The following is a 57,671-nucleotide window of genomic DNA, read 5'->3' as shown; positions in this document are numbered from 1 at the left end:
GAAATCCGGTGTAGGCACCTTAGATGGAATCTCAGGCTCCGGTTTTTTAGCCGTATGCACCACTAATTCTTCGCCTTCAATTAAAGGCCATTCCACTGATTTTTTCGATCCATAGACCTCAAAACTCTCACGGTATTGACGTGCCACATCGAATAAAGAACGGTATACCATCGCACTCAAATCAGAATCACGGAACTTAATGTGCGCTGATTCTACCGCAAATGGGGAATTATAATGTTGGATTAGCTCCTCGCGAATCGTACCCGAACCGAAGCAAGAAACATATTCCGCTTCTAAACGCAATAAGCCCGCAACCGGACCTACGCAGTGTGTCGCATAGTGCATGGGAGGCAATCCTGGCCAATAATCCGGCCATCCATCCATATCTTGTTGGTGGGATGCTTTCAAGAATTGAATCTTGCCCAACTCGCCTTTTTCGTATAATTCTTTGATGTACAAGAACTCGCGGGCATAGACCACCGTCTCCATCATCATGTATTTCTTGCCCATGCGCTTGCTCGCCTCCACGATCGCCTTGCATTCTTCTACGGTCGTCGCCATAGGCACCGTACAAGCTACGTGTTTCCCTGCATTTAGGGCTTTCAGTGTTTGTTCCGCGTGCAAGTGAATCGGTGAATTGATGTGAACGACGTCTACATTCGGGTCTTGGATTAACTTCTCAAAATCCGTGTAGCGCGTCTCGATCCCATAGGCATCCCCGATGGAGTTGAGTTTGTCTTCGTTTCTTTGGCAGATCGCATACATATTTGCCAAAGGGTGTTTCAAATAAATCGGGATAAACTCAGCACCAAAGCCAAGTCCAACAATCGCAACGTTATATTTTTTCATAGTTTAAAGAATTTCTATTCAACCAACATTTACCATTCACCACTTACCATTTACCATGGATAAATCTGAAGGATTTTTCTACGAGCTCGCGCTCTGAATTAAACATTTTTCGCCAAATATGGGCCGCCGGCAATTTCTCGCTAAAGGCCTCCACGACTAACCAGCCGCCATAATTCACTTCCTTAATCGCCTGCAAAACAGACGGCCAGTTCACCTGTCCTTCCCCCAAAATCCCCCGCGTACTTTCAGACAGCTGAATGTGTGGAGTCTTTTTCGCAATCCGACGAATGGCATCCGCGGTACTCACTTCCTCGATATTCGCATGGAAAGTGTCGAACATAATCTCCACATAAGGGTGATTAATCTGCTCAACTAGGGCATATAATTCATCCGCACAGGAGACCAAATAGCTCTCAAAGCGGTTCAGATATTCTAAACAAAGGGTAATATTTTTCGTAGCTGCGTGATCCGCGACTTCCCGAATACCGGCGATGGACCAGTCGATTTCTTGTTGGGTGGCTTTGGTCCCCGTAAAAACACCTAAGGCGGAATGAAAAGGGCCCGATAAATACGGGGCTCCTAAATAGGCTGCCACATCCACCGCACCTTTTAAATACGCAAGCCCCGCCGCTCTAACCGCCGGATCTGGAGATATCAAATTCTCCGCAGGCCCCGCAATCGCACAAGCGAAAGGTTGCAATCCCAAACGATCGACCTCCTTTTTCCAAGCAGACCAATGCGCTAAATCGGTATTAAATACAGGAATTTCAACGCCTTGATACCCGACTTCCTGTATGAAAGAAAGTTCAGACAACACGGTATCATTCATATCTGGCCCGTAAACGAGCAGATTCATGGCGATTGGATTCATAGGTTTAGTCATTTCGCGACGAAGTCGCGAGGTCATCGCTGCTTCGCAGCTAGACTAGTCACGACTTTGTCGTTTAGTCGTCCTTCGGACTTAGTCGTGACTACGTCACTTAGTCCGGAGGATTCAGTTTAACAGCTAAATATAAAAGAAATAATCGAAGAAATCTACCCGGCAATAGCATCATAGACTAAGCCGCAGCCGACTAAGTCCGAAGGACGACTAAGCTGCGAAGCAGCGACTAAGCCGCAGGCGACTAAATCGCGCAGCGATGACTTTGGCGCAACGCGCCGACTAAGTCCGAAGGACGACTAAGCGACTCCGTCGCGACTGTCGCTCCGCGACAAGAACGGATGCGCCATCACCGTCAGCACCAACAGTGAGGTTCCCCAGTAGAAGGCGGGTTGCATGACTTCTTTTTGGCCAAAAATAAAGACCGCTAACAGAATCCCATAAACGGGTTCGAGTGTGATCACGAGATTGATCGAAAAGACGGAGAAAACCTTGTACAAATGGATGGTCTCGGTGTAAGCGTAAACGGTGCAAACGACGGCCAAAATACCGATCCAGAGCCAATCCAGGCCAATTGGAACAAAGCCCGGCGAGCCTACTAACAATCCGGATAACCAGACAGCACCGGTAATAAAACCTGCCGCGAGCATCTCATACACCGTAATTAATTTAGGGTCGTGAGTGTGCGTATAATTTCCATTAATCACCGAGAAAAGAGCACCGAAATATCCGGCCCCAATACCCATCACCAAACCAATCCATTGGCCTGGTTCAACAGAGAAAATAATCCCTAAGGCGATCACCACTAAGATCCCCAGAAAGACTTCAATCTTCGCGATGGGCTTTTTCTGAGCGATGGGCTCTAGAATGGAGGTCCAAAAAGTTTGGGTAGAAAGACCGGCGAGACACATTGCGACGGTGGAGACTTTGGCTGCCCCAAAAAACAAGAGCCAGTGCAAGGCCACAAAGGCCCCATTTAACAACCAGATTTTAAGAACTGAGGCAGGCACCCGAAACGACTTTTTAGCCGCAACAAGCATCAAACCTAGACCAGCCGCAGCAATGACGCAGCGAAAGAACACAATTGTAAGCGTATTCGCCTGGGTGGCGTTCCCTAAAATAGCGGTGAACGCGTATAAAACCACAATAAAGTGTATCTTGAAATAGTCGAGAAGCCGCGGCGCCTGTCTCATCTTTAGCGCGGAATGGTATAGTAAAGACCCACTCCCACGGCGGAGAACACGATATTAGGTAGCCAAACCGCTAACAACGGAGGCATCCCGCCACCTTCCGCAATGCCCTTACTCATCATGAAGAACAGGATATAAATAAAGGCCAAACTAAAGCCCAAGGCAATCTGAAATCCTACTCCACCACGTGCTTTTCTAGCTGAAACGAGGAAGCCGATGATGGTTAAAATCATGACCGAGAAAGGATTAGCGAAGCGGAGGTATTTTTCGATTTGGAAGACCTCGATTCCATCAGCGCCGCGAGATTCCACTAAGGCAATGTGGCGATTTAGCTCTGGAAGAGTGAATGTTTCGTGTAATAAGTGTTTATTCTCGAAGTCTTTGGGAAACAAATTCAAGGTCGTATCAATCTTCGCTCCGAACTTAAGCGAGGTCGCGCTAGCCGTCCGAATGCGGTAATCGTGTATCGTCCACTTCTTCGAGGTCGAGTCCCAGGTGATGCGATCCGACATCAATTTCTCCTGAATATCGGTGCCCACGATGCGCTCTAAACTGAAGCGATAGCCCGTATTCGTCGTATTATCGTAGGTTTCAAGGTAGGCATACACATCCGGCGCAATCTTAATGTGCACATCGCGCTTATCGAAATAGTAGGTGTTATTGATGTATTTATGTTCGAAGGGAACCCGTATTTTGTTGGCATTTGGCACTATCCAACCAATCATGATAAACGTACCAATGGCTAAGATTCCGGATCCGATTAAGTAGGGGCGCATTAAGCGAGTAAAACTCACTCCGGAGCTCAAAATAGCAATAATTTCCGTCTTTGCTGCGAGGTTTGCCGTGAAGAAAACGGTCGCAATAAAGACCATTAAAGGACTAATATAAGAGGCCCAATAAGGGATAAAATTCAGGTAATAGTCAAAAAGAATTTCACGAATAGGGGCCTGCTTGCGAATAAAATCGTCAATTTTCTCCGTGTAGTCGATCACCATCACGATGAGCACGATGATGAAAACGGCGAAAACGTAAGTCTTCAGAAATTTCTTTAAAATGTAATAATCAAGAATTTTCATGCTTAGCAGCAGCGCTAGGGTCGTATTTTAAACCAGAAAACCAATGTATAAATAATACCCGAGCCGTCCTAAAATTAAAGGGCACGGCTAACAATGAAACCGACGTGATAGGAACGATATAACCCATCGCCGGAGGGTCATTTAAGAAATTAAAGACCAAAATCCCGCCCACTAACATGATGCCTACCGTGAAGGCATAAGAAATGTACATCGCACCGTAGAAAAAACCTGGTTCTACTTCGTAGCGCACATCGCAAGAGGGGCAGTGTTCGTGCATTTGGGCAAAATTAAAAACATTCCACCATTTGTATTTGAACAAACGTCCATCGTGACAGTGAGGACATCGGGCGTTAACCATCGCCGTTAGTTTACTTGGATTTGACATAGAATCAGGTAATATATGCCCAAAGGTAAAGAAAATTAGACGATTAAACGTAACAAAGGTCACGTTACGACGTCTTTTCGTATCTTTGCTAAAATTAAACACACTCTTATGTATTCAACATTCGTTACCATTCACTCGGTCTTGTTTCTAGTCGTGTTAGCACTAGGAATTTTATCCATCTACAAAGGTTTAACAGGCAAAACTTTTGGCGAATCAGATCGCAAAGTAGGCTTGTTCTACATGATTTCTTTGCACACTCAATTGTTAGTCGGTTTAGTACTTTACCTTGCGCTTAGCCCGGTTACGACAGCTGCTTTTGCTGATTTCGGTGCTGCGATGAAAGATTCAGCGACTCGTTTAATCTTAGTAGAGCACGTTACAGTTAACATTATTGCGATCGTTTTAGCGACGGTGGTTAATGCCAAAAACAAGAAAGCCATCACCGATGCCGCGAAGTTTAAAAACATGTGGTTATTGAACGGTTTAGGCCTTGTATTGATTTTAAGCCGTATTCCTTGGAGCCGTTTAGCGGCCTTATTTGCCTAACTCGTATTGAATGAATAAGTGTATTTTTTTAGATCGCGATGGCGTTCTAAATGTTGACAGAGTAGATTACGTGTACCATTTGGGCCATTTTGTGATTCCAGAAGGGGTCAAAGAAGGTTTACAGGCCTTAAAGGACGCGGGCTATTTGTTGATTATTATTACGAACCAAAGTGGTATCGCAAAAGGCGTTTATAAACGCGAAGACGTGTATTTAATTCACGATGCGATCCAAGAAGGGACCGGCGTAAAATTAGATGACATCTATTTTTGCCCTTACCACGAAAACTTTGATAGTCATTCGTTGACCCGCAAACCTGGATCATTAATGATCGAGAAAGCGGCAGCAAAATACGATATTGACATGGACGCTTCTTGGATGATCGGCGATCATGAACGAGATATTACCGCAGGAACACGCGCAGGCTTACGCACCATTCGCTTAGCCCCAGCTGGAACTGAAACCAAAGCCACGCATTTAGTGGACAATTTGTTAGCCGCATCAAAAATTATAGTCGCATGAAAAAAGTGTATTTAAGTGACGCAGGTCCTAAAGTTTCACCAGCCATCTACGGATTCTGGCGTTGGGAGAAAGAAGACAAGAAGATGGACGAAATTGTTCATTTCTGCTTAGAAAAGGGCATAAATACCTTTGATCATTCAGATCGATATGGTCAATATACGGCGGAGAAGAGCTTTGGCGAGCTTTTGGCAAAGAAATCCATCCAGCGTTCTGACATTGTTTTGTTCTCCAAATGTGGAGTAAACATCCCTTCCCCTGCGAGACCAGACATCCGTGTCGCTCATGTAAATACTTCTGCTGCCCACATTACGGCTTCGGTAGAAAACTCGCTTCGCAACTTACAAACGGATTACCTTGATGTCTTTTTATTAGACCAATTAGATCCGCTTTCAGACATCGAGACGACGGCCTTAGCGTTAGAAAAACTAAAGAGCTCCGGAAAAGTAAAAAACATCGGTGTTTCTAACTTCTCGGTTTACCAACACCAATTATTAGTTTCTTTCTTGAACATCCCAGTCGTATCGAACCACATCGACTTGAACTTGTTGAACACAAGCGCATTAGACAATGGTATCGTCGATTACATAAAACAAAAATACATGCGCCCTTTAGCGGTTTCACCACTAGCTGGCGGTCGCATCGAACACGGCACAGACGAGCAAGCCTTGAAATTGCGCAAGAAATTAAATGAAATGTCAACGAAATACGATAGCAATATCGAATCAGTGGCGGTCGCTTGGTTGATCAAATTAGGGGCTTTGCCTTTAATCGGAACACTCGAAGAAAACCGGATCCAAAACATCGTAGACGCATTCGAAATCGAGATGGACCACCAAGATTGGTATGAGTTGTATAATACGAGCAGACCGGCACCTGCGGTGCTGGACTAAAGAATAAAGCATAAAGCACAAAGAATAAAGGTGGAATATCAAACTCTTCCTATACTCATAAAAAAAGGCTTCAGAATTGAAGCCTTTTTTTATACCTACTCTATGCTTTATGCTCTATTCTTTATGCTTTAAAGATTATCTGCGTCCCGTTCTCCTTCCCCTCTCTTTCCCCTTCGGAATCACTCTTCCACCCCTCGGCGCCTCTCTCTTGCGAGAGCGGTTGTTAGCGAATTTGCCTACTAGGCCAGAACGCATGCCTACTAATTCGAGGTCGATGGTGCGTTTTGCTAAGTTGGTGTCGCGAACTTTTACTTGAACTTTATCTCCAAAAGTGAAGACACGTCCATTTGATTTACCCACGATGCGGTAATTGTTTTTATCTAAATCGTAGAAGTCATCGTTCAAGTCGACCATGCGAACAAGGCCTTCGCAAGACGTATCTCCGATTTCGACGAAAATGCCGAATTCGGTTACGCCGGTGATGATACCATCGAAAACTTGAGGCTCGTGCAAGCTCATGTATTCCACTTGCTTGTATTTGATGGAAGCGCGTTCTGCGTCCGATGCTAGTTTTTCCCGGTCTGAGCTGTGCTTACATTGTATTTCTAAAGGTGCGCGTTCTGCCGGAGTTCCTCCATCTAAATAATGCTGCAACAAGCGATGCGTCATCACGTCTGGGTAACGGCGAATCGGACTCGTGAAGTGCGAGTAAAACGGGAATGCCAAACCGAAGTGACCGACAGGATCGGTGCTGTAACGGGCTTTGGACATCGTACGAACCGCTAAACTCTGCAAAACGTGCTCCTCTCCTTTTCCTTCGATGTTCTCCATCAAGGCATTGAATGACTTGCTGACGTGTTGCGGGTCCGTGGTAACTTGGTAACCGAATTTCTTCGCAAATGACGAGAATACCTGCAATTTCTCCGGGTCTGGCGCTTCGTGAATACGGTACACCATCGTATTTTTAGGCTCGTCTTTTTTCTTATTGTAGACAAATTCAGCGACTCTTTTGTTTGCCAAAAGCATGAACTCCTCAATCAACTTATGCGCATCCTTGCGAATACGAGGGTATACCCCGATGGGCTTTCCATCCTCGTCTAGTTCGAAGCGGACTTCTGCAGTTTCAAAGTTCACAGAACCATGTTCGAAACGACGCGCTCTGTAAATTTGGGCGATGCGGTTCAAATCCCGAATAACCGGCACTAACGCATCATCTGAATCATTTTCAATCAACTCTTGTGCCTGCTCATAGGCAAAACGGCGGTCAGAATGAATGACCGTGCGGCCAAACCATTCCTTCACAATGGTGTCGTTCGCATCTAATTCGAAAACGGCGGAGAAGGTTAATTTGTCTTCGTTTGGACGAAGGGAACAAAGTCCGTTCGATAGCTTTTCTGGCAACATGGGAACCACGCGATCTACTAGGTAAACCGAGGTGGCGCGCTTGTAGGCTTCGATATCGAGTACAGATCCTGGTTTCACATAGTGAGAAACGTCAGCGATGTGGACACCGATTTCGGTGTTGCCGTTCTTTAGTTTTTGGTAAGAAATCGCATCGTCAAAATCCTTCGCATCGACCGGATCGATCGTAAACGTTAAGACATTACGCATGTCCTTGCGCTTCTTGATTTCAGTGGCAGGAATCTGCACTAAGATCGAGGCAGCGGCCTTTTCTACTTCTTCTGGGAAGTCGTAAGGTAAACCGTACTCGGCTAAAATCGAGTGCATTTCGGTGTCGTTCTCGCCCGCTTTTCCGAGGACTTTCGTAACGCGGCCTTCGGCTTTTTTCCCGTCAGAACCCCAACGAGTAACTTCGACGATGACTTTGTCTAGGTGCTTCGCGTCTTTGATTTCGAACTTAGGCAAGTAGACATCTTCGTAGATTTTCTTCGAATCTGGGATTAAAAAGGAATAGTGTGGAGTCACTTGAATGACACCCACTAATTCTGCGGAACGACGTTCCAATATCTGTACGACCTCCCCTTCCGGGCGGTCATTTTTTCTCTTTTCTGAGGGTCTGCGAGCTTGGACGATGACTTTGTCCCCGTCTTTGGCATTATTCAAATCCCCTGTCGCCACCCAAATATCCTTCGCTCCATCCTCCGGAATCACAAAGGCAAAACGCGCATTCACGTGATCCACGCGCCCCGTCACCTGGAATGATTCGTTGTCAAAACGCACGTTTCCCTCCTCATTCTTAATCAAGCGGTTTTCTGCAATCAACTTCCCGACTAAATCAGAATAAATCTCCTTTGTCTTGCGATCGCGGATCGCAAAAGCCTTGTGTAATTGGTTCAAAGAATACGAACGGTAGTCGTTCAATTCAAAAAACTCCAAAATCTCAGCCTTCAAGCCGCTCAAAAATTTCAGTTCCTTAGGGGAAGCCATGGTATTTCAATTCTAATTATCCCGCAAGGTACACATTATTGATTTCTTAATTCCTAATTCGGCATTGTATTGCTATCTTTGAGCTTGTTTTTCAGCCATTTCAGATGAACCGTTCCCGCATTGCGCTCTTTTTACTGCTCGTTTTCGCTCTGACCGGCGCTTACTTTGTTTGGAAGCCAGCGGCGGAAGTACCAGCTGTGGAAGTGAACATCGTAGAGACACCAGATTTCAAGGCGGATTCAGCTTATGCCTTCATCGAGAAACAAGTGCAATTCGGGCCGCGCGTTCCGGGTTCTGAGGCAAGTCAAAATACCCTGAAGTTTTTAGTGGCCAAATTAAAGTCTTACGGCTGGACTGTAACAGAACAGCCTTTTACGGCTTTTCGTTATGACGGCAAGAAATTACAAGGCACGAATATCATCGCTCAATTTCAACCGGCGATCGCTAAACGCATTTTATTATCCTCTCATTGGGACTCTCGTAGTATCGCGGATAAAGACTCTATTCGCAAGAATGAGCCGATCGATGCGGCAAATGATGGCGCAAGTGGCGTGGGTGTTTTGTTGGAAATCGCCCGCAATCTGCACGAAACTAAGAATAAGCCTGCCGTGGGCGTAGACATCGTTTTGTTCGATTTAGAAGATCACGGGGAACCGGAAGATTATACGGGTGAGCACAAACCGAACAGCTGGGCCTTAGGTTCTCAGCACTGGGCGGCGAATTTAGTTCCTGCGAATTACCGTCCTTACTACGGCATCTTATTAGATATGGTAGGCGGAAAAGGCGCGATGTTCCCACATGAAGGTACTTCGATACAATATGCACCGGGAATTGTTCGCTCGGTTTGGGCGACGGCGGCGGATTTAGGGTATAGTAATTTATTTGTGGATCAGGATGCATTCGGGATTTCGGATGATCACACGGCGGTGAATGAGATCGCAAAGATTCAAATGATTGATATGATTGATTTGCGGGCAGTGAATGGCGGCTTTGAGTTTGGTAGCTTTCATCATACGCATGCAGATAATTTAGCTAACATCGACAAATCGACCCTCAAGGCGGTGGGTCAAACACTTTTACAGGTTCTATACCGAGAATAATCCATGGAAGAAACACAATTGCAACAGGTTCATTTAAATGACCTTCACGTATCTCTAGGCGCTAAAATGGTGCCCTTTGCTGGCTTTAACATGCCCGTATTGTATACAAACTTGATCGAAGAGCACTTAGCGGTGCGTAATTCGGTGGGTGTTTTCGACGTGAGTCACATGGGTGAATTCTTCCTAAAAGGAGATCGTGTGTTAGATTTTATTCAATACGTTACCTCAAACGATGCCTCTAAATTAGTGGACGGGAAAGTTCAATATAGCTGTTTCCCGAATGCGGAGGGCGGCATCGTGGATGACTTATTAGTCTACCGTGTGAACGAGAAAGAATACATCTTGGTCGTGAATGCGTCGAATATTGAGAAAGATTGGAACTGGATTTCTTCTCACAATACCTTCGGGGTGGAGATGGTGAATCGCAGTGACGAATATAGTTTATTGGCGGTGCAGGGGCCTAAGGCGATTTTGGCACTACAAAAATTAACGGCTGTTACGCTAGCGGACATGCCGTATTATACCTTCAAAATAGGTGAAATGGCCGGTTTCTCCGACATTATCATCTCAAATACGGGTTATACGGGCGCCGGCGGATTCGAGATCTACGTGAAAAACGAAAATGCCTTAGCCATGTGGAATGCGATCTTCGAGGCAGGTGCAGAATTCGATATTCTACCGGTAGGACTAGGCGCGCGCGACACACTCCGCACAGAAAAAGGCTATTGCTTGTACGGTCACGACATCGATGATACAACGTCTCCTATCGAGGCTGGCTTAGGCTGGATTACCTCCTTCAACAAGGACTTCATCATGAAAGACCACCACGCTGCGATTAAAGCGAACGGTCCTTCGAAAAAATTAGTCGGTTTCGAAATGATCGACCGCGGAATCCCTCGTCAACACTACCCGATTTTAAATGCAGCGGGCGAGACCATTGGTGAAGTGACTTCTGGAACTCAATCGCCGTCCCTTTCCAAAGGAATCGGCATGGGTTACGTGAGCACAAAACACGTGGGATCTGAGATCTTTATTTCGATCCGCGACAAAGCGGTCAAAGCCGAAATCGTTAAATTACCGTTCTTGTAAAATGAAGAAAATCGACGTCTGTTTATCGCCGGACTTGATCCATTTATATGATTTATCCTCCGTAGCGGTGGTTGTGGTGGATATTTTCAGAGCGACCTCTTGCATGGTGACTGCTTTTGCTAGCGGTGCTGCGGAGATTGTGCCGGTAGAAGAAGTCGAACTTTGCCAGGAATACGGCGCTCGTGGTTATTTGACAGCAGCAGAACGCAACGGGATTACCCCAGCAGGATTTGACTTCGATAATTCTCCTTTTTCCTATCAAGTTGAGAAAGTAAAGGGGGCGAAAATTTGCGTGACTACGACTAACGGTACAGTTGCCATTCGCCGTTCGAGCACCGCTCCTGCGGTCTATGTGGGCGCCTTTTTAAACATTTCCCGAATAGCCTCCGCTTTAAAAGAGTGGAGCGGAAACGCCCTAGTCGTTTGCGCAGGCTGGAAAGGTAAACCGAATTTAGAAGACACCCTTTTCGCTGGAGCCTTAATTGATGCCTTAACAGGTGAATACGAGGTAGCGGATGATGCGGCTTTAATGGCCTGGAAACAATATAATGTAGCTTCGAATGACCTATTAACGGCAGTAAAAAATTCCTCTCACGTGAATCGTTTACTCGGCCTAGGCATCGAGAAAGATATCGCATTTTGCCTTGAATTTGATCGGTATTCTGTCCTTCCAAAACTGGAGGGGGATGCCCTACGATTAGCATGATTTTATATAGCACCGAACACAAAAGTCCCAATGTAAGCCTAGAAGAGGCTATTTTCCGCGGTCTTCCCCCGGATAATGGCTTGTATATGCCTACGGACATTAAACCTTTACCGGCTTCGTTTTTCGATACAATCCAAGACCGCAGCTTGCCAGAAATTGCCATCGCGGTTTGCGAGAATTTGCTCGGAGATAGCTTAAGCTCTACGGAAATTAAGCAAATCATCGACCAATCGATGACCTTTGAGGCGCCTATTGTGTCCTTGGAGCCTGGAGTGCAGGTTTTAGAATTATTCCACGGGCCATCGATGGCCTTTAAGGACTTTGGTGCGCGTTTTATGGCGGCCATCATGTCGCATTATTTAGTTAAGTCGAAGCGAGAGATCCGTATTTTAGTGGCCACTTCAGGTGACACGGGTGGAGCCGTTGCGCAAGGATTTTATAATACGCCGGGCATCAGCGTGACGATTTTATATCCGACCGGAAAGGTGTCTGATATTCAGGAAAAGCAATTGACGACGTTAGGTGGGAATGTGACTGCTTTGGAAATCGATGGAACATTCGATGATTGCCAAAGACTGGTCAAGCAAGCCTTCCTCGACGACGAATTACGTTCGGCTTTCGATCTAGCCTCTGCGAATTCCATCAATATTTCCCGCTTAATTCCTCAGTCCTTTTACTATTTCGCGGCCTATGCGCAAGCGAAAAAGAAAGGATTAACAGCCCCTATCGTATTTAGTGTGCCCTCCGGGAATTTTGGCAATCTTAGTGCTGGATTAATGGCCTTTAAAATGGGCTTACCGGTTCAGGCATTTGTTGCGTCATGCAATGAAAACCACCCGGTAGCCGACTATTTGCGTTCTGGAGAATATAAACCCGTGGCTTCTGTCGAAACTCTATCAAATGCCATGGACGTAGGAAGTCCATCCAACTTCATCCGTATGCGTTTGCTAGCGGGTGATGAGTGGTCTAACGTGCGTGAAACCGTGAAGGGTTATTTTACGAACGATCAAAAAACACAAGAGATTATGTCTGACGTGTATGCCCGCACTGGATACGTGATGTGTCCGCATACGGCAGTGGGATATGATGGCTTGCAACAATACAAAGCAGAATACCCAGGTGATGTGACAGGAATCGTCTTGTCAACGGCACATTATGCGAAATTCTTGCCTACGGTAGAGGGAACGCTGGGTGTTTCAGTACCTGTTCCTGCGCGTTTGGCAGAACTATTAGATAAAACAAAAAAGTCCATCCCCATGGGGACGGACTTTGAAGGATTCAAGGCTTATTTATTACAATAAAGCCTTGAATTTATCTTTTTCTTGGTAAGCAATAATCGCTGACAATACGGTCAATGCAACTCCTACGCTAGGTGCATGCGCTAAGCAAAGTTCAAATAACAAGATATTAACCGTAATAGGCGCTAAAATCGTTAGTCCTAAAGCACGCTTACCCGGAACTAAAATTAAGACACCACCGATTACTTCTAATACCTTTACTACCGTCATCATGCCAGATGACATCATGATTCCCATGTAAACACCTGGATCACCAGGCATTGGAGGCATTGGAGTGAAATTAAAGAAGAAGTTCAATCCTCCGAAAAGGTAAAGTGCTCCTACGAGAACAGAAGGCAATAAATCGAGTACTTTTTTCATACACTAGTTTTTTGGTTATGGGTAAATTTATACTTTTTAATTAAATGATGCAAAATCTAAGGCCCGTAATTGCAAAGTTCGGTTCCCAAGGTATTCATTTACTTCCAGGTGATACACCAGCTGAATAGGTAATCGCTGCTCATATGCGGCACATAAACCATCATAAAAATCTGCTTTCATCCCAAAACCTACGGCCTCTAATCCCCGCTCATCCGGCGTCGATCCCACGTAGATTTTCAAGTGCTCCTCTTTCATCACGAAAGGACTTTTGGTCACAAAAACTGGTCCTGAAACAAAATTAGGCAACATATTTCCCGGTCCATAGGGAGACAAACGAACTAATAGCTTGTCATAAAACGACAAACTCAAGGCCTCTAAAGGAATCTGTAAGTCTACCGGCAAATCCGCTTTCGGCGAGATATTCGCTAAACCTTCTTGCGCAATTTTTTCAAACTTTTCAATAAAGGCCTGTAAATTTTCAGGCTTTAAATGTAAGCCAGCCGCATGCGTATGCCCCCCGAATTGCTCTAATAAATCAGCACACTCCTCTAGTGCATGATGCACGTCAAAACCACGTACTGAGCGAGCCGAACCCACTAATTGTCCATGGGATTCCGTTAAAATGATCGTCGGTCTAAAATACTGATCTTGGATTTTACTCGCCACGATTCCCACGACACCTTTATGCCAGCCCGAATTAAACAAGACCGTACTGCGGGCTGAAAGCAAGAACTCATTCCCTTCAAACATCGCCAAAGCCTGCCCCACAATCTCCTTCTCCACTACTCTGCGATCCAGATTCTGCTGAATCACGGCTTCCGCTAAAGCCTCCGCCTCTTGATCATCAGCAGCTAGCATCAATTTCACAGCTCCATGCGCATGGTCCATTCGCCCCGCCGCATTGATGATAGGTGAAATCGAGAAGACAATATCGGAGATCTGAATAGGCGCTTTTTTCTTCGCCTTCTTCAATAAATACCCTAAGCCTGGGCAGGGGTTTGAGCCTAATTTAGCTAGACCAAAAAAGGCTAATACCCGGTTCTCCCCATTCATCGGCACAATATCAGCCGCAATACTGCAGGCTAATAAATCCATCGACTCCCACAGTGGATCGAGTTCTAAATCGTTTGCGATGGCAAAGGCCATCATCAATTTGAAACCTACCCCTGCACCCGTTAATTCCTTGAATGGATAGGGGCAATCCTTGCGTTTCGGGTCTAAAACCGCGACCGCATCTGGGATTGTTGCTTCAGGTAAATGGTGATCACAGATGATGAAATCAATCCCATTTTCGTTGCACCAGGCGACGCGTTCGTGTGCCTTGATGCCGCAGTCGAGGGAGATGATTAAGGTATAATTATTGTCTAGCGCATATTGAATGCCCGCCTGAGAAACGCCATAGCCTTCCGCATAGCGATCTGGAATGTAATAGTCGCAATCTGCTCCTAAAATACCGGCTAGATAACTATAGACTAAAGTAACTGCAGTGGTACCGTCCACGTCATAATCACCATAAATCAAGATTTTCTCCCCTGATTCAAGTGCCAGTCCGAGTCTTTCTACAGCTTTGTCCATATCCTTCATCAGGAAAGGGTCGTGCAGTTGATTGACCTCTGGAACCATAAAATCCTTCACTTCTTCGAAGGTCTTGATTCCGCGAGAGACTAGTAAGGATAAAAAATAGGAGTTCTTAAGTCCCAAAGCCTCCCCTAACGCCTCTACCTCTGCGGCCGGCGGTGCGGGCACGTATTTCCAATTCTTTTTGGGCTCCATATTATAAGATTTCAATTTCTACGCGGCGGTTGATTTGGCGACCTTCCTCTGTCGAGTTATCCGCTTTCGGCTTAGACTTACCGTATCCTTTTGTCCGAATTCGGGACGTATCGATGCCTCCTTTTAACAAATTATCTTTTACCGCATTTGCCCGCTCTAGAGATAATTTATCGTTGATTTCATCTGAACCGGTATTATCCGTATGCCCACTAATCTCGATCACAAGTGACTTATTCTCCGTCATCACCTGTAAAATGCGCTTCAATTCAGGCTCCGATTCCGGTTTCAACGTGGCCTTCCCTAAATCGAAGAAGAGGTTATTAATCGTCGCCGTGTTTCCTTTCAGCAATGGAACCATCGACAGATCGCGGTCATCTAATTCTAAATAGCGCCCCTTCATGGTGCTTAAATCCAAGTTCGTAGAAGCAGGGATGAAACCTTTGGCCTTCGCCGTAATTCCGTAATTCTTACCGAACGGCAAGACTAATTTATACTTACCGCTATTCGGATCTGGCTTCGCCTGGCCTAATACCTTACCCGTAGATAAATCCTCATAAGTCACTGAAGCATCCTCAGGCACTTTTCCGGTCTGCTGATTCAACACCGTCCCCGATAATAAAACCACCGGATCGGATTCCTGTGAGGTCACCGAGCGAGTGGATCCACCGACTATGCCGCTTTGAGGAGACCCATTGACTAAGTCACGAAGTGACGACTTATTGACAGCGCCGGAGGCGTCAGGCGACTCTTTGACTAAGTCAGGGGCTGCTCCGCCGACCTGTGACGACTTATTGACTAAGCCTCCGCCGGCATCGCCGGCCGTAGGCGACTCGACTGAAAGTCGAAATATATCCTTCTTCCCCAGCGACCCCTTCCCCGACATAAAATAGGCATAATCCCCTTTCGCGGCGATGGAATAATAAGCATCGTATTCTTCGGTGTTGATGGGTGAGCCGAGGTTTTGGGGCTTGCGCCAGTTTTGCCAGGTGTCATCTAGGCGACGGGTGAGGTAAATATCTTGGCTCCCTTGTCCTCCTGGGCGATCCGAGGAGAAATAAAGCGTCTTTCCATCAGCGGAAAGGAATGGCGTCGTCTCGGAATATTTCGTGTTGATGGTTTCTCCTAAATCCAAAGGACGCGTCCAGCGGCCCTCCTCAAAAAAGCTCACATATAAATCGTCGTCTTCGCTGTTTTTCTTGCGAGCGAAGGCAAGTAGCAAGGCCTTCCCGTCCATGGTTAAATACCCATATTCGTTTTTCCCCTTGCTCATTTGCTCATAGCCAGGGATTTCGATTTTAACTGGAACCGTCCAGCCGGCAGTCGTTTTATTGGAAATCGAGAAACCCCGCGTTTCGTAAGTGCCGTTTACGTAAGCGCCTTTTAAGAGGATGGTTTGGCCATCAGGGGAAATCGATAAAATGGTGTTGTATTGATCGCGGTTTAATACTTCGGATAGACGACGAGCGGTGCTCCAAGTATCCCCTACTTTTTCGGAGAACCAAATATCCTGTGAGCCCGAGATCGTCTCTGAGCCTTTCACCCCATAGCGATTAGCCGGATGACTTTTACGTCCAAAATACAGCGTTCTTCCATCCGGTGAAATCACCGGATTTAATTCTGAATACTCCGAATTCACAGCTGACCCCAAATTTTCTGGGGTCTTCTGTGCCATTAGACAAACAGACATCAATAAGAAGAACAAGGTTTTTCTCATCCCACGTAAATCCACTTTTTCTCCATTTTCTCCGGCTCATAGGCCATCATCCAATCCGCTAATTTCTCCGGATCAGACTCCACTTGCAAGGCATCCATATTCGGTTGCTTCAAGAAACCTTCATCCACCATGTGCTGGATTTGCTTCAATTGATGGTCGAAATAGCCGTTGATATTAAACACCGAAACAGGCATCTCATGTAAGTCTAATTGCTTCCAAGTTAGGATTTCGAATAATTCGTCCAAAGTCCCAAAACCTCCCGGCATCGCAATCACCCCATCCGCCATATCAGCCATCAAGGCCTTACGCGTGTGCATCGTATCCGTCACATGTAATTCAGGCAAGCCCTTGTGCTTCACTTCCCAAGGTTCCATAAACTGAGGAATCACTCCAATCGCGTGACCACCTAAACGCAAGAATTCATCAGCTAAAACACCCATCAAACCCACGCTTCCAGCGCCAAAAATCACCTGGCATCCATGGGCATGCAAGGCCTGAGCTAATTTTACCACTTGCTCCGCATATACCGGATTGTGGCCTCTAGAAGACCCGCAATAAATCAATATTTTTTTAGACATGTAGAATTTCTTTTAATGCTTCCTCGAAGCGAACAAAAGTAAAGGAAAAGGTCGCGTCTTTTTCTATTTTCGCCGAAGACACGCGGCTACCGCCCAGCACTAAACAGGCCATTTCGCCTAAAACGAGGCGCAGTAAAAAGCCGGGGATGGAAGGCAAAAAGAAGGGTTTACGCAAAGCGGACGCAATTTGTTTATTCATTTCACCCGCCCGAATCGGCTCGGGAGCCACTCCATTATAGACGCCAGACAAGGCAGGATTTATCAATAACTCGTTAAAAATTCTCAAAAGGTCGGTCATATGAATCCAGGATTGCCATTGCTTTCCGGAACCTAGATTTGCGCCTAGACCCCAACGAATTGGTTTCGAGATTACGGGAAAAATACCGCCTTCTGCACCCATCACTAAGCCGATGCGGACTTTGGCTAGACGAATGCCTAAAGTAGCGATTTGGTCGACTGCCTCTTCCCACTGTTTGGTACAATCCGCTAAAAAATCAAGTCCCACCGGTGAGGTTTCGACGCACTCCGCTTCACCCGTATCTGCCCCATAAAAACCGATAGCAGAAGCAGAAATAACCGTTTTAATGGAATGAGGAATGGTGGATAACGCTTGGTATAAAACCGCGGTGCTACGCACGCGGCTATTCACTAATTCTCTTTTGCGCGCTGCTGACCAACGTTCGTCTGCAATGCCAGCACCCGCTAAATGCACGATTGCCTCGACGCCAGTGAAGGCCGCTGGATCGATATAACCATAGGAAACATCCCATTGGAAATCGCCGCCAGAGCGAGATAAAATCACGACCTCATGGCCCTGAGTAAGCAAAAATTGCTTCAGAGCTGCCCCCACAAAACCCGTACCTCCCGTGATTAATATGCGCATATTAGTTTCCTTTTTTAATGGCTTGATAAATGACTTCGTTAATTCCGGTGCGGATATTCATGTCGGAAATTTTGGAATTATTCCGCGTCGGATACACTCGGTTCGATAAAAACACATACACTAAATCCTGAGCTGGATCCACCCAAGTATAGGTTCCCGTAAATCCAGAATGCCCAAAACTCTCCGCGCTCGCCGAAGCCGCCGCCGAAATACCCGCTTTATTGCGATCCACCTTGTCAAAACCTACCCCGCGACGCGCATTTTCAGACGCACTAAATGGATAAGAAGTCCATTGCTTAATCGTCGATTCTTGGATGAATTGCTGGCCGCCATAGTATCCTTTTTGCAGGTACATCTGCATCAATTTCGCTAAGTCATTCGCATTCCCGAATAAGCCCGCGTGGCCCGAAATACCATCTAAAAGAGCCGCACCTTCATCGTGCACCTTTCCATGAATTAAGGTCTTGCGGAAAAGCGAATCGTATTCCGATGGCACGATACGCGCTAAAGGAAAATGCTTTTCTGCTTGATAGGCCAAAGTCGACGCTCCTAATGGCTTATAAAACGTATCCGATAAGAAATCAGTCCAAAGTTTTCCCGTCAAGCGAGGCGATTCCGAAGGCAATAAATAGTACGATAAATCCGAATAGACATACTCCTTTTTCTCGCGCAAAGGACTTTCCTTAATCGCCGTCATAATCCGCTCTTTCATCGTTTTGTGTGCCCATAAAGTAGGCGCCACTTGCGTCGGATATTCCTCGGATTGCGCATAGGAAAGCGTAAATGGCTTCCAACGCGTCACATCTTTTGTGATGTCCACGTATTCTTTCCACATGGACTTTTGGTCGGTGATATTTTTCTTCAAACGTGCCTCGCCAGATGCTGGGCTCAAGAAACGTTCCACATATTTGTACTTCACATCATCTTGTGTGAATTTTTCCTGGAATTTCTTGCTGTGGAAAATCATATCCGTGCTGTCCACGTAGTCCATCCAGAACGGAATCCATGCCTTTAAGCGCGCTTGGTGCGTTAGCACATCTTCGTATAAAAGTCCCGTTTTATTTGATTTCGCAAACGAGGGAACCAGTTGTCCCATCGTCGTTTTCAACGAGAATTTACCCTCATCCTGCCATTTCATAAGGGCCGGAACGGAAGTTGAAATTTTGGTAATAGAGGCCAAATCGAAGATGTCAGACGTCTTCAATGGAACAGTCGATTCGTAGATCTGGTTGCCAAAAGCTTTGTGGTAAATGACCTTGCCTTCTTTGGCAATCAACACCACCACACCCGGAGCACCCTTCACCGCGATCGCTAATTTCGCCATCGAATCCACTTTTGCATTCAAATAATCAGACGAAATCCCCACTGCCTCTGGCAATAAATTATACTGCAAACGCGCTAAAGACGTAGTCGTCAGACCCATCCCCTGCTTATAGGTTCCATTCAAACTAACCGGTAATTTTCCGGTCGCCGGAATCGCCCCAAAAACAATTTCCGCCGCCGCTTCCTGCTGCGAAATCCCATCTTGGTAAGCTGTCATTAAAGCACCCGCGTTCTTCAAGCTATCGAATTGAGTTAGTGTATTCACGTTCGCGAAATGAATCGCCACCGTTTTAGGCGATGTAAAGCGGTTCACTAAATTCTTAATCGCCGGCTTCAAACTGTAATTGTTCGCTGGACGGATGGAAATGCTGTGAATTCCCATCAAGACCACATCATAGGTTTTTAAGGTATTTTCAATGCGCGTAATCGTGGAATCTGCACTCGTTTCGTCTAAATAGAAATGAGGCATTTCGACGTAGTTGTTGGCCATTTTTTGGAACTCCGTAGGGAAGGCAGACCCATAAGAAGGTTTCCCGATCGCCAGAGTTGCGATGCGTGTTTTATCTAAGGCTTTAATAGGAACTAGCTCGCCTGGATTCTTAATTAACGTGATCGTTTTCTCGGCAAATTCGCGGTTCAAGACCTCTGATTTAATCGGGTTCAAATCCTTTATCAAGTTCTCCACGACGATAGGCGAATAGTGGGCGAGACCTGCCCAGGCTTTGGCATTCAAAATACGCTTCACTCGCTGATCAATATCTTCTTGCGAAATTTCTCCATTCGTTAATGCCTTTTTAATCGCCTCAAAAGCCGCTGGAACATCCACAAAAGTCTCCAAAATATCATTTCCAGCTAGAATCGCCTTCACGTTCGCCGTGCCTTCTGGGAACATTTTCGTCGCCCCCTTCATATCCATCGCATCCGTAAAAACGAGGCCCTTAAACTTTAACTCATCCCGCAATAAACCTGTTACAATCGGTTTTGAAAGCGTCGAAGCCAAGGAGGCCGTGGTATCCAATGCTGGCAAATTCAAATGCGCCACCATTACACCTTGTAAACCATTGGCTATCAACTCTTTATAGGGAAACAATTCCAAACTATCCAAGCGTGAACGCGAGTGATTCAAGACCGGAATATCAAAGTGAGAATCCACCCCGGTGTCCCCATGACCTGGAAAATGTTTCGCAGAAGTAATGATTCCAGCCTTTTGAAGCCCTTTCATATAGGCCAAAGCTTTCGCCGTCACATCCTCCCGATTCTCCCCAAAAGACCTAAAGTTAATCACCGGATTCGCCGGATTATTATTCACATCCGCCACCGGCGCATAATTAATATGAACGCCCATTCTGCGGCATTGCTCTCCTATTTGTAGGCCCATCTTCTCGATTAAGGCCGTATTTCCTTGCATAGCGCCTAAGGTCATTTGGTAAGGAAAACGGAACGTCGAATCCAAACGCATCGCTAAACCCCACTCTAAATCCATCCCAATAAACAGGGGCACTCTTGTCCGGCGCTGCAATTCATTTACTAACACTGCCTGCTTCACCGGATGTCCTTTAAAAAGAACAAAACCTCCCACATGGTAGTCCTTCACGATCGAATACAAACGAGTCGTATCGTAGGTATCCGCCACATTTCCCCGCGGCATCAATAGCTGGCCGATCTTCTCATCCACACTCAGTGAATTGAATACCGAATCCACCCATTTTTGTTGGGAATGCGGAAATAAATCCTGTGAAAAAGAGAGGAAAGGGAAAAGTAAAAGAAGGAGGCCGGTGCTGATTTTTTTCATAGCAAGGTTAACGTTCATATAAGGTGTGAAAATACGCTAATTGTGGGAATGTTCAGAAATATCCGGGCTAATTTTTCGAGCTAATTTTCATTCCACCGAAAGCATTCGTAATTTTAAGGCTTAAATGATGAACGTATGAGAAAAAAAATTGTTGCAGGTAACTGGAAAATGAACAAAACGGCGCAAGAGGCATTCGTTTTGGCTACAGAAGTAGCAGAATTAGTGAAGTCTAGCGTTTCCGCTGATGTACAGGTGATTATGTCGACACCTGCTTTGTATTTAACGGGTGTTAATCAAGTAATTGAAGGCATTCCAAACTTAGCTGTCGCAGCCCAAAACTGCCACGAAAAAGCTTCAGGCGCTTACACAGGCGAGATTTCCGCTGCTATGTTAGCCTCTGCTGGCGTACAATATGTGATCTTAGGACACTCAGAGCGTCGTCAATACTTCGCTGAAACGAACGAACAATTAGCCGCTAAAACAGACGCTGCTTTAGCAAACGGCTTAACTCCTTTATTCTGCTGCGGCGAAAGCTTAGAAACTCGCGAAGGCGCAGATTTCTTAGGCCACGTGGCACAACAAGTAGCCGAAAGCTTATTCCACCTTTCAGCTGAAGATTTCGCTAAAGTGGTCATCGCTTACGAACCTATTTGGGCGATCGGAACAGGCTTAACTGCTTCCTCAGATCAAGCTCAAGAAATGCATGCTTATTTACGCGCACACATTGCTAAACAATATGGCCAAAGCCTAGCCGACAGCATCTCTATCCTATACGGCGGAAGCTGCAACGCGAAAAACGCGAAAGAATTATTCGCTTGTCCAGACGTAGACGGTGGTTTAATCGGTGGCGCTTCGTTAGTGGCGGCTGATTTTATTACAATTGCGACGAGCTACTAAATTTCAAAGCGAGACGCTTTAAAATTTAAAGCATAAAGAAAAAAGCACAAAGAATAATGATGGTTAAAAATGGGGCTTCGGCCCCATTTTTGTGTTTTAGGAAATATAGTACAAAAACATTTCATATACGCGTCGCCTGTGGCGACACGAACTTTATACTTTATGCTTTGTGCTTTATTGTTTAATTTCGCGATATGAACCACGTAATCGCATTCGACGCTGACGACACCCTTTGGGTGAACGAGCCTTATTTCAGAGAGACAGAAGATAAATTCTGTGCGCTTTTAGAGGACTATTTACCATCCCACACGACCGGTCAGGAATTATTCAAAGTCGAGATGAATAACCTAGCTCTTTATGGTTATGGCGTCAAAGGCTTTATGCTTTCCATGGTCGAAACGGCAATTCAGGTTTCGGGAGGCACCATGGGCCTCGATGGAATCGAAAAGATTCTGAATTTAGGCAAAGAGTTATTAGAGCGTGACATCGAAATTCTTCCAGGTGTGGAAGAAGTATTGAAAGCACTTCAAGGAAAATACCGCTTAGTCGTAGCCACGAAAGGCGACCTGTTGGACCAACAACGCAAACTAGCAAAATCTGGACTAGAGCAATATTTCCACCATATCGAAATCATGTCGGATAAGCAGGAAAGCGATTATTTAAAATTGATCAAACACCTGGATGTGGATCCTGCACACTTCACGATGATTGGCAATTCATTAAAATCGGATATTCTTCCCGTACTCGCTGTGGGTGGACACGGAATTCACGTGCCTTACCACACGACTTGGGCCCATGAAGTGGTTTCGCACAAAGTGGAGCATGCGAATTTTAGGGAGGTTGCTGAATTGAGAGAGGTACTAAAATATCTGTAAAGAATAAAGAATAAAGAATAAAGCACAAAGAATAGAGGTGGCCACCACGTGGTGGCATCGCCTGCGGCGATAACCTTCGTGAAATGTTTAAATCATTTCTGAATACATAAAAAAAGGGACCTCGGTCCCTTTTTTTAATCCAACTTTATTCTTTGTGCTTTATGCTCTATGCTTTATAATAAGCGAAAATTTTAAACCCCTTCCGCCACCACTTCCTTCACACCCGGCACCATGCGCGTTAATAGCGCTTCGATACCTTGCTTTAAAGTCATGGTGGATGATGGACAGCCAGAGCAAGAACCCTGCAATAATACTTTTACTTGGCCAGATGCTTCGTCAAACGAGTGGAACGTGATCGCGCCACCATCAGATTCTACTGCTGGGCGAACGTATTCGTCTAAGGCTTGCTTGATTTGCTTGACGGCAGGTGTGTCTGATGATTGATCATCTGCAATCGTTGATTCTGGTAGAGAGAAAACGGGGCGTTTCTCTTCAAAATACTTCTTTAAATAGGTCTTGATTCCGAACAATTCATCTTCCCAAGCCACTGACTCGGTTTTCGTTAAGGTGATGAAGTTGTTAGTGATGAACACGCGGGAAACGAAATCAAATCCAAATAGGGCTACGGCTAAAGGAGAGTTCTTCTCTTTCGTTAATCCATCTGCAGGTTGGGTGTAATCGAATGACATTCCCTCTGGCAATAATTCCATATTGAAGACGAACTTCATGGAATGTGGATTAGGGGTCGATTCAGTGTAAATATGGATAGTTGTCGTATTGTTCATGAGGAAGGTATTTAAAAGATGGAACAAAGGTACGGCCTATTTGGTTTCCAAAAAACAAAAAAACCCGGCATTTGCATGCCGGGTCTTCTTATTAAGCGAGGAAAATTACTCAGCCTTAGCTGCTTTCTTCGCTGGTGCTTTTTTCTCTGCTGCTGGAGCTGCTGCTTTCTTTGCAGGAGCTTTCTTAGCAGGAGCCTCTGCTGCTGCTTCCACTGCTGCCTCAGCTACTGGAGCTGGAGCTGCTTTCTTAGCAGGAGCTTTTGCTGGTGCATCTGCTGGAGTTGCGTCAGCTGAGATAGGTAAAACGTGAACGAATGAACGTCCTTTGAAACCTTTTTGGAACTTAACAACACCATCCGTCAAAGCGAACAATGTGTGATCTTTTCCGATTCCTACGTTTAAGCCAGGATTGTGAGCAGTACCACGTTGACGAACGATGATATTTCCTGCAATGATTGCTTGACCTCCAAATAACTTAACGCCTAATCGTTTTGAATGTGATTCGCGACCGTTTTTGGATGATCCGGCGCCTTTCTTATGTGCCATGGTATTATTTATTTATGCGTTCCGAAGAATCGCTTAGTTTAAGACTTATTTTACGTTGATTGATTCAATCAATACTTTTGTCAAATCTTGACGGTGACCATTCATTTTCTGGTAGGTCTTTCTACGCTTTTTCTTGAAAACTAAAACTTTCTCGCCACGAACGTGTGCAACAATTTTAGCTGTAACAGTGGCTCCAGCTACTGTGGGAGCTCCTACGGAAATCTTTCCGTCATTGTCAACAAGTAATACCTTGTCGATAACCAGTGCAGCGCCTTCTGCTCCCGCTAAACGGTGAGTGTATACAGAACGGTCTTTTTCTACTTTAAATTGCTGCCCGGCAATTTCTACGATTGCGTACATTTTTACTGTATTTAAGTGAAACAATCCCACGAGGCTAGTGATTCAAGACAAATGAAAAACTTTTAAAAGCCTTTTAAATGGGGGTGCAAATCTAAAAATTAATTTGCGTATTTACAAACTCTACTCATAAATAAATTCTCCGTATTCACTGCTGATGGTCAGCTTCTTAGTCGCTGAGGCCTCTACGCGACCCACGATTTTAGCTGGAATACCGAAGGACTGAGAAATGCGAATGATTTCATCTGCGTGTGCTGGATTCGCATAGACTTCTAAACGATGGCCCATGTTGAATACTTGGTACATCTCTTTGAAGCTGGTTCCACTTTCTTTTTGGATCAAATCAAACAGCGGAGGAATCGGGAATAAATTGTCCTTAATCACGTGGACCTTGTTCACAAAGTGCATCACTTTCGTCTGAGCTCCACCCGAACAATGCACCATTCCGTGCAAATGAGGACGTAATTCAGTCAACAAAGCCTTCACCACTGGCGCGTAAGTACGCGTAGGGGAAAGAATTAATTGACCTACATTTAAAGGGGTTCCAGGAACCGCTTCGGTTAAGTTGCGGGAACCAGAATACACTAAATCCGACGGAACCGATGGATCGAAAGACTCAGGGTATTTTGTCGCTAGATACTTGCCTAAAACGTCATGGCGAGCGGAGGTCAAGCCATTGCTGCCCATTCCGCCGTTATAAGTCCTCTCGTAGTTCGCTTGGCCATCTGAGGCTAAGCCGATGATTACATCGCCTGCTTGGATGTTTCCGTTTGAAATCACGTCTGAACGCTTCATGCGGCCAATAACTGTGCTGTCCACGATGATCGTGCGCACTAAGTCGCCCACGTCTGCGGTTTCGCCACCGGTCGAATAGATGCCGATGCCGTTATCGCGTAACATTTGTAGGACTTCTTCTGTACCGTTGATGATTTCGGCGATGACCTCGCCTGGGATCAAGTTTTTATTGCGACCGATGGTGCTGGATAGCAACATTTGGTCGGTGGCTCCTACGCAGATTAAGTCGTCCGTGTTCATCACGACCGCATCCTGTGCGATGCCGCGCCATACGGAGATGTCGCCCGTTTCTTTCCAGTATAGGTAGGCCAAAGACGATTTCGTCCCCGCCCCATCCGCATGCATGATGTTGCAATAGTCTGCATCGCCTCCCAAGATATCTGGAGAGATTTTACAGAATGCCTGCGGAAATAGGCCTTTGTCTAAGTTCGCAATGGCTTTGTGAACATCTTCTTTCGAGGCAGAAACGCCTCGTTGCATGTAACGGTCTGACGACATGTTAGGATATTTTTAATTGGGCAAATTCTTTGGCAAAATAGGTCAATATCACCTGGGCTCCAGCGCGTTTCATCGAAAGCAAGCTTTCTAACATCGCTTTTTCGCCATCAATCCAGCCGTTTGCAGCGGCTGCTTTGACCATCGCATATTCTCCAGAAACGTTGTAGGCGGCGATTGGTAAATTGGTATTGTCGCGGAGTAAAGAAATGATGTCTAAGTAGGCCAAAGCCGGCTTAACCATCAAGAAATCTGCTCCTTCTAATTCATCTAATTCCGCCTCGCGAAGGGCTTCGCGGCTGTTTGCGGGGTTCATTTGGTAGGTCTTCTTATCGCCAAATTTAGGCGCAGACTCTAACGCATCACGGAAGGGTCCGTAGAAGGCGGACGCATATTTCGCGCTATAGGCCATAATACCCACATTCTTGAAACCAGCATCGTCTAGTGATTCGCGTAAATAACCCACGCGACCATCCATCATATCCGACGGACCGATCAGTTTAGATCCGGCCTGGGCTTGTGCTACGGCCATTTTGGCCAACACCTCTAAAGTCTCGTCATTCAAAATCTCGCCATTCTTCACGATCCCATCATGTCCGTCTGAACTGTAAGGGTCCATCGCCACGTCCGTTAACATCGAAATCTCTGGAAAACGACTCGTCACGGCATGAATAGCCTCTAAATATAGACTACCCTGGCGATGTGATTCCGTCGCAAGCGAATCCTTGCGCTCCTCAGCCACCTGAGGAAAAAGGGCGTAAGAGGTAATTCCCAGGTTCAAACACGCCTCGATTTCCTTTAATAATAAGTCGGTCGTGAAGCGGTAAATGCCTGGCATCGACTTGATTTCAGTTTTCGTAGCAGTACCATCCATCACAAAAAGAGGGAAGAGTAAATCCTTCACCGAAAGGCGATTTTCCTCCACCATCGTGCGGATAGCGGCAGTGGAACGGTTACGACGCGGTCTATTCAACATAGGAATTGATTTTGAACCTGCAATTTAGGCATAAGCCCTGATTCCGCAATGGAAAACGGGGATTAAAGGAGGCGATCGTTTAAATCACGCAATTGCTCCTGGAGGTCACGAACTAAACCTACGTAGGCTTCAAATTCGTAGCGAGAAACGGGGGTGGTGGCACCACCTGGATCGGCAACACCGGAGAAATGGGGGTAATTTTTAGGTCTAAATAGTACTGATAAATCTACTTCAAGGACCCCTGCGATTTGCTTCATTCGACTCAAGGATGGGTCCGTCAGGCCTCTTTCAATTTTTGAATAAGCGGATAAAGTGATGCCTATTTCCGTGGAAACGTAGTCCTGGCTGTAGCCTTTGTCTAATCGAGCCTTTCGAATTAAAGTAGGGAAATCTTTCATTACGGTAAAATTCCTAAACTCTGAGGAAAATTAGTAGATACCTAAAAGACAAAATATCTACCGAAAAGACAATGTACGCCTTTTCATTGCACATTTTAGTGTAAGGTCCAGCCTTTTTCTAGGTCGTAATTGAATTTTAATCCTGATTTTGCCAAAATCCCTTGTAAATCTGTAATTATATCGGATGATTTTTCGACATAGTCACGGAAGAAATCCTGCAAGGAATCGCCATAGATTTCTTCGCAAATGCGGATGAAGTCCTCCTTCATGTACCCCTTTTTCAGCTGACCGAATTCCGCGTTCATAGCCTGCATCACATCGCGGATTGATTTGCCATTTTTCGCCTGCAATTTTAGGTCCAAAGCCAAGGCCACCACCGCCCCTTTGTAATAAATAGAAACTCGCTTGTTCGGCAGACTCGTCCCATAGCCATCAAGCCATAAATCTATCGAACTTTCTTCGAGTGATTGCTGCGCCTGGCCATCCCGTTCAAAATGCAATTTCAAATTCCCTAAAAGTCCCGCCAGGTATTCTTGCTTCGTCCAAACACCCGACTCAAACAAGAACCAATCCCCTAAATAAGTCGTGATACCTTCTACTACCCAGCCCGTCGAAAACGGGGTTTCCTGATGATAGGCATAGGGAAATAATTCCTTCGGGCGAATCGTTGCTATGTTCCAGACGTGGAATAATTCATGCGAACCTAAGCCGATCAAGTCTTCGTAGGCATCGCGATCCGGCGGTCCCATCACCATCATCGTTGATTTTGTGTGCTCCACACCGTGGTAATAGGGCTTAGGACAAACCCAAAGCATATAATGATATTCTTTGACGGGAAAATGGCCCATCCAGTCTAGCTGGGTTTGAGTGAATTTCTCGTAAGCGTCCGTTAATTTCTTCGTCAAAGCCTGGCGCGATCCCACCACATCGATAGCAAATTTCACGCCATTGCATTTCCATTTATGTTGAAAAATGGCAGGTGCGGCGATGTAAGGAGAGTCCACGAGCTCGCGGTATTTGCCTCCATTCTTGAACGTGCAAACGCTTTTCCAGCCAGCTGGTTTTTCGATGTGGATCTCGCAGCGCTCATTTTCGCGGCCTTTTACGTATAAAAGACAGTTAATGAAATTGATGTAAAGCAAATCCTCCTCGACCACAGAACCGCCCGCATCTGGTTGAATTGCGTAATAGCTGTAAAGTATTTCAACTAGTTCTGTTCCCTCCAGTTCCCAAGTAGACGAGGCTACTTTGTGAATCGCAATAGGCGCGCCTCCACTGAAGGCCTTTAAAACGGGAATGTTTTTCGCGAAGTTCTGTGCTTGGTAGCGCCCTGGACGCCAAATGGGTAGCTGTATCACTTGTTTGCCCGGTTTGCGAGGGCTAAACTGAAAAGTGATGTCCAAATAGTTCGGCGTTGCCGAGGGTTTCAGGGAATACAGATTAGACATTAGGCTAAAACTTCTTGTAGGATCTGCAAGGAACGAATCTCTCCGAAATTTTCCATGTGCAATTGGTAATAATTTAGCATACCCGCCAATAATTCTTTGCGCTCCGCCCGGTGCAACACGATGGGGTGTCCATAATCAGCCTGAATCAAGGCATCCAATCCTTGGAAGGTAGGAACGATGCAGCCGGCGGCTTTTAATTGCTGGTAAAATTCGGCGGAGGTGCTGGCGCCGAAGCCCAAAAAAGACGCGAGTTGCCAAAGGAACTGCAAATGGAAGTTCTCAAAGTGTTCAGAAGCCCTGTCTAAATACTGCAAGGATTGGGATAAAAATTCAAATAAAACTGGATTCGCTTCCTCTTCTTTCAAGACTTTGCTTAATACTTCCGAGAGGAAAAGCGCCAGCGAAGACTTCGCGATGTCGAAGGGAATGGCTTGGTAAGGAAAGGAGCATTTGGCCTCCGAGATGCGGTGCAGGCCCTTTCCTGGTTTGTGGTAGACCTCTAAATCGAGCTGTGTGAGCGGCTGGAAGAGGGCCATTTTGTGCTTGGCTTTGGCAGAACGTACTCCATTTTCGATGTAAGAACAAATGCCAAATTCCGACGTATAGACGTTCACCAGTATCGAGGTTTCCCGGTACCGCAGGTACGAAATAACGATGCCTTGTGTTTTACTGAGCATTTGTATCAACCATCGGAATGCCGGTTTCGTCCGAAATTCGCTGTAAAATTTCTTCGATGGTGTCCGATTCTTTAAAGCGAATCGGGTCCTTGAATTCTACGCTAAGGGTCGTGTTGCGTTTCTTCAAAAAGAAACCTTTCTTGTCAAAAGCGCGTCTGAAGCCGTTGATTTGGACGGGTACGACGATCGGATTCGCCGCCTTAATCAAGTGCGCCGTTCCTTTACGAATGGGAGCAAAAGCACGCGTGGTTCCTTGTGGGAAACTAACCACCCAGCCGAAATCGAGCCCTTTTGTGACTTTATTTTGGGCTTCTAAGTCTACTTCGCGTTTCACATCTTGTCCGTGTGCTCGCCACGAGCGATTCACTAGAATAGCCCCCGCCAAGGAGAAGACACGAGGAAGAAAACCATCCTCCTTCATCGTTTCGGATGCGGCAACGTAAAATAGGCGTGAACGTGGCCCCAACAGGTAAAACGGGAAGCGGATACTGTTATTTATCCGCCATTTAACAGAGAAGAAGATGTGGTAAAGGCAAATCACGTCCATGAAATAGGTTTGGTGATTTGATAGGAACAGGACGCCTTCGCGAGGCAAATCCACGATCTTTTCCGTTCCTTTAATCTCGGTCTTATTGTAAATGCTTAAACGCGCGTAGGTTAACCAGCCTAAAACGAATACGATAATCCGTTTCATCCCGATCGGATTCCCAAACGGATCGCGACGCACCAGACCCCAGCGGTCTAGGCAATCAAAAAAATTCTTTAAAAAGGTTATACTCTTAAAATCCACCGCTCTTTTCTTTGCCTTTCTTGGCTGGTTTTGTTTTTTCAGGTTCTTTTTTCACTGGCGCCTTCTTCACCGGAATGAGTGGTTTATAATACGCATTAAAGCGTTTTACAAAAGCATTCTTTTCTTCCGCAGCAGCCTCTACTACCTTGATACCGCCTTTCTTCTGTGTCTTCATCGACTCTCGCACGGTAGCAAGGAAAGCATTATCGGAGGAATAGACCCCTAATTCGCCCTCAAAATAAGCGAAATAATACCAAAGATCTTCGGATAATTCCCAATAGCCGTAAAACTCTTCTTTGGACGGCTTCTTAATAACCTCCATAAAACCCTTCACCGTCGCATTCACATCCACTGGGCCTACATTTATCAATGGCAAGTCGCCGATCGAGTAAAAAGCGCTCAAATTAGGCGACCAGGCCCATTTAATGGAGGAGAAGTTAATCATGGAGGCGAAATCGGGATCTACTTTGTCCAAAGCCAAATGCTCGCGGTCCATCCGCGCCTTCGTTGTTTCTGGGATCTTTTTCCCTAAAATCGGTTCCACTCGTTTCAAGTATTCGTCTCGATCAGCCGGCTCATCCGCCGCTGCCGTCAGCAAACCTTCGTCTAAGTTGTAGCGGACAATGCGATCGCCCATTTTCGCCAGGATAGGAACCGGTACTTGGAACTGCAAACTTAACCAGGATTCAATGCGTGGGATCAGCGTATCTAGGGACATCGAAATCTTGCCAAAAGACCTCACCAGCTTATTCCCCGTAAATAATTGGACCATCCCGTCCGTGTCCACTCGCTTTTTCGGAATCGATAAATGCATCTGAGATTCCGCATTTTTGATGCTGTACACTTCGGATGCCTCCGTCACTTCGCCCGCCGCTTTGAACAAAACGGGGTCGTCTTCGTTCGACATCGGGCCTAAGAACGAGGGGTATAATTTGTTATCCGCATTCACGAAAATACCGGCGGTAACGGAGCGACCTAATTCGTCTTTCAACTCGTCGTTCACCACGATTCCTTTCGAATTTGCGAAGGGGATCCAGGCGGTTTTGAACTTCAATGTCCCTAATAAAGGCCGAATCGAGCCTTTGAACTCAAGACTTGGTTTCTCTGATAAGAAATAAACGTCCCCTTTGAATTCCTGGTGGGCCGTTAATTTTAGTGGTGTTTTTTCGATGTAGCGTGCCTCCGCGCGAATCCCCTCGGGCAGAAAATCGAAGTTTTTCATGGGGATGACCAGCGAGTCGCTTCCTTCGACGGGCAGCAGGTAGTTCGCCGTCCCCGTAAATTTCTGTGCGTTTGCGGTGATGGTGTTGATGTTTGCCAAAACATGTCCATTCACCGTCGCCCGCGCCCCGGTAAGTGATTTGAATTGTCCGCCTTTCGCGATCGCCAACAGTCCTTTTGCCGGATATACGGTAGCTGGACCGATTTCGATTTCCTTCACGCCTTCCAACGATAATACCTCCGAAACCTGGTCTAATACACCGGCCTTAGCTACAATGGGAGCCGCTTTCGAGGCAGAATCTAGCGAACTTAATTCCGGCTTAGTCAGTTTGATTTTCTGGTTTTTTTGTTCCCAAACCGCCCCTGAATAAGTAGTGGTGTAATTTTGGATAGGTAGTTTCGCAGGCGACTCTTCGACTGGTTTAAAGCTCAGATTCACGGCTCCCGGCGCGGCCTCAATGTCTATTTTTTCTGCTTGAAAAACGGGCTTTTTAAGCCCTATCGCCAGACTTGCCTCCTTCGATTTCCAGGTGGCTGGCTGGAAATAAAAAAGCTCTGACTTCAGCTTGCCATCTCCTAATGTAATCTCCCCTTTCCCGAAAACCTGCTTTTTGTGCATCCAAACCGGACCCTCTAATTGCAATTGATTTGCATACAAGGCGAAGGAGTTTTTCTCCGGATAAATCGCGAGGGAATCTTCGCGAGGCAGCCAAGCAAAGCGGTGTGCAGGTAGCGTGGCGATGGGTCCTTTTTTATTCGCCATTTCTCCTAGTTTACCGCCTAGCCCGATACTGATTAAAGAATCAGGATACAGGAAGGACTCCTTTGTGCTCGATTGAAAACCCTCGATGGAAAAGTTGCCTGCTGTGTGCAAGCCTTTTTTGTCCATTTCGATGGGAGCGCTGGTTGTTAGAGTCGCTCTGTTTTGGTAGATTTTAAGTGGTGTTTTAGGGAGGTAAGTAAAGCCAAAGCTTTGGTCTGGCTTCAACACTAACTGCGTCGTAAATACCGGCAAAAGTCCCTTCGAGTGAAAGCTGCCCACGAAAATAGGCGCCTTCTGCGTTAAGCTATCTAGGGCGATGCTGGGCACTTTAAAATAGTGCGTCGTATCGTATACCCCGTTTGCACGCCAGGACTCGTCGAAATGCGCGGTCATGCCTTTAGGGATGATTAATTTAGGGTATTCTGCCACCCCAAAACGTCCCGATTTATTCCCTGGTTCACTTAAAATTAAGGAGCCAGATTCGTACCTGAATTGCCCTCCAAACTCTTTGGATTGCCCTTTGGGGATAAAAGTGATCGAATCAATTTTCGAAAATTGCGCCGTAAAATCATTGAATTTAAAGGCAAAATCGGGGCCACGGAAACGGTAATCCCCGATCTTGATTTCGCCAGGGAAATTGAAATCGCGGCCTTTTTGGAAGGTCAAGGCCTCGTCGTAAGGAATAAATTCTGCCTTCAAAGAATCCGAAATCATCACCTGTTGAATCCCCCTGATACGCAATTTCTTATCGACTAAATCCAGGCTGATCGAAGCCGAATCAGCGTCCAAACGATCCCCCATCGAAGCCGCATAAAACGTGTCAAAATCCTTTTTTTCATAGGCTACCCGCGCGTAATGCTTGCCCTGATTCGTGAACGAGTAGACATCGCCCTCCACTTGCATATAGCCCGCTTCCACGAAGGATTGGAAACCCGCAAGTAGTTGCTCCGGCTTGCGATTCATTAAAACGGCGAGGTCGCCGATGGTTGCGCTTTGGGCTTTATTTTCCACTAAATAGCGGTAGAGGATGCGCATAGGGCTATACGTTAACATGCCTTGTAAATCTTGGATGCGACCGCCGTTATAATAATCCTTCGATTCTAGCCAGGCGGGCACTTGATTGCGGCCCGAGATTTGGTAAAAATCAATGCGTTTTTCCCTCACCCGCAAGACACCTAAATCCACCGACATCCGCATCTCGTGGAAAGTATCCTCAAACAGGGCGCGGTTGCTAGCGCCGGGTAATTTCTTGAAATGAAAGGTTTGGCTCTTCGGATACCACTGGCCCGTTAATTCAGTCCGCCATAACGAATCGCCCTCACTCAAAAGGCTCGTCCACCTTCCCGTGGGCACTAGAATCGTGGAATCCGGCAAAAACGCAATCAAAGGCGCAGACATCGCGCCTAAATTCCCAAAACGCAAGACGCCATTACGCAGGCCTTTGCGCAAATCCTTGTAATAAGGTGCGCCTTCCGCTGTCCAGGCTTCCCCAGTAAAAGTCGTGGGCTCTGAGCCCCTAAATTCGAAACTGAAATAGGTGTCTTTTCTTCTAAGTGTGAGGGAACCCTCCCCGTTTTTGGTTTGATCGCCTTCGATCCAATCAGCCGAAATAATCCGCAATGTGCCATTCGCTGGTTCGAATTGCATCGCATCTATCTGCCACCGAGCATTCTTGTGGCCTAATTTCTCTCCGGGAATTTCGCCACCTTTTGCTTGCGCCGATTTTGTTTTTTCATCCCAAAGAAATTCGGATACCTGGAAAACCAAACTGTCATTCGCGACACGGTAGGTAATCTCGGATGGCCCCCAGTGATTTTTCTCCTGTTGCGTCCCGTTCACGCGTAATGAATAAGCGCCCACCTGAATTTTTTGGGCGGAAAGGCTGAAAGACAGAGCTAGCAGAAAAAAGAGGACACGAAATAGGGACGACGTATTCTTCATAAAGGGATAAAAATACATAAAATATTCAGATATTTGGGTCAAAATACTCCCTATGTCTAACGTACTTTCCCTATTCAGCGATATAAAAGTCTTCATTTTTGACATCGACGGCGTCATGACGGACGGCAATGTACACGTGCTCGAAACGGGCGAACATTTCCGCACCTTTTACATCCGCGATGGCTATGCGCTAGAAAAGGCGCGCGAGGCAAATTATACGATGTGTGTGATTACCGGCGGAAGTCATGCGGGGGTCAAAAAACGCCTAGAAAACCTCAAGTTTCAACACATCTATTTCGGGCTTGGCGGCAAAGATAAACTCGAAACCTACCTCGAATTACTCCCCAAATTAGGCGTAAAAGAAAACGAAATCCTCTACATGGGCGACGACATGGCAGATCTAAAAATCATGTCAAGACCGGATATTTTAAGTACCTGTCCGGCCGATGCGATTCCCGAATTGCACCAGGTCGTAAAATACGTTTCACCCTTCAATGGGGGGCGTGGCGCGGTAAGAGATGTCATCGAAAAAGTGCTTAAACTACAAGGAAAATGGGCCTAATCTTACCAGTAAAAGGGGTTTCCCCTTCCTTCGGCGAAGACAATTGGGTAGCACCTAATGCCACCGTAGTAGGCGATGTGCAAACAGGAAAACATTGCACTATTTGGTTTAATGCGGTCGTTCGTGGGGATGTAAACTCCATCCGCATTGGCGATTATTCCAATATTCAAGACGGCGCCGTGGTACATTGTACCTACCAAAAAACCGTCACTTCCATCGGCAATTACGTATCCATCGCCCACAATGCGATCGTACATGGATGCACCATCGAAGATAATGTGCTCATCGGAATAGGGGCCATCGTGATGGACAATGCCTACATCGAAGAAGGGAGCATTATTGCTGCCGGAGCCATTGTAACCCAGGGAACCCGCGTTCCAGCTGGAACGATTTATGCAGGAAATCCAGCGAAATATTTAAAAGATGTGAGCCCAGATGCGGCCGAAGTTTTCAAACGCACCGCCTATAATTATGTGGAATATGCGTCTTGGTTTTCAAATCCTTCCTCATGAGCAACGATCCATTACATGGTGTAACACTTGAAAAAATCTTAACAGACCTAGTCGATCTTTTAGGCTGGGAAGAGATGGCTCGCAAGATTCGAATTAACTGCTTTGCAAGTGATCCGAGTATCAAATCCAGTTTGACTTTCTTGCGCAAAACGCCGTGGGCGAGAGCGAAGGTGGAGACGCTTTATATTTGGAATATCAAGAAGATTGAAAAGAAAAGGGCGAGTTCAGAGTCCGCAGAATAGTTGCGCAGGTTTTTAGTTGCGCAGGTTCACCAGCCACCCAAAAATTGCCGCCGTTATAAACATCACGATACTGTAGACCACGGCCGGAATCGTCATCGTTCCATTCCCGATCACATTCAGCGCAATAAAAATGGCCAAAGAGCCATTGTGAATCCCTATTTCCATCCCGATTGCGATCGCCTGCTTCTTCTCCAAATTCAATAATCGCGGCAGAAAATACCCGATCGAAAGGCAGGCCACATTAAATAAAAGACAGGCTAAACCGACGGTTTGAATATCTGCCATCAAGTGATCGCGCTCCTTCCAACCCGCTAAAACGATAATCAAGGCAAGGAAAATAGCGGAGAGAATTTTCACCGGAGACTCGAGCCGTGCAGCGAATTCAGGCGCCTTTTTCCGGATCAACATACCGACAGACACAGGCAAAATAACGATCAGACAAACCTCTAACACCTTCGAAAACTGCAAGGGAACGTAGGCGTCTTGCTGCATTAAAAGTTTCATCGAGAGGTTCACGATTAAGGCAATGGAAATAACCGATAAAATACTGTTTAAGGCCGTAAGGGTGACATTTAAGGCGACATCCCCTTTCGCGATATGCGAGTATAAGTTCGCAGATGGCCCTCCTGGAGCGGCGGCTAAAAGCATTAATCCGACCGCTAATTCAGCCGGCAAATGCAAACCGGTAGCAATAAAATAGCAGATGAGAGGAAGCAAAATCATTTGGGTGCCTAGTCCCACAATGACCGCTTTTGGGTATTCATACACGCGCTTGAAATCCGCGATCGTGAGCGATAATCCCAAACCAGTCATGATGATGGCGAGGGCGAGGGGCATTAAAACCACGGATAGAAAACTTGCTTGCATGCGAAAATTTTTAAACCTTGCGAGCGCTAAAATTAAAGAATTACTTGATCTTTCTCCTAAAAATATTGGTTCGATTCGCGCTGCGACTCTTTTGCCCGTCCATCGTGGTGAAAAATGCGGAATTGATGCACACGAAAGGTCCGGTTTTATTAGTGGTGAATCACCCCGATTCATTCCTTGACGCCGTCATTATCGGCGCACTCTATCCCCGAAAAATTAATTATTTAGCGCGAGGCGATGTGTTTAGAAATCCGGTTTTCGGGTTCTTGTTAAGGCAATTAAATATGCTTCCGGTATTTCGCCAAAGAGAAGGAAAAGAGCACCTCCACTTGAATGCCAACACCTTTCAAAAGGCGGTAGAATGCCTCCGCAACGACGGAATTGTATTGATTTTCATTGAAGGAATCTGCCTCAACACCCACGAATTACAGCCCTTTAAAAAAGGAGCAAGCCGTATTTTAGAGAGCGCACATGCGGAAGGAATATTCCCAATTGTTCAGATTGCGGGGATTGGGTATTCGAGTTTTACAGCTTTCGGAAAAGGCATTCACTTGGCCTTCGAAAACTTATCCTGGCCCACACCCATCGTCGAGGCGACGGATCGCGTTCGATTTAATGCGGTTGTTTTTGAGAAGATGGAGCGCCTAATCAAAGTGCCGGAGCATCCCGGGTTCACTAAAGGGTTCTTGTATTATTTTGCCCTACCTTTTTATGTACCCGTTCGGGCATTCGCGGCGGCGAAAACGAAAGATTCTGTTTTTTATGACTCAGTGCTTTTCGCCCTTTTGCTTTTTACTTTCCCCGTCTATGTAGCACTGGTTGTGACGATCGTTCTGAAAGTCAAATTGATTCTAGGTTGATGCACCTTCGTGGTGGGCGGTAGGCGGTGTAACCAGTGGGTTTGGGTTTCGCCTTTCATCACGAGTAGGCTGCCCGCTTCTAAAAAGACGTCGATTTTTTCTCCGGATTTCTTGTGCTTGAAGCAGAATTTACGTTCTGCCCCAAAACTAAGCGAGGCAATCGCCCCATTTTTTCGAAGATCTTTTTCGCCGTCGCTGTGCCAAGCCATCCCTTCGGAGCCGTCGTGGTACAGGTTTAAAAGGCAGGAATTATAGGTTTCGCCGGAGTGTTTTTCGGCCAGGTTTTTCAAGAAGAGTAATTCAGGGGTCCAAGGCAAGGCGGTCTTCGTGGTGTTCGAATAGGTATACGAAAAAGCCTCCTCGCCGTACCAAGCTACCTTGCGTTTCGTGATGATACGTTTGCCGTAAATGACCGCTTCGTCGTTTCGCCATTCGATGCGATCTAGCAGGGCTTGCGCCATTGCATTGGCTTCCGATGCAGACATCAATTTCCCATAATAATTCACAATCCCTTCACCTGGAAGCAGGTTTACAGAAGGGTCAGAAGGGAAATCGAATAGCTCCATGTTAATTTAAGCGTCTTAAGCTGATGGCACATCCGCCTCCACGTTGCAAGCGGAAAGTCATTTTTGACTTCGCCGTCACTAAGCGTTTTTCCACGACATAAGCCTCTGGATTTTTCTCAAAATCAGCGTCATCCGCATCGCGGTAGAGCATGGCTTCGTAGGTTTTATCTGGATCCAAAAAGTCCATATCGAAGGACATGTTGCGGGCCGTGGCATTGGTGATGGAACCAATAAACCAAGTGTCTTTGCCCTTTGCCTTCCGGGCGATGGTCACGAATTCGCCTGGTTCCGCCGAAATAATTTTCGTGTCGTCCCAGTCTACCGCCACATCTTTGATGAATTGGAAGGCATCTAAACGAGGCTCGTAGTTTTCAGGTAAGTCCGCCGCCATTTGTAACGGGCTATAAATGGTCACGTAAAGTGCTAATTGCTTTGCTAACGTCGAGCGCACCTTCGTCGTTCTAGTCGAATCAAATTGATTCAAGTTCATATGGAATAAGCCCGGCGTATAATCCATAGGGCCGCCCATCAAGCGCGTGAAAGGTAAAATGGTCGTGTGTTCCGCGTTAATTCCGAGGGTTGGCGCATTGTTAAATTCGGATCCACGGGCTGCTTCAGCGGCCATCCAGTTTGGATAGGTGCGGTGTAAACCGGTAGGATGCACGGACTCGTGGGAGTCGACCATCAAATGGTAATTTGCTGCTTTTTCGGCGACACGGTTGTAGTGGTTGACCATCCATTGGGAATCGTGGTGTTCGCCGCGCGGGATGATTTTTCCCACGTAACCGGTCTTCACCGTGTTGATTCCTTTGTCTACCATGTATTGGTAGGCGGCATCCATTCGGCGTTCGTAGTTCGTTACGGAACTCGAGGTTTCGTGGTGCATGATGAGCTTTAGGCCTTTGGAGGCGGCATATTTTGTTAGCGTATCGATCTGGTAATCTGGGTAGGGTGTTACGAAATCGAAGACCTCTTCTTTCCAATTGCCAAACCAATCTTCCCAGCCCTGGTTCCAGCCTTCCACTAAAACGCCGTCGAATCCGTGTTTGCCCGCGAAGTCGATGTAGCGTTTCACGTTTTCGGTGTTTGCTCCGTGCTTGCCGCCGGCTAGTGGCCAGTTCGCTTTGCCTACGTGCATTTCCCACCACATGCCCAGGAATTTTTGGGGCTTAATCCAGGTGGAATCTTTGATTTTTGAAGGCTCGTTTAAGTTCAATATTAATTTGGAGGCCAAAATCTGTTCTGCCTTATTCGAGATCACAATCGTTCTCCAGGGAGTATTAAATGGTGTTTGCGCATAGGCCTTGTTTCCCACTGCATCTGGTACGAGTGCCGAGGTAAATTCGAAGCCTTCTTGCTTCAAATGCATAGCCGGATAATTCACCAATGCTGCCTCATGAACGTTGATGTAAATCCCATCCGCAGACTTTAACATCAGGGGAGTTTGAACGAAATTTTTGCCCATTAACGAAGTCACCGCGATGTCTTTTTCTTTTGCTGCTGCAGCGAGGGCGTCAATTTCGGAGATTTTAGTCCTTTGGTAGGTATACTCATTCGTATCATAATCACCCGGGATCCAAAACGCATTATGATCCCCCGTCATCGTGAAGGATGACCACTCGTTATCGACGATAAAATGTTTGAAATTATCCTGCGCCGGGAAGAAATAACGGAAGCCAATCCCGTCATCGAAAACGCGGAAAATGACATCGAGTAATACCCCAGATTCCTTCAAGTGCAACGTTAATTCCTTGTAGTTATTTCGGATCTCTTTTACCTCTCCCCACACCGGTTTCCAGGTCCCGTCATAGGTCGTAGAATCCACGCCCAACACCTGAAATTTGCGCAGCTCTAAAGCGGGCTTTTTCAAGGTGAAACCTAGGTCAGAGGCCGAGATGACTTCTTTGGCCTTGTAAAAAACCTGGTATTTTAGCGCTCTATCCGCTCCTTGCGTCAGCTGGATAGAAATCTGATCAGAAGGGGAGGCAATCTTAAACGATTTTTGAGCGAACACAGAGACGCTCAAAAGTAGGAGAAGAAGGGTTTTGTTCATGGCGCAAAATTACGAAAATCTTACGTTAAACGATGAGTCTAAGGAAAGATTGCCTAAGGCAAAAACTCAATCGCCGGTTTTTTGCCCGTCTTCACAAAGTTCCGCATCGCATCAAAGGCCTTCGCCGTTTGCTCATCCGTGAACTGGCAATGCGCCTGTCCATTCGTGTATTTCACTGCAAAATATGAATCGCGGCCTTGGGCATGAATCATATTTTCGATGTTCGTCACCGCGTACGAAACGGGAATTAATTGATCATAAATCGTGTGCATTAATACGACTGGTTTGTCGATTTTTCCGGTGCGATCATAGCGCGCAAAAAGCTGTGCTTGATCCTTTGTAGCAGGTAAGCGTTCTGCCACTGCGTTCACTTTCAAATTATCTGGGAAGCCGGTATAAAGCGTTTCCGTGTTGTCAAAAGGATTGCCTTTTAGCTTAAGTGCGATATCGCGTAAAACGTTTTGGTTGAAAAACAGAGCGCCCGGAAGATCATCTAATTTCAGATCGAAACGCTTCGCAAAAGCTACTGCTAAAACGGAGTCTTTTTGTAATAAAGCCTTTTTAATCTCTCCCATTCTTTGGCCTGCTGTAGCAAATGATACAAATCCAACGGAACTGTTAATGTCAAAAATATCCTTCAAAGACGGCACGATTCCCGGGAACAAACCATTCATCGTGGCATACATATCGTACTCTTTTCTGCATTGTAAATACGGACGCGAAGAGAGCGGACATAAGGGTAATCCACCATTATAATGTTGGCCAAAATTCTCCAACGTCGCAAACGTAATTCCTCCACCCATCGAGTGTCCCATCATAAAAGTGGAGTCCGGCTGACCCATCTTCTTAATAAAGGCTTGGCGTAATTCTTCGGTCGCATCGACTCCCTCGGGTAAAGCAAATCCTTGAATCGGATAATCCGAGGCCGCCACCGCAAAGCCACGGTCTAAAATAACCTGCAATTTTTTATCTAATCCCGCATTCGCACTCGCCGCTGGAGTCCCCATAAATTGGTAGCCGTGCGCATACATCACCAGTTTTTTATTCCATTTAGCGGGCATCAAAACTTGATAGCCTCCCCCTTTCAATGTGCCTAAATCGATTTTTTGTTGCGCAAAAAGAATGGTGCTGAGAGCAAGTAGAAGGAATAGTTTTTTCATGGTAGAGGTTTAGAAGGAGCAAAATAAGGAAAAATCCCTAATTTGCGGCATGGAAAAGCCGTATATCGTCGACCAAAAATTCGAAAAAGAAAGCACCCTCGCCATCGGCGAATATGAACATTGCGTTTTCAAAAACTGCCAATTCGAATCGGCGGATTTCAAAAACTTCCAATTTGTAGACTGCACGTTTGAGTCTTGCAATCTAAGTCTGGTTAAACTCAGCGGCGCAGCCTTGCAAAAAGTCCACTTCAAAGACTGTAAAATGCAGGGCCTTCGGTTCGAAGCCTGTAATCCTTTTTTATTCGAAGTAAGCTTCGATACCTGTGTGCTGAATCTATCTTCTTTCTATCAAATCAAAGGCAAAAAGACCAAGTTCGCGGGTTGCTCTTTGCACGAAGTGGACTTCACAGAAGCTGATTTCTCGGAGGCCACATTCGATGATTGCGATTTGGCAGGCGCACTTTTTGACCAAACTAATGTGAGCAAAGCGGACTTCCGAACTGCCTTCAATTACGTCATTCATCCGAGCCTAAATCAAATCAAAAAAGCGAAGTTTTCGCAGGATGGTTTGGCAGGTTTACTGCAGGGTTTTGACATCCATATATCCTAAAATGTATCCTAACATGAAAAAAATCTTATTCCTTCTTCTGGTGAGCGCGTCGGTGTTCGCAAAAGGCCCTCTTCCCAGAACGATTGTTACGACTGACGGCGAAATTGATGACGTGGACACCTTCATCCGAATGCTCCTTTATTCGAACGAATACCAAGTAGAGGGTTTGGTGTATTCGAGCTCGATGTGGCACTACAAAGGCGATGGAAAAGGGACAAAATTCACGTCGGAAATGGAGATGACGCGGACGATGTATGGCCCTAAAACCGATCTTCGCTGGCCCGGTGTAAATTGGATTCAAGACTTATTGAAGGCCTATGCTCAGGTCCATCCGAACTTGATTTTGCACGATAAAAACTACCCCGCTCCTGCTTATTTAACTAGTTTGGTGAAGGTAGGAAATATCGATTTTGAAGGTGAGATGGAGCAGGTGACAGAAGGTTCAGAATGGATTAAGATGAAACTCTTGGATAACGATCCGGAGCCCATTTTTTTACAGGCTTGGGGTGGAACGAATACGATTGCGAGAGCATTGAAGTCGATCGAAGAGCAGTTTACTGGCGATAAAAACTGGCCTAGTATTAAAGACAAAATCTCGAAAAAGGCCATCATCTACACCGTGATGGATCAGGATGCGACCTTGAAAAATTACATTGCTGGACACTGGCCACAGATTCGGGTGTTTTATAATGCACACCAGTTTGGGAGTTTCGCGTATCCCTGGAAACGCATTATGCCTAAGGCGACACAACCCTATTTCGAAGGAACGTACATGGGACCGAAGATTATTCAGAATCACGGACCACTATTAAAGATGTATTATTCGTACGGAGATGGCCAAAAACAAGCCGGCGACGACGAACATATTCACGGTGATCCGACTAAGTTGAAGAATGCCCAATGGGGTTCGTTCAGCCCTTATGATTTCATTTCGGAGGGAGATTCTCCCGCCTTTTTACACCTCGTGGATGTAGGTTTGAATAATTTGAACAACCCGTCCTTCGGCGGATGGGGTGGCCGTTTCGCTTTAGCAGAGGGAAATCCCTACCGATTCGAAGACAACGAAAAGGCCGCTGATTTCAATCCGGAGACGGGGAAATTAGATATTTCTTATTCCCAAACTCGCTGGTTAATCGCCGCGCAAGAAGACTTTGCGGCACGCGCAGATTGGTGTGTGAAATCGTTCAAAGAGGCGAATCACGCGCCGCAGATTACCGTGAAAGAAGGGATGAATGTGAGCGCGAAAGCCGGTGCGATTCTAACGCTACAGGTGACCTCGAGAGATCCAGATGGGAATGAGGTGAAGCTGAAAGTTTGGCCCTATCCGGAAGCAGGATCCGGGAAAGCGGACGCGACACTTTCGGATGGCCGCATCATCGTGAAAATACCAGCAACCGCTAAAAAAGGCGACACTTTCCACGTCGTGGTAGAAGGAACGGATACGGGTTCGCCAGCATTGACGAGGTACAGACGCGTTGTTATTACACTAATCTAATTACTATGGTAGAGATAAAATTAGTGACAAACCAGGCAGAACTCGAAGGCGTTTTAGCCTTACAGCAGGCCAATTTACGGAAAAATATTTCAGCAGATGAGGCGGAATCGCAAGGGTTTTTGATGGCGGAATATGATCTCCCTTTTTTAGAATTACTTCACATGACAAGTCCGGGCATCATCGCGAAGGATGGGGAAAAGGTGGTGGGTTATAGCCTAGTGGCTCTACCAGAAACTGCCCGACACCATGACCTATTAGCGGATTTAGTGGAGAATATTGAACGCTGCCAATTCGAAAGCAAACCAATTGAAAATTATGCGATTGTGGCTCAGCTTTGTGTTTCGAAAGAGTATCGAGGTCAGGATCTAGTCCAAAAACTCTACGGTGGTTTCCGCGATCATTATGCAAATCAATACACCTATTGTGTCACGGACGTTGCACAAGCGAATCAACGATCTTTAAAAGCACATCAAAAACGCGGTTTCCAGGTCATCGATACCTTAGATTATGGTGGAATTGGTTGGAATATCGTGTTATGGGATTGGCAAAAAAAAGCTATTTAAGGAAGCCGGTGATACAGCATTAAACTCAAAATACTTCGGTCGTAATAGTTCAAATTTGGGCGCTGTACGAAGGCATGCAAATACCCCACATCGAGTGTTAAATTCGAACGAAGAGGAATACTCAATCCAGCAAACATTCGATGTTGATCTAAGGTATTTGCTGGATTTTCTTGACCAGCGTTTAACAAAATTTCTGTATTCACTTTCCCCTGAATTTGCTTGAAAAAAGGAAACAAGGCTTGAATTCGGTAACGAAGACGGTAATTACTGAAGTTAACCCCATCTGTAAGTTCCGTCCGGCTCGCATTCGTTTCTCGGTTAAAACGCATCTCGGATCGAAAACGGTGATCTACCCGAATTGCACTCCACTTATGCCTGTAGGCTATATCCAAATGCGGCCGGTATTCTGGAATGGCTAATCGAACTTTAGCCAGAGGATCGTTAGGGGTATTCAAAAAGAGAGCCGCTCCAGCAGAAATATCCCAATTCTCCCCAATAGTACGATGCACATGTGCCCTGAAAGCATTTTGATGGTGCACGAAAGGATCTATGAAATGTCGCGTATGCACCTCTCCCTGAACATACCAATTCGCATTCATAGGGATAGTCAAATAATAGCCATACCAAACTTGAGATTGATGCTCTACTTGATTTTGACCTTGTACGGCGAAGAGCGGGAACAAAAAGAAAAACAAATACTTCATTTGGCAAAAATAGCATATTATTCTATAAAAACCCTAGACTATATATTCTATTTCGTTTTCTAAAATAATAGATACGCCACCAGCAAGGTTACGAACACGTTAAACAGCTGCGCGATCAAAAAGGCGTAGAGTGGCCTCTTCCCTTCTTTGGAGAAAAGATCCGCAAACTTCGTTTCTAATCCGATGCTAGTGAAGGCCAAAGCAAACCACAATCCCTGCAAGGCTTTGAATCCTCCTTTCACCGAATCGATGGTTTCCGAAGAAATCACAAACGAGAAAAGAAGCGAGGCTGCGATGAAACCTAACACGAATTTTGGGAAACGCTCCCAGATGATTCCCACCGTAGGCTTGCTTTCCTTTACCGTGTCGGACTGGTTATTTGTCAAGGTCCAATAGATCGAAATCGCGAAGGCAGCGAATCCTAGAAGTACGTTTTGGGAGAATTTCACAATCGTTGAAATCTTCAAAGCCTCCTCACCTACCATCGTTCCCGAAGCAATGACTGCCCCCGTCGTATCGATGGTACCGCCTAACCAGGCACCCGTCACCGCTTGTGATAGACCTAAGGCCTGAGCAATAAATGGCAAGAAAATGATCATCGGAATCGCTGTAATCAAGACGATAGAGATGACATAAGATAGCTTTTTTGAATCCCCTTTAATGGCTCCAGAAGTAGCAATCGCTGCCGAAACACCGCAGATAGATACCGCACTGGAAATCATGATGGCGAATTCCTCGTCGATACCCATTTTTTTGGAAATCCAAAAAGCAAAATACCAGACCGAAATAACCACCACCAAAGCCTGAACTAAACCAAGTGATCCGGCTTTCAAAATGTCCCCGAAAATCACGCTCGTTCCTAATAAAATCAAACCGATCTTCACGAACAATTCCGTCGAAAGCGTCTCCGTTAACCAGGCCGGCAAGCTGAAGAAATTGCTTAACAATAATCCGATCGATAAGCTAAAGATCACCGCTTCAAGGTTCCAGTTTTTCAAGAAGGCATTGCCCGCTAAAACTAATGCCAGCGAAGTAAGGACAAACACAATCGGAAAACCTTTCGCGGTTCCTGCCACACTTTTTCCTAATACACTTGCCGCCAATAAAGCGATCACATAGGTGAACACGAAGATCTGTGCGAGCTTCACCAGATTACCCGCCGTGAGCACTTTTTCAGTTAAATCCGAGGTTGATTCCCAGCCGAATGAAGGACTTGGAATTTTGATGCCAATTAGGGCTACACCGATGATTAGGAAGCCTAAAAGAACAACTGTCCAATCTTCTGTCAAGTGCGTTTTTTTCATTATTTCGCCGGTGTTAATACGATATTTCTGTACTCCACCGGACCGTGGTCGCCTTGCATCATGATAGGTCCCGGCGCTGCTTCGTCGCTGTCCATTGCGCCGCCTGTGATGCCAGGGATGTTTTGTTCGACGATGACTTTTTGGCCATTTAAGGTAACAGAAACTTTGCGTCCTACTAAGGTAATGTCGTAGGTCTGCCATTCGCCTGACGGTTTTGCCGCTTGAAAAAGGGGATCAATAAAGCCGTAAATACCGCCTAAGTAGATACTGTAGGGCTCTTTCCCAAAACTGTCTTCCACCTGTGCTTCGTAACGGCCGCGTAAATAAACGCCACTGTTACTACCTGCTGGTAAGCGGAATTCAATGTGTAATTTGAAGTCGTTGAACTTTTGTTCGGTGCATAAATTCGCACCAGAAGCTGGGCTTTTTAACACGCCGTTCTCCACGATCCATTGGTTTTTAGGCCCTAAAGCTTTCCAACCTGTTAAGTCTTTTCCGTTGAATAAGGTGATCGGTTTGTCCCAAACAGGTTCCGCAGCTCTCCATAACGACGGAGCACGAACACCCGTGAAAGCCATCGCTTTGCCGTTTGGTTTTGTGATCGTTCCTGACAGTTTCCCGTCTTTCAAATCTCCCTCAAAGCTCATCTGAACATCTGTCAACTCCCATTGAGGGGGGATTTTAAACGAAATATGACCGTCTTTATAAAATACCTCTGAAATAGGACGGGCTGAACCACCATCCCCTACAAAACGTCCAGTCAGGGTTTTATGACCCGAGTGACGCACTTCTAACCAAGAGGGTGCGGTAGACACCCCGCCATTGCGGTTTTCCATAGCTACGTTTAAATCCCATGCGCCTTCTAATGGATGGTGATCTTGAGCGTATGCACCGCTAGTAAAAGCGAATAAAGCAATTAGTAATTTTTTCATCGATCTACGATTTAACGATCTCCATTTTAGGAGAAATGAAATGAATGAGCAACCACGCAAATAAATAAGCGCAGCCGCAGGCCACAAATATAATATTATATCCATCAGATAAAGCCTGGTCTGCCTTGTAAGCATCCAAAACCGCCCCGATAATATAGGGGAAAATCACACCACCTAGCGAACCCGCGAGGCCACCAATCCCCACGACAGAGGAAACGGCGTGTTTGGGAAACATATCCGAAACCGTCGTAAAGATGTTCGCAGACCAAGCCTGGTGAGCCGATGCCGCGATAGAAATTAAGAATACCGCCTGCCAAATATCCGTCGCCCAGCGCGCCCCAATAATGGGCACCGCACAGAGCGCGAAGAAGAACATCGAATACTTGCGTGCCTTGTACACCGGCCAGCCTTTCTTGATGAAATAACCCGAAATATAGCCTCCACCGATGCTACCGATCGAGGTGCAGGTAAACAAAATCGCTAAATGAAGACTCGGCTTTTTCAAGTCTAACGCGAAAGTTGTCGAGAAATAAGACGGCAACCAAAACAAGAAAAACCACCAGATGGGATCGGTAAAGAACTTGCCTACGATGAAGACCCAGGTTTGGCGATAACCGAAAAGCTTGCCCCAAGCGATGGGTGCGACGTCTGTCACCTCCTCTTCTACGTTTTGGATGTGCGCTAATTCTTCTTTCGTTACCAAAGGATGTTTTGCAGGCACCTCGTAAAACCACCACCACAAGGCTAACCAAACAAATCCAATCGCACCCGTAATAATGAAAGCCTCTTGCCAGCCATAGGCTCCCAATATCCAAGGCACCATGATGGGTGCGACCATTGCCCCGATGTTTGCGCCAGAGTTAAAAATTCCTGTGGCTAAGGCGCGTTCTCTCTTCGGAAACCACTCGGCGACCGTCTTAATCGCAGCGGGGAAGTTCCCCGCCTCACCGGCTCCTAAAGCGGCGCGTGCCGCGCCGAATCCGAACGAAGTTTTTGCTAAAGCATGTGCCATCGCCGCAATTGACCAAATCACAATCGAAATGGCATAACCCATTTTGGACCCTATCTTATCGATTACCTTCCCAAAAGCTAACAATCCCAGGGCATAGGACGCCGTGAAACACATCACGATGAAACTGTAATCCGTCTCCGACCAGTTCAATTCCTTCTCCAGCGTGGGCTTCAACAAGCCGATCACCTGGCGATCTAAATAGTTAATCGTCGTCGCAAAAAACAAGAGGGCGACCACCACCCAGCGGTAATTTCCTTTCATTAGAATCCGATTGAATTCCCGCCGTCAACCGGGATTGAGACGCCTGTTACGTAATTGGATGCATCCGAAGCTAAATAAACCGCTGCCCAGCCGATGTCTTCTGGTTTCCCAAAATACCCCATCGGCGTGCGATCCATCGCCTTGTGTTTGCGATCCGGATCCGAATTCATCGCCGTCCGACTCATCGCCGTTTCGATAAATCCAGGTGCGATGGCATTCACGCGAACGCCCTTGCCAGACCACTCAGATGCCAGTACTCTCACTAAACCATAAATACCTGTTTTCGAAGACGCATAAGCTGCCACACGATCGATGCCATAGTAAGCCGCCATCGAGGAAATCATGATGATCGAACCTTTTCCGCGTTCGAGCATGTGTTTCCCCACTTCGCGTGTCAAAGCAAAAACGGCGTTCAAGTTCACGTTAATAATGTTCGCAAAATCGTCATCCGAAACCTCGACTGCCGGGCGCTTCATGTTGATGCCGGCGTTGTTTACGAGGATGTCGATGGCGCCATATTTCGTAACGAGTTCCGCAACTAGCTGTGAAGTCAAGTTCAAATCAGCCACATCATTCACCGCATAATGTGCACCCGCTCCCAGGTTTGCAACGGCCTCTTTTAGCACGTCTTCGCGGCGTCCCGTGATGATGACGGTGGCTCCGGACGATATAAAGCATTTCGCGATATCGAATCCGATTCCGGTTCCGCCGCCCGTGATGAGCGCCACGCGCCCCTGTAATGAGAATGGTTGTTGCATCTTATTTTAACTGATAAATTCGTACGATTTCTTTTATTTCTGCCAAAGTCCGCGCAGGCGTCCCGTAGCTAATCGGTAATTTCGAATAGGTTTGGAAGTACAATAAATGCGCATCGCGCCACAAAACAGACTCCCGTTGTTGTGCCGATAAACGCCCTTTCACGTCCGCAAAAATCTCTGGATCCACTTTTCCTTGCAGCGAATCCCATTCCTTTTGCAAATCCTTCACTTCCTGCAAACCGGTATTCAGGCGGTAGCAGAATTCATCCCAAAGCGTCCGCCCCGTCGACAATTTCTCCTTCCAGCCCACATGGTGGAACCACAATAAATAATTCAAATCCGTTTTCGCCGGATCGAGCCACTTTTGTGCCACCGACGGATGGTATAAACTCAAGGCGTTACTCCCTGTAGCTTTTCTGTCAAAACCCAAGCCCAATGAATCCGCGCGGTGGTAATAAATCGATGTCCAATCAGGACGTTGGCTGCGCTCTAACCAGGGCTCAGGGCCCCAGTGAATTCCTTGGCCCATCACATGGTGCAAGCCTAAAGGCGTCGTGAAATTCACATAGGTGTCGCGGGATTTCATCAGAATGTCTGCGGCCGTTTTCGATGCGTTTACGTCACGAGTCAAGGTCTGCTTCACCCACTCATCGGCGATTTGTGCTGAGCTCAGCGTGTGATCCCATGCCAAACGACCGAAGGCATACCAGTTCGCTTGTGAAAGCAAATGACCCGTCCAATTTCGGTCTGATCCGGTGTTCGCCACGCCGGCCATCATCGTAATTTGGTCGTTGCCTAAACTTCCATCGATGACTTTGGCGACGGTGGATCCTTTGCCGTTTTGGTAGGTATCCGAATCCAAACATTCCTTGAACAAAATCGACTGATAAAAGACGTTCGTGCTGAAGCCCGTGTACTCCTGGGTGATCTGGAATTCTAAGGCCAAAGGCGTCTTCGGCATCGCACCGAAAAGCGGGTGGAATGGCTCCCGTGGCTGGAAGTCAATCGGTCCATTTTTCACCTGCACAATCACGTTTTTCGCGAAGGTTCCGTCCAAGGGTTTGAAGTCGTTATAGGCCTCCTTAAAGCGATCGCCTTTCGGATTAGGCGCATAAACAAAGGCCCGCCAAATCACCAATCCATTAAAGGGCTTCACCGCCTCCGCGAGCATATTAGCCCCATCCGCGTGCGTGCGACCATATTCCTGTGGTCCTGGCTCGCCTTCGGAATTCGCTTTGACTAAAAACCCGCCAAAATCCGGGACATAACCATACACCTCTTTCGTCTTCGCTGCCCACCAAGCGCGCACCTCAGGATCCAATGGATCAGACGTTTTCAATCGACCTAAAATCTTAGGCGAAGCGAAGTTCACCGATAAAAATAATTTGATTCCGTAGGGACGAAAAACGTCCGCTAAGGCTTTGACTTTTGCCAAATACTCCGGCGTTAAAAACCGCGCCGACGCATTCACATTATTTACTGAAACGGCGTTGATTCCGATGGACGCGTTTGCCCGGGCGTAATCCGTATAGCGCGGGTCGACCGTCTCCGGCAATTCGTACCATTTCCACAGCGATTGTCCGGCGTATCCGCGCTCGATCGTGCCCATCACGTTGTCCCAGTGGTTCAACATGCGGAATTTGACTTTGGGCGATGAGGATATGTTTGCCAAAGGTTTCTCCTGCTGAATCGTTCTTAATAATTCGAAAACACCGTACAAAATGCCTCGGTCAGAGCTGGCTTTGATGCGAATATATTTCCGACCTACGACACTTAGGCCTTCCACTTTTACTTGGACCTTTTTATCCACTTGAATTTCGAATCCTTCTGCCGGAATCGTCGCATCTTTCACAAATTGTATGCTTCCATTTTCCGAAATCGCGCGTGGCGCCACCCCAGTCAAACCCTTCAATCCAATCGCTAGCTCCTTGCGAGCCGTCTCTAAAATAGGCGTCGAGGCAAACTCCGATGAAACAGAATTTGCATAGGGCGCATAGCGAGCAGCACTTGAAACTTTGTCAAACTTCAACCACAAACGGTAGCCGTCATCTGCCTTCAGTGCGAAACTGCAGACCACAAAAAACACGGCTAAAAAGGAGCGGATCGCTAATTCCAGTCCGCGGATTTCCGCTAAACCACGCAATCTTCCGATCGCCGAATAGCCCGGATACGTTTTCTTTTTCAAATCATCTAACATTTGGTGGCCGTGATCTGGGCGCATCGGAATCTCCTCTCCTCCTCTTCTTTTTTCTTCTTCCACCACCGCCTTTACGACTTCGAACATATCCACATCCCCCGTTAAATGCGGTGCCTCATGGAAGATTAATGGGTCGTTTTGTTCCCGGAACGTAGCGCGTAAATGCAGGAAGTGAATGCGGTCCGCAAAGCGGCGAACCATCCCCGGTAAATCATTATCTGCACGCACGCCTAAAGAGCCTGTGCAAAACGTTATTCCGTTTGCACGTTCTGGCGACGCCTCCATCAATGCCGCTAAATCCGCCTCAGTACTCACCACGCGTGGTAAGCCCAATAATGGGAAAGGAGGATCATCCGGATGGATGCATAAATTGATGCCTAATTCCTGTGCCAAAGGCGCAATAGATCGCACAAAGTAGTGCAAATTCTCCCGCAATTGGTCCGCTGAAATGTCGCGGTATTCGTCTAATAGACTTTGGAAATTCTCTAAATGAAAAGCCTCCTCTGAACCCGGAAGGCCTAATAATGCCGTATTTTTTAACTCTTCTTTCTCCTCATTCGTCATTGCAGAGAAACGCTGAGCGGCCGCCTCTTGCACCGCCTGAGTATAATCCGCCGCAGCCCCCGGCCGCTGTAAAATATGCAAATCAAACACCGCGAAATCCGTCCAAACAAAACGCAAAGCCCGCGCCCCATCCGGCATTTCGAAATTCAATTTCGTCCGCGACCAATCCAAGACCGGCATGAAATTATAGCACACGGTTTTGATTCCGCAAGCTGCGAGATTTCGTAATGAGGTTTTGTAATTTTCAATCAACTGAGTACGCGAAGGCAAGGCTTTCTTAATCCCCTCGTGCACCGGGAGTGATTCCACCACGGACCAATGCAAAGGTGTCCAGTCCTTATTCCCCGCTTCAATAATAGAAATGCGTTCTTGAATCGCTTCGATAGGCCAAACTTCCCCCACCGTGATTTGGTGCAAGGCGGTCACGACTCCGGTACAACCCGCTTGACGGATTTCCATCAAGGAAACGGGGTCGTTCGGTCCGAACCAACGCATCGTGTGTATCATGTATTTTTGTTTAGAGGCTTACGCTTTTGAAAGCGCAAAATGCACAAAATTTACTGAAAAACATGCAGGTTTGCGGGGATAGAAGTAAGCTTGTTTACGGATATATTATCGTATATTTACGGATATTTCCGTATATAATCCGATGAAGATAAATAACCTACAGCTTGAGATTGACATGAAAATTTTGTCCGAAATAGCTAAAATCGATCGATTTGATGCGGCTTGGACAAACTTTGAAAAACGGGAAGGAGACACCTTGAAACAATTAAAGTCTATCGCGACGGTTCAAAGTGTGGGAGCGTCTACCCGTATTGAAGGATCCCGAATGACGGATGATGAGGTGGAGGTGCTGATCAAAAGAATCGAGATTTCCACTTTTGAGGAAAGAGATCAACAGGAGGTGGCAGGATATTTTGAAACTTTGGATACCATATCTGAACATTTTGACTCCATCGAAATTACCGAAAATCAAGTCATGGGTTTGCATAGTCTGTTACTGAATCATGGGGAAAAAGATGCCTGGCATAGAGGCAAATTTAAGCAGATCAGTAATTCGGTAGAAGCAAATTTAGTAGACGGAAGTAAGCAGGTAATTTTCAAAACAAGTGAGCCCGGCCTACAGACGCAAGATGATATGATTCGTTTAATCGATTGGTACAATGCTGACCAGGAAACGGTTCCCCTCATTAAAGTGGCCGTATTTGTTTATGAATTTTTAAGCATTCACCCCTTTCAAGACGGCAATGGACGGTTAAGTAGGTTACTAGGTAGTCTTCTACTTTTAAAAAATGGCTATTCATGGATACAATATATCAGCTTTGAAAACGAGATCGAAAACAGGAAATCGGCCTATTACAAAGTCTTGATGGACACCCAACGCAATAGACCCGGAGAAGATATCACCGAGTGGCTTCGCTTTTTCTTAAGCTGTTTAAGTCATATTCAAGAAAACTTGATGTTGAAATTAGACCAAAGAAGAATAGATAACGAAACTACCTCCCAGCGCGAACGCAGTATACTATTCTTAATTGAAAACCGTCCTGGCTGTAGTTCAGGTGAAATTTCAAGTAGACTAGACATACCACTTCCCACGGTAAAGAAAACATTAGCAGAACTAGTAGAAAAGAAATTACTGTGGAGAGAAGGTGTAGGAAGGGCAACGGCGTATTTTTTGATTTAAACTGCGATTCAATTTTTCTAATCGCCTCATAAATCGAGCTTTTTTGAGGCGATTAGCGAAATTAATCGCCTCATTTATAAATTCTCCTTAATCCACTCAATAGGTGTCATGCCGTGTTCTGCCTTGAAGGCAATGTAAAAAGCTGATTTGCTTTTGAATCCAGCCTTTGATGCGATTCCTTCGATCGACGTGCTTAGATGTTCCCCATGAAAAAGTAGCGAAGTCGCGTAGTCGATTCGCAGTTTATTTCGGTAAACCGGGAAGGAAATCATCAGTTGTTTATTGAAACAATTTGTGACGCGAACGTGCGGAATATTGAGCGAACGCGAGATGTCGTGCAGCGAAAAATTTTCTTTTAAATAGGGTTTGTTGTCTTGAATAAAAGCGATGATTCGATTTAGGTCTTCGGATTGGTGGAGGGTTTCTTCTGGTAGGTTTTGGGAGTTATTTAAGGCTTTTTTGAACGCCTGCCAAAACCGCTCAAATACCGTCTCCTTGGATTCGCCATACAACCAACTTGGAAATAAAAAGAGACAAATGGGTGAGAGTAAAAGGATGTAAAAAGGCAGCTGAGCCGAAACGGAAGGATTGCCCAAAATATAATTTGGGAAAATAACGTAGGCAAAAATGCCATGTATACTAATGCAAATAATCGAAATGGCAACTAAATTCCTAAGCACATATTGAGACTTCTTTTTTATTAAAACAGCTTCGTCCCTAAAATTTTTATATAAATAAAACAAGGTATAAGCAGCATAAGAGCCATTAATTAGACTGATTACTACCATTTTTTGACTAGCAAAACCAAAAAATACATGTGGGGCCTCAGTTAGTTTACTAGTCCGCCCAAACCGAAGGGAATTTAACAGCTCTAACTTAGCAGTTAAGTCCAACAAATAATAAGGAATGCTGTTTACTAATATCAATAAGGCGGGCAACAGGTGAAATACAATTCTCCAACTAAATTCATTTTTGCCCTTCACAAGGGATTTAAAATAGAGGTAAAAACTTGGCCCTATCAATGCGAATAAAGGATCGAAGTTCGTGTAAATAAAAACCATTTGACTAGAGTCTAAACTCGAAAAATATAAGAGTAAAGCAAGCTGTCGCATGATGAATCCGAAGAACATGATAATTAAAAATAGGACCGCTTTATTGTGCTCCCAATGGTTAATTAACAATATGATCGAGATGATGATAGAAAGTAGTATTGCCGAAAAATCCATATTTCTGTAGATACTTGTAAGTCTTTACAAAAATAGTTTTTAAAAAAAATAACCATACACTTTAAAAACGAGGAGTTGTCTTTTTATTTTTTTTCCAAACGACAATCCTTGTGATTTATCGCCCTGACCGAACTAATTGGCTTTTTTTTGCAGGATTAAAGTCTACAAATGACCCTGCGATTTCTTCTAATTTTTGGATGTTTTTTGATTTTATTCACTGCATTCTCCCAAAAGAATCCAATGAAGATATCAACCCTATCCTCCGGCATAGGTAGTTCAACCTATTTGCAATCAATAGGTCAGTCGTCGGTGGTTTTAGGAACACAGAGTGTGGGAACCCGTGTCATTCGCCAAGGTTTCGTGCAGCCCACCGCTCGTTCTCTTCGTCGTTCGGTGGAACCAGGTATACTTGTTTCTGTTGAAGCTTTCCCTAATCCTTTTGTCTCTGAGCTTCGCTTGAAACTATCTCGCGCTAGTTCGTCTCCTTCAACTGTCGAATTGTATTCCATCGATGGGTTACGTGTTTGGTCAGGAGAAATCGCTGCGAATCTCAGCGAAGTACAGCTACTCGATTTTGATCGCCTGCACACAGGCAAATACATATTACGTCTGGTTACTAACAACCAAGTCATCACAAAAAGTCTCGTTAAACAATAACACATGAAAAGAATTTTACTCCTATTGCTTATTGGTTTTTCATCTCTAGCACAGTCTTACAAACTGGAAGTGGGCTCGAACATTACTTCCTTCGTTTTTACAAATTCAGCCGGATCAAATCCGTCCTTCTTGCGTCCTGCCTCTGGCTTGCACATGAGCATATCTCGTGAATCTAAGCTTTCGAAATCCTTTCTGGTTGATTATGGTGTTAATTATAATCAGTTCAATAATGTAGGTGATGTGCAAAACATTCCCTTCTCCTATGCCACTGATTTCATTGGTGTCCAGGCTGGATTCGGCCCTAAGCTTTCTTTAGGCAAAGGCATCGCTCTTGTTTCAAAACTGCAGGTGGCGGCTTCTACCCTAGTTAACGGAAATCAGTTTCTGTTAAACCGCTACGTGGATTTATCCAGCGATAGTCAGTTCAGTTCTCTACGAACCATGTACGGCTACAGCTTTGAAATAAGTAAGCAAATCAATCCACAGATCGGCGTGTTTGCAAAATACCAACACCTAGACAGCTACAATTTCGGTAGCTCGACATTAAACTTCATCCCATCTACATTCAGCATTGGCCTTAGCCTTTCTAAATAATTCTTTTTATGAAAAAGTATCTGTTCTCAATCATTTTTCTTTTAGTTTCTTACTTAGGTTTTTCCCAAAAAGGTCTCTCCTACCAAGCCGTTGTGCTCGATCCTAATGCGATCGAAATACCGGGTCAAGATATCTCTGGCCAGCCTTTAGTGAATGGCGATGTGTGGATGAAATTCAGCATTTACAATGGCTCCACTTTGCAATTCGAAGAGGTGCAAAAAACCAAAACGGATGCATACGGTCTAGTGAATTTACTGATCGGATCGGTGTCTACGTCTTCATTTAATGCATTGGTTTGGGACGCCTCACAAAAAACTTTACAAGTACACGTCAGCTTTAACCAAGGTGCTTCTTACACGAAAGTATCTGACCAAAAACTGAACTACAATCCCTATGCTTTGTACGCTGAAACTGCCGGCAAACTAGGCTCCGTCTTATCCATCGCAGGTGGAGGAACAGGTGCAACAACAGCGGCGGATGCTCGTGTAAATCTTGGATTAGGAAACGTAGATAATACGTCTGATGCAGCGAAGCCTGTTTCAACGGCGACGAAGGCCGCATTGGATTTGAAGGCAAATGTGGCGGATGTGAATTCTGGATTAGCACTGAAGGTGAATTCGACAGATGTAACAGCGGCACTTGCTCTAAAAGCGAACACCACTGACATGACGGCAGCTCTTGCTGCTAAAGCAGATACGGGTACTATCAAAACATTCGTGGTAACTCAGGTAGCAGCGGCAACTATCGCGGATGCGGATGCTAGCACAAAAGGTAAGATACAATTAGCAGGCGATCTGGCTGGGACTGCGGATGCCCCTACTGTTCCTGCTTTGGCATTAAAAGCAAACACCTCAGATGTGACCACGGCTTTAGCCTTAAAAGCAAATGCTTCTGATGTAACGACAGCTTTAGCCTTAAAAGCAAATGCTTCTGATGTCACAACAGCCTTAGCAGCAAAGGCAGATAACTCTTTTGTGGTGAGCCAAATCGCGGGGGCTACCATCGTTGATGCTGACGCAAACACAAAAGGTAAAATAAAATTAGCGGGCGATTTAGGTGGAACGGCAGTAGCGCCTACTGTTCCGGGTTTAGCGTTGAAAGCAAATGCGGCAGATGTAACATCAGCTTTGGCATTAAAAGCAAACACGTCAGATATGAACACGGCTTTGGCATTAAAAGCAAACACTTCAAGTTTATCAACCGTAGCTACGTCTGGAGATTATAATGATTTATCAAATAAACCTACCATCCCTTCGGCCTATTCTTTACCTGTCGCGAGTGCTTCTACTTTAGGTGGGGTGAAAGTAGGAAGTAACTTAAGCATAGATGCAAACGGTACATTAAGTGCAATTGCAAGCAATAATGCCTCATCTTTTTCGGGAACATTACCCCTAGCAAATGGCGGTACAGGGGTTACTGACCTAAACAGCCTCAAAACGATCATCGGATTAAAAGCCACTAAAACGGCGATAGGAGATCAAGCAGGAAATAGTCTTCAGGGAGATGGAGCCGTCGGTGTGGGTTCTGGAGCAGGAAAAAACAACCAAGGCGGTAGTTCCATTGCCATTGGAAATGTAGCCGGCGAGAATAACCAAGGAGGTGCTTCGGTGGCCATCGGTCCCAATGCAGCGCAATCAGGTCAAGGAAGCAGTGCAGTAGCCATTGGTTTTGCGGCTGGCCAAAATAACCAAGGCGCTAATTCCGTTGCGCTAGGTGCCTTTGCTGGTAACTCACAAGCCGCCAATAGTATTGCCATTAATGCGAATGGATTTGCAAGTCCATTAAATCCTACTACCTCGGGTTTTTATGTCGCTCCTATTAGAAATGCTTCCACGACAAACCCCTTATTTTACGATTCTTTAACCAAAGAAATAACCTACGGAACTGCCTCCTCTAGTTCAAATATAACCTTAACAACAACCGGAACTGGCTCAGCTACTTTGTCGGGAACTACGTTAAATATCCCTACGCCATCCACTTA

General features: G+C 45.9%; 52 protein-coding genes and 1 pseudogene (1 of these 53 running past the window's edge). 20 read left to right on the top strand and 33 right to left on the bottom strand.

Annotated elements, in window-relative coordinates; genetic code table 11:
• The 5 genes from V7S74_RS07090 to V7S74_RS07070 form a co-directional block, all read right to left on the bottom strand.
• On the bottom strand, nucleotides 1-849 hold the 5' portion of the coding sequence (locus V7S74_RS07090; protein WP_406778080.1) for a Gfo/Idh/MocA family protein. It extends 264 nt beyond the left edge of the window; only the first 849 of its 1,113 coding nucleotides appear in the window; the start codon lies at nucleotides 847-849; the stop codon falls past the left edge of the window.
• A 43-nt stretch (nucleotides 850-892) separates the two neighbouring features.
• Entirely contained in the window at nucleotides 893-1,720 is an 828-nt protein-coding gene (locus V7S74_RS07085; RefSeq protein WP_406778079.1) for a sugar phosphate isomerase/epimerase family protein, read from the bottom strand.
• Nucleotides 1,721-2,028: 308 nt separating this feature from the next.
• Nucleotides 2,029-2,811, bottom strand: coding sequence for a DMT family transporter (locus V7S74_RS07080; RefSeq protein WP_406778078.1), 783 nt, complete (start codon nucleotides 2,809-2,811; stop codon nucleotides 2,029-2,031).
• A gap of 113 nt (nucleotides 2,812-2,924) precedes the next feature.
• Nucleotides 2,925-3,995, bottom strand: a complete 1,071-nt coding sequence (locus V7S74_RS07075; RefSeq protein ID WP_406778077.1) for an LptF/LptG family permease — start codon at nucleotides 3,993-3,995, stop codon at nucleotides 2,925-2,927.
• Nucleotides 3,982-4,380: a DUF983 domain-containing protein gene (locus V7S74_RS07070; RefSeq protein WP_406778076.1), complete on the bottom strand. Its 399-nt coding sequence runs from the start codon at nucleotides 4,378-4,380 to the stop codon at nucleotides 3,982-3,984. The genes V7S74_RS07075 and V7S74_RS07070 overlap by 14 nt, the downstream gene beginning before the upstream one ends.
• Nucleotides 4,381-4,488: 108 nt before the next feature.
• Between V7S74_RS07070 and V7S74_RS07065 the strand changes: the two genes are divergently transcribed.
• From V7S74_RS07065 to V7S74_RS07055, 3 genes are read left to right on the top strand one after another with little or no spacing between them, the layout of a single operon-like run.
• Nucleotides 4,489-4,926, top strand: coding sequence for a hypothetical protein (locus V7S74_RS07065; protein ID WP_406778075.1), 438 nt, complete (start codon nucleotides 4,489-4,491; stop codon nucleotides 4,924-4,926).
• A gap of 10 nt (nucleotides 4,927-4,936) precedes the next feature.
• Complete coding sequence (locus V7S74_RS07060; RefSeq protein ID WP_406778074.1) at nucleotides 4,937-5,446, top strand: D-glycero-alpha-D-manno-heptose-1,7-bisphosphate 7-phosphatase; 510 nt, start codon at nucleotides 4,937-4,939, stop codon at nucleotides 5,444-5,446.
• Nucleotides 5,443-6,336 (top strand): aldo/keto reductase, encoded by an 894-nt coding sequence (locus tag V7S74_RS07055; RefSeq protein ID WP_406778073.1) that lies wholly within the window; start codon nucleotides 5,443-5,445, stop codon nucleotides 6,334-6,336. The genes V7S74_RS07060 and V7S74_RS07055 overlap by 4 nt, the downstream gene beginning before the upstream one ends.
• A gap of 135 nt (nucleotides 6,337-6,471) precedes the next feature.
• Here the strand turns inward: V7S74_RS07055 and rnr are convergent, their stop codons facing one another.
• Nucleotides 6,472-8,724 carry a ribonuclease R gene (gene rnr / locus V7S74_RS07050; RefSeq protein ID WP_406778072.1) on the bottom strand — a complete coding sequence of 751 codons (2,253 nt, stop codon included), beginning with the start codon at nucleotides 8,722-8,724 and terminating at the stop codon, nucleotides 6,472-6,474.
• 104 nt (nucleotides 8,725-8,828) lie between these two features.
• Between rnr and V7S74_RS07045 the strand changes: the two genes are divergently transcribed.
• The 4 genes from V7S74_RS07045 to thrC are packed head-to-tail and all read left to right on the top strand — an operon-like array spanning nucleotide 8,829 to nucleotide 12,920.
• Nucleotides 8,829-9,824 (top strand): M28 family peptidase, encoded by a 996-nt coding sequence (locus V7S74_RS07045; protein WP_406778071.1) that lies wholly within the window; start codon nucleotides 8,829-8,831, stop codon nucleotides 9,822-9,824.
• A gap of 3 nt (nucleotides 9,825-9,827) precedes the next feature.
• On the top strand, nucleotides 9,828-10,913 hold the full coding sequence (gene gcvT / locus V7S74_RS07040) for a glycine cleavage system aminomethyltransferase GcvT (protein ID WP_406778070.1): 1,086 nt from the start codon (nucleotides 9,828-9,830) through the stop codon (nucleotides 10,911-10,913).
• A gap of 1 nt (nucleotide 10,914) precedes the next feature.
• Nucleotides 10,915-11,619 carry a 2-phosphosulfolactate phosphatase gene (locus V7S74_RS07035; protein WP_406778069.1) on the top strand — a complete coding sequence of 235 codons (705 nt, stop codon included), beginning with the start codon at nucleotides 10,915-10,917 and terminating at the stop codon, nucleotides 11,617-11,619.
• Complete coding sequence (thrC, locus tag V7S74_RS07030; protein ID WP_406778068.1) at nucleotides 11,616-12,920, top strand: threonine synthase; 1,305 nt, start codon at nucleotides 11,616-11,618, stop codon at nucleotides 12,918-12,920. The genes V7S74_RS07035 and thrC overlap by 4 nt, the downstream gene beginning before the upstream one ends.
• On the opposite strand, the gene V7S74_RS07025 is transcribed toward thrC, so the two are convergent.
• The 6 genes from V7S74_RS07025 to V7S74_RS07000 are packed head-to-tail and all read right to left on the bottom strand — an operon-like array spanning nucleotide 12,912 to nucleotide 21,340.
• The gene (locus V7S74_RS07025) at nucleotides 12,912-13,277 is read right to left on the bottom strand and encodes a hypothetical protein (protein ID WP_406778067.1); all 366 of its coding nucleotides are present in this window, start codon (nucleotides 13,275-13,277) and stop codon (nucleotides 12,912-12,914) included. The genes thrC and V7S74_RS07025 overlap by 9 nt on opposite strands.
• Nucleotides 13,278-13,313: 36 nt before the next feature.
• Nucleotides 13,314-15,050 carry a single-stranded-DNA-specific exonuclease RecJ gene (gene recJ / locus V7S74_RS07020; protein WP_406778066.1) on the bottom strand — a complete coding sequence of 579 codons (1,737 nt, stop codon included), beginning with the start codon at nucleotides 15,048-15,050 and terminating at the stop codon, nucleotides 13,314-13,316.
• Nucleotide 15,051: 1 nt separating this feature from the next.
• Complete coding sequence (locus tag V7S74_RS07015; protein WP_406778065.1) at nucleotides 15,052-16,764, bottom strand: OmpA family protein; 1,713 nt, start codon at nucleotides 16,762-16,764, stop codon at nucleotides 15,052-15,054.
• Nucleotides 16,761-17,342, bottom strand: a complete 582-nt coding sequence (locus V7S74_RS07010) for an LOG family protein (protein ID WP_406778064.1) — start codon at nucleotides 17,340-17,342, stop codon at nucleotides 16,761-16,763. Before V7S74_RS07010 ends, V7S74_RS07015 begins: the two co-directional genes overlap by 4 nt.
• Nucleotides 17,335-18,225, bottom strand: coding sequence for a TIGR01777 family oxidoreductase (locus V7S74_RS07005; protein WP_406778063.1), 891 nt, complete (start codon nucleotides 18,223-18,225; stop codon nucleotides 17,335-17,337). The genes V7S74_RS07010 and V7S74_RS07005 overlap by 8 nt, the downstream gene beginning before the upstream one ends.
• A 1-nt stretch (nucleotide 18,226) precedes the next feature.
• Nucleotides 18,227-21,340, bottom strand: coding sequence for a glycoside hydrolase family 3 N-terminal domain-containing protein (locus V7S74_RS07000; protein WP_406778062.1), 3,114 nt, complete (start codon nucleotides 21,338-21,340; stop codon nucleotides 18,227-18,229).
• A gap of 135 nt (nucleotides 21,341-21,475) precedes the next feature.
• Between V7S74_RS07000 and tpiA the strand changes: the two genes are divergently transcribed.
• Together tpiA and V7S74_RS06990 are read left to right on the top strand one after the other, a co-directional pair.
• The gene (gene tpiA / locus V7S74_RS06995) at nucleotides 21,476-22,237 is read left to right on the top strand and encodes a triose-phosphate isomerase (RefSeq protein WP_406778061.1); all 762 of its coding nucleotides are present in this window, start codon (nucleotides 21,476-21,478) and stop codon (nucleotides 22,235-22,237) included.
• A 194-nt stretch (nucleotides 22,238-22,431) separates the two neighbouring features.
• Complete coding sequence (locus V7S74_RS06990) at nucleotides 22,432-23,112, top strand: HAD family hydrolase (RefSeq protein WP_406778060.1); 681 nt, start codon at nucleotides 22,432-22,434, stop codon at nucleotides 23,110-23,112.
• Nucleotides 23,113-23,303: 191 nt separating this feature from the next.
• Here the strand turns inward: V7S74_RS06990 and V7S74_RS06985 are convergent, their stop codons facing one another.
• The 10 genes and pseudogenes from V7S74_RS06985 to V7S74_RS06940 form a co-directional block, all read right to left on the bottom strand.
• Nucleotides 23,304-23,897 (bottom strand): NifU family protein, encoded by a 594-nt coding sequence (locus V7S74_RS06985; protein ID WP_406778059.1) that lies wholly within the window; start codon nucleotides 23,895-23,897, stop codon nucleotides 23,304-23,306.
• A gap of 288 nt (nucleotides 23,898-24,185) precedes the next feature.
• A pseudogene (rpmA, locus tag V7S74_RS06980) lies at nucleotides 24,186-24,443 on the bottom strand (50S ribosomal protein L27); the annotation flags it as partial.
• A gap of 45 nt (nucleotides 24,444-24,488) precedes the next feature.
• On the bottom strand, nucleotides 24,489-24,803 hold the full coding sequence (gene rplU, locus V7S74_RS06975) for a 50S ribosomal protein L21 (protein WP_130922523.1): 315 nt from the start codon (nucleotides 24,801-24,803) through the stop codon (nucleotides 24,489-24,491).
• 120 nt (nucleotides 24,804-24,923) lie between these two features.
• Nucleotides 24,924-26,093 (bottom strand): AIR synthase related protein, encoded by a 1,170-nt coding sequence (locus V7S74_RS06970; RefSeq protein WP_406778058.1) that lies wholly within the window; start codon nucleotides 26,091-26,093, stop codon nucleotides 24,924-24,926.
• Between the two features lies 1 nt (nucleotide 26,094).
• Nucleotides 26,095-27,066, bottom strand: coding sequence for a porphobilinogen synthase (hemB, locus tag V7S74_RS06965; RefSeq protein WP_406778057.1), 972 nt, complete (start codon nucleotides 27,064-27,066; stop codon nucleotides 26,095-26,097).
• 62 nt (nucleotides 27,067-27,128) lie between these two features.
• On the bottom strand, nucleotides 27,129-27,464 hold the full coding sequence (locus tag V7S74_RS06960; protein WP_406778056.1) for a helix-turn-helix domain-containing protein: 336 nt from the start codon (nucleotides 27,462-27,464) through the stop codon (nucleotides 27,129-27,131).
• Nucleotides 27,465-27,559: 95 nt separating this feature from the next.
• Entirely contained in the window at nucleotides 27,560-28,912 is a 1,353-nt protein-coding gene (locus V7S74_RS06955) for a M61 family metallopeptidase (protein WP_406778055.1), read from the bottom strand.
• Nucleotides 28,912-29,589, bottom strand: a complete 678-nt coding sequence (gene recO / locus V7S74_RS06950; protein WP_406778054.1) for a DNA repair protein RecO — start codon at nucleotides 29,587-29,589, stop codon at nucleotides 28,912-28,914. Before recO ends, V7S74_RS06955 begins: the two co-directional genes overlap by 1 nt.
• Nucleotides 29,579-30,283 carry a lysophospholipid acyltransferase family protein gene (locus tag V7S74_RS06945; protein ID WP_406778053.1) on the bottom strand — a complete coding sequence of 235 codons (705 nt, stop codon included), beginning with the start codon at nucleotides 30,281-30,283 and terminating at the stop codon, nucleotides 29,579-29,581. The genes recO and V7S74_RS06945 overlap by 11 nt, the downstream gene beginning before the upstream one ends.
• A gap of 85 nt (nucleotides 30,284-30,368) precedes the next feature.
• Nucleotides 30,369-34,304 carry a hypothetical protein gene (locus V7S74_RS06940; RefSeq protein ID WP_406778052.1) on the bottom strand — a complete coding sequence of 1,312 codons (3,936 nt, stop codon included), beginning with the start codon at nucleotides 34,302-34,304 and terminating at the stop codon, nucleotides 30,369-30,371.
• 52 nt (nucleotides 34,305-34,356) lie between these two features.
• Between V7S74_RS06940 and V7S74_RS06935 the strand changes: the two genes are divergently transcribed.
• From V7S74_RS06935 to V7S74_RS06925, 3 genes are read left to right on the top strand one after another with little or no spacing between them, the layout of a single operon-like run.
• The gene (locus V7S74_RS06935; RefSeq protein ID WP_406778051.1) at nucleotides 34,357-34,866 is read left to right on the top strand and encodes a KdsC family phosphatase; all 510 of its coding nucleotides are present in this window, start codon (nucleotides 34,357-34,359) and stop codon (nucleotides 34,864-34,866) included.
• Entirely contained in the window at nucleotides 34,857-35,378 is a 522-nt protein-coding gene (locus tag V7S74_RS06930; RefSeq protein WP_406778050.1) for a gamma carbonic anhydrase family protein, read from the top strand. Before V7S74_RS06935 ends, V7S74_RS06930 begins: the two co-directional genes overlap by 10 nt.
• The gene (locus V7S74_RS06925) at nucleotides 35,375-35,620 is read left to right on the top strand and encodes a VF530 family protein (protein WP_406778049.1); all 246 of its coding nucleotides are present in this window, start codon (nucleotides 35,375-35,377) and stop codon (nucleotides 35,618-35,620) included. The genes V7S74_RS06930 and V7S74_RS06925 overlap by 4 nt, the downstream gene beginning before the upstream one ends.
• A 12-nt stretch (nucleotides 35,621-35,632) precedes the next feature.
• On the opposite strand, the gene V7S74_RS06920 is transcribed toward V7S74_RS06925, so the two are convergent.
• Nucleotides 35,633-36,487: a bile acid:sodium symporter family protein gene (locus tag V7S74_RS06920; protein ID WP_406778048.1), complete on the bottom strand. Its 855-nt coding sequence runs from the start codon at nucleotides 36,485-36,487 to the stop codon at nucleotides 35,633-35,635.
• 44 nt (nucleotides 36,488-36,531) lie between these two features.
• Between V7S74_RS06920 and V7S74_RS06915 the strand changes: the two genes are divergently transcribed.
• Entirely contained in the window at nucleotides 36,532-37,347 is an 816-nt protein-coding gene (locus V7S74_RS06915; RefSeq protein WP_406778047.1) for a 1-acyl-sn-glycerol-3-phosphate acyltransferase, read from the top strand.
• Here V7S74_RS06915 and V7S74_RS06910 read toward each other — a convergent pair.
• Genes V7S74_RS06910 through V7S74_RS06900 form a run of 3 tightly spaced genes read right to left on the bottom strand, consistent with a single transcriptional unit; the run spans nucleotide 37,293 to nucleotide 41,126 of the window.
• Nucleotides 37,293-37,913 (bottom strand): alpha-ketoglutarate-dependent dioxygenase AlkB family protein, encoded by a 621-nt coding sequence (locus V7S74_RS06910; RefSeq protein WP_406778046.1) that lies wholly within the window; start codon nucleotides 37,911-37,913, stop codon nucleotides 37,293-37,295. The genes V7S74_RS06915 and V7S74_RS06910 overlap by 55 nt on opposite strands.
• A 1-nt stretch (nucleotide 37,914) precedes the next feature.
• Nucleotides 37,915-39,966 (bottom strand): glycoside hydrolase family 97 protein, encoded by a 2,052-nt coding sequence (locus V7S74_RS06905; RefSeq protein WP_406778045.1) that lies wholly within the window; start codon nucleotides 39,964-39,966, stop codon nucleotides 37,915-37,917.
• Between the two features lie 53 nt (nucleotides 39,967-40,019).
• Nucleotides 40,020-41,126 carry an alpha/beta hydrolase family protein gene (locus tag V7S74_RS06900; protein ID WP_406778044.1) on the bottom strand — a complete coding sequence of 369 codons (1,107 nt, stop codon included), beginning with the start codon at nucleotides 41,124-41,126 and terminating at the stop codon, nucleotides 40,020-40,022.
• Between the two features lie 49 nt (nucleotides 41,127-41,175).
• Between V7S74_RS06900 and V7S74_RS06895 the strand changes: the two genes are divergently transcribed.
• From V7S74_RS06895 to V7S74_RS06885, 3 genes are read left to right on the top strand one after another with little or no spacing between them, the layout of a single operon-like run.
• A complete protein-coding gene (locus V7S74_RS06895) occupies nucleotides 41,176-41,736 on the top strand; it encodes a pentapeptide repeat-containing protein (RefSeq protein ID WP_406778043.1) in 561 nt (186 codons plus the stop codon).
• 13 nt (nucleotides 41,737-41,749) lie between these two features.
• Nucleotides 41,750-43,231 carry a DUF1593 domain-containing protein gene (locus tag V7S74_RS06890; protein WP_406778042.1) on the top strand — a complete coding sequence of 494 codons (1,482 nt, stop codon included), beginning with the start codon at nucleotides 41,750-41,752 and terminating at the stop codon, nucleotides 43,229-43,231.
• Nucleotides 43,232-43,236: 5 nt separating this feature from the next.
• A complete protein-coding gene (locus tag V7S74_RS06885; RefSeq protein WP_406778041.1) occupies nucleotides 43,237-43,794 on the top strand; it encodes a GNAT family N-acetyltransferase in 558 nt (185 codons plus the stop codon).
• Here V7S74_RS06885 and V7S74_RS06880 read toward each other — a convergent pair.
• The 6 genes from V7S74_RS06880 to uxuA are packed head-to-tail and all read right to left on the bottom strand — an operon-like array spanning nucleotide 43,791 to nucleotide 52,033.
• On the bottom strand, nucleotides 43,791-44,498 hold the full coding sequence (locus tag V7S74_RS06880; RefSeq protein ID WP_406778040.1) for a DUF2490 domain-containing protein: 708 nt from the start codon (nucleotides 44,496-44,498) through the stop codon (nucleotides 43,791-43,793). The two genes, V7S74_RS06885 and V7S74_RS06880, sit on opposite strands and share 4 nt — an antisense overlap.
• A 59-nt stretch (nucleotides 44,499-44,557) precedes the next feature.
• Nucleotides 44,558-45,802: a YeiH family protein gene (locus V7S74_RS06875; protein ID WP_406778039.1), complete on the bottom strand. Its 1,245-nt coding sequence runs from the start codon at nucleotides 45,800-45,802 to the stop codon at nucleotides 44,558-44,560.
• Complete coding sequence (locus V7S74_RS06870) at nucleotides 45,802-46,734, bottom strand: 3-keto-disaccharide hydrolase (protein ID WP_406778038.1); 933 nt, start codon at nucleotides 46,732-46,734, stop codon at nucleotides 45,802-45,804. Before V7S74_RS06870 ends, V7S74_RS06875 begins: the two co-directional genes overlap by 1 nt.
• A gap of 4 nt (nucleotides 46,735-46,738) precedes the next feature.
• Nucleotides 46,739-48,007, bottom strand: coding sequence for an MFS transporter (locus V7S74_RS06865; protein WP_406778037.1), 1,269 nt, complete (start codon nucleotides 48,005-48,007; stop codon nucleotides 46,739-46,741).
• Nucleotides 48,007-48,765 carry an SDR family NAD(P)-dependent oxidoreductase gene (locus tag V7S74_RS06860; RefSeq protein ID WP_406778036.1) on the bottom strand — a complete coding sequence of 253 codons (759 nt, stop codon included), beginning with the start codon at nucleotides 48,763-48,765 and terminating at the stop codon, nucleotides 48,007-48,009. The genes V7S74_RS06865 and V7S74_RS06860 overlap by 1 nt, the downstream gene beginning before the upstream one ends.
• Before the next feature lies 1 nt (nucleotide 48,766).
• Nucleotides 48,767-52,033: a mannonate dehydratase gene (gene uxuA / locus V7S74_RS06855; protein ID WP_406778035.1), complete on the bottom strand. Its 3,267-nt coding sequence runs from the start codon at nucleotides 52,031-52,033 to the stop codon at nucleotides 48,767-48,769.
• A 142-nt stretch (nucleotides 52,034-52,175) separates the two neighbouring features.
• Between uxuA and V7S74_RS06850 the strand changes: the two genes are divergently transcribed.
• Nucleotides 52,176-53,213, top strand: coding sequence for a Fic family protein (locus V7S74_RS06850; protein WP_406778034.1), 1,038 nt, complete (start codon nucleotides 52,176-52,178; stop codon nucleotides 53,211-53,213).
• Nucleotides 53,214-53,287: 74 nt separating this feature from the next.
• On the opposite strand, the gene V7S74_RS06845 is transcribed toward V7S74_RS06850, so the two are convergent.
• On the bottom strand, nucleotides 53,288-53,809 hold the full coding sequence (locus tag V7S74_RS06845) for a helix-turn-helix domain-containing protein (protein WP_406778033.1): 522 nt from the start codon (nucleotides 53,807-53,809) through the stop codon (nucleotides 53,288-53,290).
• An 870-nt stretch (nucleotides 53,810-54,679) separates the two neighbouring features.
• Here V7S74_RS06845 and V7S74_RS06840 point away from each other — a divergent pair.
• The 3 genes from V7S74_RS06840 to V7S74_RS06830 all read left to right on the top strand — a co-directional run.
• Nucleotides 54,680-55,096: a T9SS type A sorting domain-containing protein gene (locus tag V7S74_RS06840; RefSeq protein WP_406778032.1), complete on the top strand. Its 417-nt coding sequence runs from the start codon at nucleotides 54,680-54,682 to the stop codon at nucleotides 55,094-55,096.
• A 3-nt stretch (nucleotides 55,097-55,099) separates the two neighbouring features.
• Nucleotides 55,100-55,690 carry a hypothetical protein gene (locus V7S74_RS06835; protein WP_406778031.1) on the top strand — a complete coding sequence of 197 codons (591 nt, stop codon included), beginning with the start codon at nucleotides 55,100-55,102 and terminating at the stop codon, nucleotides 55,688-55,690.
• 8 nt (nucleotides 55,691-55,698) lie between these two features.
• Nucleotides 55,699-57,671 (top strand): beta strand repeat-containing protein (locus tag V7S74_RS06830; RefSeq protein ID WP_406778030.1); only part of this gene is annotated, 1,973 nt, incomplete at its 3' end.

It is taken from the genome of Aquirufa novilacunae (genome assembly GCF_045310505.1).
Taxonomy (GTDB): domain Bacteria; phylum Bacteroidota; class Bacteroidia; order Cytophagales; family Spirosomataceae; genus Aquirufa; species Aquirufa novilacunae.
Note: the sequence above shows the minus strand (reverse complement) of the source record. Positions and strands in the feature narration are given on the sequence as shown.

Bases quoted from the DNA above. Each gene is read 5' to 3' on its own strand.
- V7S74_RS07035 (WP_406778069.1), top strand. From the start codon at position 10,915: ATGAAGAAAATCGACGTCTGTTTATCGCCGGACTTGATCCATTTATAT.
- V7S74_RS06935 (WP_406778051.1), top strand. From the start codon at position 34,357: ATGTCTAACGTACTTTCCCTATTCAGCGATATAAAAGTCTTCATTTTT.
- V7S74_RS06960 (WP_406778056.1), bottom strand. From the start codon at position 27,464: ATGAAAGATTTCCCTACTTTAATTCGAAAGGCTCGATTAGACAAAGGC.
- V7S74_RS07070 (WP_406778076.1), bottom strand. From the start codon at position 4,380: ATGTCAAATCCAAGTAAACTAACGGCGATGGTTAACGCCCGATGTCCT.
- V7S74_RS07025 (WP_406778067.1), bottom strand. From the start codon at position 13,277: ATGAAAAAAGTACTCGATTTATTGCCTTCTGTTCTCGTAGGAGCACTT.
- V7S74_RS06895 (WP_406778043.1), top strand. From the start codon at position 41,176: ATGGAAAAGCCGTATATCGTCGACCAAAAATTCGAAAAAGAAAGCACC.
- V7S74_RS06840 (WP_406778032.1), top strand. From the start codon at position 54,680: ATGAAGATATCAACCCTATCCTCCGGCATAGGTAGTTCAACCTATTTG.
- V7S74_RS06875 (WP_406778039.1), bottom strand. From the start codon at position 45,802: ATGAAAAAAACGCACTTGACAGAAGATTGGACAGTTGTTCTTTTAGGC.
- thrC (WP_406778068.1), top strand. From the start codon at position 11,616: ATGATTTTATATAGCACCGAACACAAAAGTCCCAATGTAAGCCTAGAA.
- V7S74_RS06970 (WP_406778058.1), bottom strand. From the start codon at position 26,093: ATGTCGTCAGACCGTTACATGCAACGAGGCGTTTCTGCCTCGAAAGAA.
- V7S74_RS06945 (WP_406778053.1), bottom strand. From the start codon at position 30,283: ATGAAACGGATTATCGTATTCGTTTTAGGCTGGTTAACCTACGCGCGT.
- V7S74_RS06920 (WP_406778048.1), bottom strand. From the start codon at position 36,487: ATGCAAGCAAGTTTTCTATCCGTGGTTTTAATGCCCCTCGCCCTCGCC.
- recJ (WP_406778066.1), bottom strand. From the start codon at position 15,050: ATGGAGCCCAAAAAGAATTGGAAATACGTGCCCGCACCGCCGGCCGCA.
- V7S74_RS06870 (WP_406778038.1), bottom strand. From the start codon at position 46,734: ATGAAAAAATTACTAATTGCTTTATTCGCTTTTACTAGCGGTGCATAC.
- V7S74_RS07045 (WP_406778071.1), top strand. From the start codon at position 8,829: ATGAACCGTTCCCGCATTGCGCTCTTTTTACTGCTCGTTTTCGCTCTG.
- gcvT (WP_406778070.1), top strand. From the start codon at position 9,828: ATGGAAGAAACACAATTGCAACAGGTTCATTTAAATGACCTTCACGTA.
- V7S74_RS06910 (WP_406778046.1), bottom strand. From the start codon at position 37,913: ATGGAGCTATTCGATTTCCCTTCTGACCCTTCTGTAAACCTGCTTCCA.
- V7S74_RS07065 (WP_406778075.1), top strand. From the start codon at position 4,489: ATGTATTCAACATTCGTTACCATTCACTCGGTCTTGTTTCTAGTCGTG.
- V7S74_RS06880 (WP_406778040.1), bottom strand. From the start codon at position 44,498: ATGAAGTATTTGTTTTTCTTTTTGTTCCCGCTCTTCGCCGTACAAGGT.
- rnr (WP_406778072.1), bottom strand. From the start codon at position 8,724: ATGGCTTCCCCTAAGGAACTGAAATTTTTGAGCGGCTTGAAGGCTGAG.
- V7S74_RS06955 (WP_406778055.1), bottom strand. From the start codon at position 28,912: ATGTCTAATCTGTATTCCCTGAAACCCTCGGCAACGCCGAACTATTTG.
- V7S74_RS06860 (WP_406778036.1), bottom strand. From the start codon at position 48,765: ATGCAACAACCATTCTCATTACAGGGGCGCGTGGCGCTCATCACGGGC.
- V7S74_RS07015 (WP_406778065.1), bottom strand. From the start codon at position 16,764: ATGAGAAAAACCTTGTTCTTCTTATTGATGTCTGTTTGTCTAATGGCA.
- rplU (WP_130922523.1), bottom strand. From the start codon at position 24,803: ATGTACGCAATCGTAGAAATTGCCGGGCAGCAATTTAAAGTAGAAAAA.
- V7S74_RS07085 (WP_406778079.1), bottom strand. From the start codon at position 1,720: ATGAATCCAATCGCCATGAATCTGCTCGTTTACGGGCCAGATATGAAT.
- V7S74_RS07005 (WP_406778063.1), bottom strand. From the start codon at position 18,225: ATGCGCATATTAATCACGGGAGGTACGGGTTTTGTGGGGGCAGCTCTG.
- V7S74_RS06990 (WP_406778060.1), top strand. From the start codon at position 22,432: ATGAACCACGTAATCGCATTCGACGCTGACGACACCCTTTGGGTGAAC.
- uxuA (WP_406778035.1), bottom strand. From the start codon at position 52,033: ATGATACACACGATGCGTTGGTTCGGACCGAACGACCCCGTTTCCTTG.
- V7S74_RS06850 (WP_406778034.1), top strand. From the start codon at position 52,176: ATGAAGATAAATAACCTACAGCTTGAGATTGACATGAAAATTTTGTCC.
- V7S74_RS06925 (WP_406778049.1), top strand. From the start codon at position 35,375: ATGAGCAACGATCCATTACATGGTGTAACACTTGAAAAAATCTTAACA.
- V7S74_RS06985 (WP_406778059.1), bottom strand. From the start codon at position 23,897: ATGAACAATACGACAACTATCCATATTTACACTGAATCGACCCCTAAT.
- V7S74_RS06835 (WP_406778031.1), top strand. From the start codon at position 55,100: ATGAAAAGAATTTTACTCCTATTGCTTATTGGTTTTTCATCTCTAGCA.
- V7S74_RS06930 (WP_406778050.1), top strand. From the start codon at position 34,857: ATGGGCCTAATCTTACCAGTAAAAGGGGTTTCCCCTTCCTTCGGCGAA.
- V7S74_RS07000 (WP_406778062.1), bottom strand. From the start codon at position 21,340: ATGAAAAAAATCAGCACCGGCCTCCTTCTTTTACTTTTCCCTTTCCTC.
- V7S74_RS07075 (WP_406778077.1), bottom strand. From the start codon at position 3,995: ATGAAAATTCTTGATTATTACATTTTAAAGAAATTTCTGAAGACTTAC.
- V7S74_RS06890 (WP_406778042.1), top strand. From the start codon at position 41,750: ATGAAAAAAATCTTATTCCTTCTTCTGGTGAGCGCGTCGGTGTTCGCA.
- V7S74_RS06900 (WP_406778044.1), bottom strand. From the start codon at position 41,126: ATGAAAAAACTATTCCTTCTACTTGCTCTCAGCACCATTCTTTTTGCG.
- V7S74_RS07055 (WP_406778073.1), top strand. From the start codon at position 5,443: ATGAAAAAAGTGTATTTAAGTGACGCAGGTCCTAAAGTTTCACCAGCC.
- hemB (WP_406778057.1), bottom strand. From the start codon at position 27,066: ATGTTGAATAGACCGCGTCGTAACCGTTCCACTGCCGCTATCCGCACG.
- V7S74_RS06865 (WP_406778037.1), bottom strand. From the start codon at position 48,007: ATGAAAGGAAATTACCGCTGGGTGGTGGTCGCCCTCTTGTTTTTTGCG.
- V7S74_RS07010 (WP_406778064.1), bottom strand. From the start codon at position 17,342: ATGTCTAAAAAAATATTGATTTATTGCGGGTCTTCTAGAGGCCACAAT.
- V7S74_RS06905 (WP_406778045.1), bottom strand. From the start codon at position 39,966: ATGAACAAAACCCTTCTTCTCCTACTTTTGAGCGTCTCTGTGTTCGCT.
- tpiA (WP_406778061.1), top strand. From the start codon at position 21,476: ATGAGAAAAAAAATTGTTGCAGGTAACTGGAAAATGAACAAAACGGCG.
- recO (WP_406778054.1), bottom strand. From the start codon at position 29,589: ATGCTCAGTAAAACACAAGGCATCGTTATTTCGTACCTGCGGTACCGG.
- V7S74_RS07060 (WP_406778074.1), top strand. From the start codon at position 4,937: ATGAATAAGTGTATTTTTTTAGATCGCGATGGCGTTCTAAATGTTGAC.
- V7S74_RS06885 (WP_406778041.1), top strand. From the start codon at position 43,237: ATGGTAGAGATAAAATTAGTGACAAACCAGGCAGAACTCGAAGGCGTT.
- V7S74_RS06940 (WP_406778052.1), bottom strand. From the start codon at position 34,304: ATGAAGAATACGTCGTCCCTATTTCGTGTCCTCTTTTTTCTGCTAGCT.